The sequence below is a fragment of the Roseovarius amoyensis genome (assembly GCF_003260265.1).
Classification (GTDB): Bacteria; Pseudomonadota; Alphaproteobacteria; order Rhodobacterales; family Rhodobacteraceae; genus Roseovarius; species Roseovarius amoyensis.
Genome location: NZ_QITQ01000003.1, coordinates 226,031 through 281,904, shown reverse-complemented (window position 1 = coordinate 281,904; position 55,874 = coordinate 226,031). Strand labels below are relative to the sequence as shown.

At 63.4% G+C, this 55,874-nt stretch carries 57 protein-coding genes, 1 tRNA gene and 1 pseudogene (2 of these 59 running past the window's edge); 33 read left to right on the top strand and 26 right to left on the bottom strand.

Features of this window, described 5'->3' with window-relative positions; translation table 11 throughout:
* A protein-coding gene (locus DL899_RS05190; protein WP_111732906.1) for a protein NO VEIN domain-containing protein crosses the window boundary here: on the top strand, window positions 1–712 show its 3' portion. Its footprint begins 119 nt before the window's first position; the window shows 712 of its 831 coding nt (coding positions 120–831); its start codon lies beyond the left edge, outside the window; the stop codon is at window positions 710–712.
* Window positions 713–946: 234 nt separating this feature from the next.
* Here DL899_RS05190 and DL899_RS19580 read toward each other — a convergent pair whose 3' ends face one another.
* The 3 genes from DL899_RS19580 to DL899_RS05175 all read right to left on the bottom strand — a co-directional run bounded on the left by DL899_RS19580 (window position 947) and on the right by DL899_RS05175 (window position 3,534).
* Window positions 947–1,126: a hypothetical protein gene (locus tag DL899_RS19580; protein ID WP_204355251.1), complete on the bottom strand. Its 180-nt coding sequence runs from the start codon at window positions 1,124–1,126 to the stop codon at window positions 947–949.
* A 416-nt stretch (window positions 1,127–1,542) separates the two neighbouring features.
* Window positions 1,543–2,481, bottom strand: coding sequence for an AEC family transporter (locus DL899_RS05180; RefSeq protein ID WP_111732905.1), 939 nt, complete (start codon window positions 2,479–2,481; stop codon window positions 1,543–1,545).
* Between the two features lie 18 nt (window positions 2,482–2,499).
* Complete coding sequence (locus DL899_RS05175; protein WP_162685509.1) at window positions 2,500–3,534, bottom strand: hypothetical protein; 1,035 nt, start codon at window positions 3,532–3,534, stop codon at window positions 2,500–2,502.
* 274 nt (window positions 3,535–3,808) lie between these two features.
* On the opposite strand from DL899_RS05175, the gene nrdR reads away from it, so the two are divergent.
* Together nrdR and ribD are read left to right on the top strand one after the other, a co-directional pair.
* Window positions 3,809–4,312: a transcriptional regulator NrdR gene (gene nrdR / locus DL899_RS05170; RefSeq protein WP_111732903.1), complete on the top strand. Its 504-nt coding sequence runs from the start codon at window positions 3,809–3,811 to the stop codon at window positions 4,310–4,312.
* The gene (gene ribD / locus DL899_RS05165) at window positions 4,309–5,403 is read left to right on the top strand and encodes a bifunctional diaminohydroxyphosphoribosylaminopyrimidine deaminase/5-amino-6-(5-phosphoribosylamino)uracil reductase RibD (protein WP_239494609.1); all 1,095 of its coding nucleotides are present in this window, start codon (window positions 4,309–4,311) and stop codon (window positions 5,401–5,403) included. Before nrdR ends, ribD begins: the two co-directional genes overlap by 4 nt.
* Window positions 5,404–5,492: 89 nt before the next feature.
* Here ribD and DL899_RS05160 read toward each other — a convergent pair whose 3' ends face one another.
* The 3 genes from DL899_RS05160 to DL899_RS05150 all read right to left on the bottom strand — a co-directional run bounded on the left by DL899_RS05160 (window position 5,493) and on the right by DL899_RS05150 (window position 7,132).
* Window positions 5,493–6,137 carry an SDR family NAD(P)-dependent oxidoreductase gene (locus DL899_RS05160; RefSeq protein WP_111732902.1) on the bottom strand — a complete coding sequence of 215 codons (645 nt, stop codon included), beginning with the start codon at window positions 6,135–6,137 and terminating at the stop codon, window positions 5,493–5,495.
* Window positions 6,138–6,147: 10 nt separating this feature from the next.
* Window positions 6,148–6,585 (bottom strand): DUF1178 family protein, encoded by a 438-nt coding sequence (locus tag DL899_RS05155; RefSeq protein WP_111732901.1) that lies wholly within the window; start codon window positions 6,583–6,585, stop codon window positions 6,148–6,150.
* A 70-nt stretch (window positions 6,586–6,655) separates the two neighbouring features.
* The gene (locus DL899_RS05150) at window positions 6,656–7,132 is read right to left on the bottom strand and encodes an NUDIX hydrolase (RefSeq protein WP_111732933.1); all 477 of its coding nucleotides are present in this window, start codon (window positions 7,130–7,132) and stop codon (window positions 6,656–6,658) included.
* A gap of 298 nt (window positions 7,133–7,430) precedes the next feature.
* Here DL899_RS05150 and hemP point away from each other — a divergent pair, with 298 nt between their 5' ends.
* Window positions 7,431–7,595, top strand: a complete 165-nt coding sequence (gene hemP / locus DL899_RS05145; protein WP_111732900.1) for a hemin uptake protein HemP — start codon at window positions 7,431–7,433, stop codon at window positions 7,593–7,595.
* Window positions 7,592–8,065 (top strand): hypothetical protein, encoded by a 474-nt coding sequence (locus DL899_RS05140; RefSeq protein ID WP_111732899.1) that lies wholly within the window; start codon window positions 7,592–7,594, stop codon window positions 8,063–8,065. The genes hemP and DL899_RS05140 overlap by 4 nt, the downstream gene beginning before the upstream one ends.
* 266 nt (window positions 8,066–8,331) lie before the next feature.
* Here the strand turns inward: DL899_RS05140 and DL899_RS05135 are convergent, their stop codons facing one another.
* The 5 genes from DL899_RS05135 to DL899_RS05115 form a co-directional block, all read right to left on the bottom strand.
* Complete coding sequence (locus tag DL899_RS05135) at window positions 8,332–9,303, bottom strand: ABC transporter ATP-binding protein (RefSeq protein ID WP_111732898.1); 972 nt, start codon at window positions 9,301–9,303, stop codon at window positions 8,332–8,334.
* Complete coding sequence (locus DL899_RS05130; RefSeq protein WP_111732897.1) at window positions 9,300–10,268, bottom strand: ABC transporter ATP-binding protein; 969 nt, start codon at window positions 10,266–10,268, stop codon at window positions 9,300–9,302. Before DL899_RS05130 ends, DL899_RS05135 begins: the two co-directional genes overlap by 4 nt.
* Window positions 10,268–11,176 (bottom strand): ABC transporter permease, encoded by a 909-nt coding sequence (locus tag DL899_RS05125; protein WP_111732896.1) that lies wholly within the window; start codon window positions 11,174–11,176, stop codon window positions 10,268–10,270. The genes DL899_RS05130 and DL899_RS05125 overlap by 1 nt, the downstream gene beginning before the upstream one ends.
* The gene (locus DL899_RS05120; RefSeq protein ID WP_239494608.1) at window positions 11,173–12,159 is read right to left on the bottom strand and encodes an ABC transporter permease; all 987 of its coding nucleotides are present in this window, start codon (window positions 12,157–12,159) and stop codon (window positions 11,173–11,175) included. Before DL899_RS05120 ends, DL899_RS05125 begins: the two co-directional genes overlap by 4 nt.
* A 148-nt stretch (window positions 12,160–12,307) precedes the next feature.
* A complete protein-coding gene (locus DL899_RS05115; protein ID WP_111732895.1) occupies window positions 12,308–13,846 on the bottom strand; it encodes an ABC transporter substrate-binding protein in 1,539 nt (512 codons plus the stop codon).
* A gap of 321 nt (window positions 13,847–14,167) precedes the next feature.
* On the opposite strand from DL899_RS05115, the gene DL899_RS05110 reads away from it, so the two are divergent.
* The 5 genes from DL899_RS05110 (at window position 14,168) to DL899_RS05090 (ending at window position 18,418) form a co-directional block, all read left to right on the top strand.
* Window positions 14,168–15,001, top strand: a complete 834-nt coding sequence (locus tag DL899_RS05110) for a hypothetical protein (RefSeq protein ID WP_111732894.1) — start codon at window positions 14,168–14,170, stop codon at window positions 14,999–15,001.
* A 12-nt stretch (window positions 15,002–15,013) separates the two neighbouring features.
* Window positions 15,014–15,673 (top strand): Fe2+-dependent dioxygenase, encoded by a 660-nt coding sequence (locus DL899_RS05105; protein ID WP_111732893.1) that lies wholly within the window; start codon window positions 15,014–15,016, stop codon window positions 15,671–15,673.
* Between the two features lie 48 nt (window positions 15,674–15,721).
* Window positions 15,722–16,102: a DUF6746 family protein gene (locus tag DL899_RS05100; protein ID WP_111732892.1), complete on the top strand. Its 381-nt coding sequence runs from the start codon at window positions 15,722–15,724 to the stop codon at window positions 16,100–16,102.
* Window positions 16,103–16,190: 88 nt separating this feature from the next.
* Window positions 16,191–17,858: an ABC transporter permease gene (locus tag DL899_RS05095; RefSeq protein ID WP_111732891.1), complete on the top strand. Its 1,668-nt coding sequence runs from the start codon at window positions 16,191–16,193 to the stop codon at window positions 17,856–17,858.
* A 77-nt stretch (window positions 17,859–17,935) separates the two neighbouring features.
* Window positions 17,936–18,418, top strand: a complete 483-nt coding sequence (locus DL899_RS05090; protein WP_111732890.1) for a thioesterase family protein — start codon at window positions 17,936–17,938, stop codon at window positions 18,416–18,418.
* A 216-nt stretch (window positions 18,419–18,634) separates the two neighbouring features.
* Here the strand turns inward: DL899_RS05090 and gatB are convergent, their stop codons facing one another.
* From gatB to DL899_RS05065, 5 genes are all read right to left on the bottom strand, one after another.
* Window positions 18,635–20,146, bottom strand: a complete 1,512-nt coding sequence (gene gatB, locus DL899_RS05085) for an Asp-tRNA(Asn)/Glu-tRNA(Gln) amidotransferase subunit GatB (RefSeq protein WP_111732889.1) — start codon at window positions 20,144–20,146, stop codon at window positions 18,635–18,637.
* A 175-nt stretch (window positions 20,147–20,321) separates the two neighbouring features.
* The gene (locus tag DL899_RS05080) at window positions 20,322–23,363 is read right to left on the bottom strand and encodes an efflux RND transporter permease subunit (protein WP_111732888.1); all 3,042 of its coding nucleotides are present in this window, start codon (window positions 23,361–23,363) and stop codon (window positions 20,322–20,324) included.
* A gap of 31 nt (window positions 23,364–23,394) precedes the next feature.
* Window positions 23,395–24,543: an efflux RND transporter periplasmic adaptor subunit gene (locus DL899_RS05075; RefSeq protein WP_204355250.1), complete on the bottom strand. Its 1,149-nt coding sequence runs from the start codon at window positions 24,541–24,543 to the stop codon at window positions 23,395–23,397.
* Window positions 24,524–24,775, bottom strand: a complete 252-nt coding sequence (locus tag DL899_RS05070) for a hypothetical protein (RefSeq protein ID WP_239494607.1) — start codon at window positions 24,773–24,775, stop codon at window positions 24,524–24,526. Before DL899_RS05070 ends, DL899_RS05075 begins: the two co-directional genes overlap by 20 nt.
* A gap of 348 nt (window positions 24,776–25,123) precedes the next feature.
* Window positions 25,124–25,474, bottom strand: coding sequence for a winged helix-turn-helix transcriptional regulator (locus DL899_RS05065; RefSeq protein ID WP_239494606.1), 351 nt, complete (start codon window positions 25,472–25,474; stop codon window positions 25,124–25,126).
* Window positions 25,475–25,602: 128 nt separating this feature from the next.
* On the opposite strand from DL899_RS05065, the gene DL899_RS05060 reads away from it, so the two are divergent.
* The 6 genes from DL899_RS05060 (at window position 25,603) to DL899_RS05035 (ending at window position 33,225) form a co-directional block, all read left to right on the top strand.
* Window positions 25,603–26,415, top strand: coding sequence for a DODA-type extradiol aromatic ring-opening family dioxygenase (locus DL899_RS05060; protein WP_111732885.1), 813 nt, complete (start codon window positions 25,603–25,605; stop codon window positions 26,413–26,415).
* Window positions 26,416–26,444: 29 nt separating this feature from the next.
* Window positions 26,445–27,338, top strand: a complete 894-nt coding sequence (locus DL899_RS05055; protein WP_111732930.1) for an SDR family oxidoreductase — start codon at window positions 26,445–26,447, stop codon at window positions 27,336–27,338.
* 22 nt (window positions 27,339–27,360) lie between these two features.
* Entirely contained in the window at window positions 27,361–27,849 is a 489-nt protein-coding gene (locus DL899_RS05050) for a luciferase domain-containing protein (RefSeq protein WP_111732884.1), read from the top strand.
* Between the two features lie 463 nt (window positions 27,850–28,312).
* Window positions 28,313–29,380, top strand: a complete 1,068-nt coding sequence (locus tag DL899_RS05045) for an HlyD family secretion protein (protein ID WP_111732883.1) — start codon at window positions 28,313–28,315, stop codon at window positions 29,378–29,380.
* On the top strand, window positions 29,377–32,118 hold the full coding sequence (rbbA, locus tag DL899_RS05040; RefSeq protein ID WP_111732882.1) for a ribosome-associated ATPase/putative transporter RbbA: 2,742 nt from the start codon (window positions 29,377–29,379) through the stop codon (window positions 32,116–32,118). Before DL899_RS05045 ends, rbbA begins: the two co-directional genes overlap by 4 nt.
* A 3-nt stretch (window positions 32,119–32,121) precedes the next feature.
* Entirely contained in the window at window positions 32,122–33,225 is a 1,104-nt protein-coding gene (locus DL899_RS05035; RefSeq protein WP_111732881.1) for an ABC transporter permease, read from the top strand.
* Between the two features lie 31 nt (window positions 33,226–33,256).
* On the opposite strand, the gene DL899_RS05030 is transcribed toward DL899_RS05035, so the two are convergent.
* On the bottom strand, window positions 33,257–33,715 hold the full coding sequence (locus DL899_RS05030; protein WP_111732880.1) for a universal stress protein: 459 nt from the start codon (window positions 33,713–33,715) through the stop codon (window positions 33,257–33,259).
* 94 nt (window positions 33,716–33,809) lie between these two features.
* Here DL899_RS05030 and DL899_RS05025 point away from each other — a divergent pair, with 94 nt between their 5' ends.
* Genes DL899_RS05025 through DL899_RS05015 form a run of 3 tightly spaced genes read left to right on the top strand, consistent with a single transcriptional unit; the run spans window position 33,810 to window position 36,964 of the window.
* Window positions 33,810–34,274, top strand: a complete 465-nt coding sequence (locus DL899_RS05025) for a MarR family transcriptional regulator (RefSeq protein ID WP_111732879.1) — start codon at window positions 33,810–33,812, stop codon at window positions 34,272–34,274.
* Window positions 34,267–35,427 (top strand): HlyD family secretion protein, encoded by a 1,161-nt coding sequence (locus DL899_RS05020; protein WP_111732878.1) that lies wholly within the window; start codon window positions 34,267–34,269, stop codon window positions 35,425–35,427. The genes DL899_RS05025 and DL899_RS05020 overlap by 8 nt, the downstream gene beginning before the upstream one ends.
* A complete protein-coding gene (locus DL899_RS05015) occupies window positions 35,414–36,964 on the top strand; it encodes a DHA2 family efflux MFS transporter permease subunit (protein ID WP_239494605.1) in 1,551 nt (516 codons plus the stop codon). The genes DL899_RS05020 and DL899_RS05015 overlap by 14 nt, the downstream gene beginning before the upstream one ends.
* A gap of 244 nt (window positions 36,965–37,208) precedes the next feature.
* On the opposite strand, the gene DL899_RS05010 is transcribed toward DL899_RS05015, so the two are convergent.
* Together DL899_RS05010 and DL899_RS05005 are read right to left on the bottom strand one after the other, a co-directional pair.
* Window positions 37,209–38,375 (bottom strand): CaiB/BaiF CoA transferase family protein, encoded by a 1,167-nt coding sequence (locus DL899_RS05010; protein ID WP_111732876.1) that lies wholly within the window; start codon window positions 38,373–38,375, stop codon window positions 37,209–37,211.
* Between the two features lie 18 nt (window positions 38,376–38,393).
* A complete protein-coding gene (locus DL899_RS05005) occupies window positions 38,394–39,539 on the bottom strand; it encodes a CaiB/BaiF CoA transferase family protein (protein WP_111732875.1) in 1,146 nt (381 codons plus the stop codon).
* 103 nt (window positions 39,540–39,642) lie between these two features.
* Between DL899_RS05005 and DL899_RS05000 the strand changes: the two genes are divergently transcribed.
* From DL899_RS05000 to DL899_RS04955, 10 genes are read left to right on the top strand one after another with little or no spacing between them, the layout of a single operon-like run.
* Window positions 39,643–40,020 (top strand): Zn-ribbon domain-containing OB-fold protein, encoded by a 378-nt coding sequence (locus DL899_RS05000; protein WP_239494604.1) that lies wholly within the window; start codon window positions 39,643–39,645, stop codon window positions 40,018–40,020.
* A gap of 3 nt (window positions 40,021–40,023) precedes the next feature.
* Entirely contained in the window at window positions 40,024–41,175 is a 1,152-nt protein-coding gene (locus DL899_RS04995) for a thiolase (RefSeq protein ID WP_111732873.1), read from the top strand.
* Window positions 41,176–41,198: 23 nt separating this feature from the next.
* Complete coding sequence (locus DL899_RS04990; protein WP_239494603.1) at window positions 41,199–42,056, top strand: MaoC/PaaZ C-terminal domain-containing protein; 858 nt, start codon at window positions 41,199–41,201, stop codon at window positions 42,054–42,056.
* A 10-nt stretch (window positions 42,057–42,066) separates the two neighbouring features.
* Window positions 42,067–43,203: a CaiB/BaiF CoA transferase family protein gene (locus DL899_RS04985; protein ID WP_111732871.1), complete on the top strand. Its 1,137-nt coding sequence runs from the start codon at window positions 42,067–42,069 to the stop codon at window positions 43,201–43,203.
* Between the two features lie 6 nt (window positions 43,204–43,209).
* Window positions 43,210–43,986 (top strand): transglutaminase-like domain-containing protein, encoded by a 777-nt coding sequence (locus DL899_RS04980; protein ID WP_239494602.1) that lies wholly within the window; start codon window positions 43,210–43,212, stop codon window positions 43,984–43,986.
* A complete protein-coding gene (locus DL899_RS04975; protein ID WP_111732869.1) occupies window positions 43,983–44,432 on the top strand; it encodes a MaoC family dehydratase in 450 nt (149 codons plus the stop codon). The genes DL899_RS04980 and DL899_RS04975 overlap by 4 nt, the downstream gene beginning before the upstream one ends.
* Entirely contained in the window at window positions 44,419–45,543 is a 1,125-nt protein-coding gene (locus tag DL899_RS04970; protein ID WP_111732868.1) for an acyl-CoA dehydrogenase family protein, read from the top strand. Before DL899_RS04975 ends, DL899_RS04970 begins: the two co-directional genes overlap by 14 nt.
* Window positions 45,540–46,691 carry an acyl-CoA dehydrogenase family protein gene (locus DL899_RS04965; protein ID WP_111732867.1) on the top strand — a complete coding sequence of 384 codons (1,152 nt, stop codon included), beginning with the start codon at window positions 45,540–45,542 and terminating at the stop codon, window positions 46,689–46,691. Before DL899_RS04970 ends, DL899_RS04965 begins: the two co-directional genes overlap by 4 nt.
* Before the next feature lie 33 nt (window positions 46,692–46,724).
* Entirely contained in the window at window positions 46,725–47,534 is an 810-nt protein-coding gene (locus DL899_RS04960) for an enoyl-CoA hydratase/isomerase family protein (protein ID WP_111732866.1), read from the top strand.
* Between the two features lie 27 nt (window positions 47,535–47,561).
* Window positions 47,562–48,758, top strand: coding sequence for a phenylacetate--CoA ligase family protein (locus DL899_RS04955; protein ID WP_239494601.1), 1,197 nt, complete (start codon window positions 47,562–47,564; stop codon window positions 48,756–48,758).
* Window positions 48,759–48,856: 98 nt separating this feature from the next.
* Here the strand turns inward: DL899_RS04955 and DL899_RS20205 are convergent.
* The 3 genes and pseudogenes from DL899_RS20205 to DL899_RS04945 form a co-directional block, all read right to left on the bottom strand.
* A pseudogene (locus DL899_RS20205) lies at window positions 48,857–49,020 on the bottom strand (transposase); the annotation flags it as partial.
* Between the two features lie 39 nt (window positions 49,021–49,059).
* Window positions 49,060–49,167, bottom strand: coding sequence for a DUF6538 domain-containing protein (locus tag DL899_RS20200; protein ID WP_420820951.1), 108 nt, complete (start codon window positions 49,165–49,167; stop codon window positions 49,060–49,062).
* A 114-nt stretch (window positions 49,168–49,281) separates the two neighbouring features.
* Window positions 49,282–49,358: transfer RNA gene (locus DL899_RS04945), tRNA-Ile, on the bottom strand.
* 116 nt (window positions 49,359–49,474) lie between these two features.
* On the opposite strand from DL899_RS04945, the gene purM reads away from it, so the two are divergent.
* The 3 genes from purM to rnd all read left to right on the top strand — a co-directional run bounded on the left by purM (window position 49,475) and on the right by rnd (window position 52,368).
* A complete protein-coding gene (gene purM, locus DL899_RS04940; RefSeq protein WP_111732864.1) occupies window positions 49,475–50,524 on the top strand; it encodes a phosphoribosylformylglycinamidine cyclo-ligase in 1,050 nt (349 codons plus the stop codon).
* Complete coding sequence (gene purN / locus DL899_RS04935) at window positions 50,521–51,114, top strand: phosphoribosylglycinamide formyltransferase (RefSeq protein ID WP_111732863.1); 594 nt, start codon at window positions 50,521–50,523, stop codon at window positions 51,112–51,114. The genes purM and purN overlap by 4 nt, the downstream gene beginning before the upstream one ends.
* Before the next feature lie 93 nt (window positions 51,115–51,207).
* Window positions 51,208–52,368 carry a ribonuclease D gene (gene rnd / locus DL899_RS04930; RefSeq protein WP_111732929.1) on the top strand — a complete coding sequence of 387 codons (1,161 nt, stop codon included), beginning with the start codon at window positions 51,208–51,210 and terminating at the stop codon, window positions 52,366–52,368.
* Between the two features lie 28 nt (window positions 52,369–52,396).
* Here the strand turns inward: rnd and DL899_RS04925 are convergent, their stop codons facing one another.
* A complete protein-coding gene (locus tag DL899_RS04925) occupies window positions 52,397–52,984 on the bottom strand; it encodes a hypothetical protein (RefSeq protein WP_111732928.1) in 588 nt (195 codons plus the stop codon).
* 162 nt (window positions 52,985–53,146) lie between these two features.
* On the opposite strand from DL899_RS04925, the gene DL899_RS04920 reads away from it, so the two are divergent.
* Window positions 53,147–53,560 carry a SufE family protein gene (locus tag DL899_RS04920; protein WP_111732862.1) on the top strand — a complete coding sequence of 138 codons (414 nt, stop codon included), beginning with the start codon at window positions 53,147–53,149 and terminating at the stop codon, window positions 53,558–53,560.
* Between the two features lie 7 nt (window positions 53,561–53,567).
* Here DL899_RS04920 and DL899_RS04915 read toward each other — a convergent pair whose 3' ends face one another.
* From DL899_RS04915 to bmt, 3 genes are all read right to left on the bottom strand, one after another.
* Entirely contained in the window at window positions 53,568–54,203 is a 636-nt protein-coding gene (locus tag DL899_RS04915) for a DUF1638 domain-containing protein (protein WP_111732861.1), read from the bottom strand.
* A gap of 71 nt (window positions 54,204–54,274) precedes the next feature.
* Window positions 54,275–54,979: a corrinoid protein gene (locus DL899_RS04910; protein WP_111732860.1), complete on the bottom strand. Its 705-nt coding sequence runs from the start codon at window positions 54,977–54,979 to the stop codon at window positions 54,275–54,277.
* 204 nt (window positions 54,980–55,183) lie between these two features.
* Window positions 55,184–55,874: the 3' portion of a betaine--homocysteine S-methyltransferase gene (gene bmt, locus DL899_RS04905; RefSeq protein WP_111732859.1), read on the bottom strand. 335 nt of this gene lie beyond the right edge of the window; only the last 691 of its 1,026 coding nucleotides appear in the window; its start codon lies beyond the right edge, outside the window; the stop codon is at window positions 55,184–55,186.

Below are 55,874 nucleotides of genomic sequence, written 5' to 3'. Positions count from 1 at the left end.
TCAGGCACAGATCGACCGCAACCGCAGTTCGATTGAGTTCAAGCACCAGAACATTAGCGCGGTTCTCCGGGCACTCGGAGAGGACTGGATCCCCGGCTACAAGCCCGCGCAAAACTACCAGGGCACACTAGAAGAGGCGGTGGCGCGTTGGCTGGAACTCAACCCCGGCTGGCTGTCCCGCATTCCGGACCGGCCCGCGATGGGCCTCCGCGAGGCGGCTCAACTTTGGATTGGACCGCCCCCGACGCTCAGCAACCAACCGCCTCCGGCTGAACTTGAGCAAACCATCGCCACCGCCCGCAAATTCGATGTGGCGGAGCGTGACGAGCGCAACCGCGCGCTTGGCCGGGCGGGAGAGGAACGCGCGCTGGCGCATGAGAAAGCGGTGCTGGCTGGCTCCGGGCGCTCTGATCTTGCGTCAAAGGTGCGATGGGTCTCAGAGGAGGATGGCGATGGCGCGGGGTATGATATCGCCAGTTATGCGCCGGATGGTCGGCTCCGTCTGATCGAAGTGAAGACGACCAACGGCTGGGAACGCACACCATTCCATATTTCGCGGAACGAGCTGTCTGTTGCCGACGAACGGCGGGCGGACTGGTGCCTCATGCGGCTCTATCACTTTTCACGGGAGCCGAAGGCGTTCGAACTGCGCCCGCCGCTCGATGCCCACGTGTCGCTGACCGCCACGAGTTTTCAGGCCAGTTTTCACTGACCCTCAATCAAACACCCGCTCCGGCTGCTCGACCCACGGCAGCTCCGCCAAGCCGCAAAGGTCGAAAATCGACAGCACCGTGGGCTCTCTCCGCAGGACCAGCCGCTCCAGTACCAATGGCGCAACCCATGCCAGCCGGATCACGCGGCTGACATAGCGGTCGGAGATGCCTTCTTCTCTGGCAAGATCGGCGATGGTGGTGACGTCGCCGCGCTCCAGCCTGCGTCGCCAGTCTCATGCGCGGCCAATGGCGCGCAGCAGGCGGCGGATTTCGCCGACCACGGCATCCTCGATCACGCCGCCGGGCAGCCGCTGTGGCCCGGGCAACTCTGCCTTGGGACGTTTCTCGACCACGTCCATCGAGACATAGTAACGATAGTGACGCGTGCCCTTTTTCGTGTGGTGCGGGGTCATCGCGACGCCGGTCTCGGTGAAGATCAGCCCGCGCAGCAGCGGCGGTGAAGGTTCCTTGGCAGTGCCCCCCCCCGGACCGGTTGTTCACGATCGCCTCATGCACCTCGTCCCATAGTTGCTCGTCGATGATCGCCTCGTGCTCGCCAATGCCCGCCAGAACAAGCGGATTTCCGGCGTTGGTTCGTGATCGGTTTCCTTGGCAAGGGAGCAAGTGTTGAACCGAAGCCAGAGTTCGGTCTGCAGGACGAAGTTGCTCTATGGCGGGGCGGAACTGTTCAAGGCTAGCTAGGTAGATAGCCCCCTTACCAAATCGACCTGAACTGGCCCATTGGCGCTGACGTCAGACGGCCGGCTGGTGTGTTTCCCTGCCGCGCGAAACCGACGCAGGGGCGGGCGTAGCGGGCGTAGGGCGGGCTTCAGCCCGCCAAACTTGCCACACTTTCCACACCCGCCATCCACTCGGCCACCGTCATCCAGACCGGCAGCGTTAGTGCGCTCAGGGTCGTCGATTGCGCGATCAGCCCTGCCGCCAGCCTCCGGTCGGCGCCGAACCCCGCCGCCAGCACATGCGCGGCCGAGGCCGTGGGCAGCGCCGCGAACACGATCAAAACCGGCACGATGGGCGCGTGGCTGCCCAGCGCCAGCGCCGCCAGCGTGACGGCAAGCGGCAGCGCCACCAGCTTGGTCGATACCAGCATCAGCGAAAACCGGTCGAGCCGCGCCAGCGCCCCCCAGCGCAGCGTCGCCCCGATCGAGATCAGCGCGATGGGAATGGCCGCGCCGGCCAGCATCTCTATCGGCGTCAGTACCGGGCGTGGCAGCGTCACCCCCGACAGCCCCACCGCGACGCCGGCAAGGCTGGCCAGCAGAAAGGGGTTGAGCGCCACCCGCCTGAGCGCGCCCATCGCACCCAGCCCTTCGCCCCGCGACAGGGCGGTGACGGCAAAGATGTTGGCCAGCGGGATCGCCATGCCGATGGCCACCGCGTAAAGTCCCAGATCGGCCGAGGGCAGGGCGCCCACGATCACGAAGCCCAGCGCTGTGTTGAACCGCCACGCCGTCTGCCAGCCGCCGGCGAAATCGAGAAACCGCTCGGGCCCGAACGGGCGCGCCAGCCAGCCCAGCGCCAGCCCCAGCGCCAGCACCGCCCAGACCAGCGGCCCGACCACCAGCAGGCTGGCGGGCGCGATCGGCCGGCTGGCGGCGGCGGCAAAGATCAGCGCCGGGAACAGGATCTCGAAATTCAGCCGGTCCAGCCCCGCCCAGGCGTTTTCGCTCAGCCGCGCGCGCACCGCACCGCCCAGCGCCACCAGCAGCACCACGGGCAAGAGACCGGTTAGCAGGATCTGGGCCATATGCGGTGCCTTTCCCGTTCAGTCCTGCCCGGCCAGGGTGCGCGCGCCGGCCTCGATTGCCAGGACACTGTCCTTCCATGGCCGCCAGCAGGCACGGATCTGGTGCCAGAACGTGGCTTCGGCCTCGGTTGCGCAGGCCATCAGCTCTGCCTGGTCATGGAACAGCCGCGCGTCGGGTTTCTGCCGGTGCTCGGGAAAGGTGCATCCAAGCTGGTCTTCGATCCAGCGGATATCGTCGGCCTGGCTGGCGGCGATCCGCGACAGCAGATCGGGATCTATGCCGAACGGGGTCTGGCCGAACTCGGTCACCCGCCGCTTGCCATAGGAAATCGCCGCCCGGGCGCGAAAGGACAGCTGTGCATCGCCCAGCCGGCGCAGCCAGAGTTGGTGCAGGGCGGTCGCCTCGGCGCTGTAGCTGATGTTGACGTTGCGCTGGTCGCCATTGCCCAGCAGCGCGCCCACGCGCCCGGCCAGGTCACGGATCGCGTCGCCCCCTTCCAGCGCCGAGCGATGATAAAGCACCAGTTCGACATTTTCCGCGCCCAGCCGGTCGATCCAGGGCTGAAATCTGGCGCGATAGCCGGGATACCACTGTGCGGGGTCAAAATCGGTGATCCGTTCGCGCAGCTTCTGGTTTTGCATGCTGATGACAAAACTTTTGGGTTCGCGCACATAGGCGATCAGCCGGATGCGGTCGAAATGCGGGCGCAGCGCCGCCAGCAGGATGTCGATGCCATCGCCCTGCAGCATCTGGCCGGTCAGTTCCTCGGCCGAGATCAGCAGATCACGTCGGTCGGTTTCCAGCAGGGTCTGAAAATCACCGCGCAGTGTGGTGCGCCGTTGTAGGTAATCCTGCGATGCCCTGCTGGCAAAAAACTCGTTCAAAGCTGCTTCGGAGCGACCAGAGAACAGATCCATCACTGCAAAGGAATGGTTGCTGGAAGCGAGCGGCGCATAGATCAACCGGTCGTTGGCATAGCCGTCAAGCGCGACCTGGATCGAGGTTGAGCCGGTCTTGTGCATGCCGGCGTGAAGAATACAGGTTCGGCTCATTGGTGGGTGATCTCCGATATGCGCGATCCCGATCCGTTGGCGACCGGACGCACGGGCAAGAATTACAGGTGCGGATTATGAATGAAAACCCGGTCAGGCGTATCGCCCGCTTCATGCAGCCGTGCCGAACCCTGTCAATCCCGCCGCGCACTGCTACATGCAGAGGTCGAAATTCCCCCCTACCCAAAACCTTGAGGCTGGCCTATAGTCGCTGTGGGCGACTGGGCGTAAGACCCACGACCAAGCGAGGCAGAGAAGAAAAGGGGCTGGGGCTATGCGGTGCCCGTTTTGCGGAAATATTGATACTCAGGTAAAGGACTCGCGTCCTGCCGAAGATCACGTTTCGATCCGGCGGCGGCGGTTTTGTCCGGCCTGCGGTGGGCGTTTCACCACCTATGAGCGGGTGCAACTGCGTGATCTGGTCGTCGTCAAATCGAACGGTCGGAGAGAGGATTTCGACCGCGACAAGCTGGAACGTTCTGTGCGCATTGCGCTGCAGAAACGCCCGATCGAGCCAGAGCGGATCGAACAGATGATCTCGGGCATCGTGCGGCGGTTGGAGTCGATGGGCGACACCGACATTCAGTCAAAGGCGATCGGTGAGATCGTGATGGAAACGCTGGCGCGGATCGACACCGTCGCCTATGTGCGTTTTGCCAGCGTTTACAAGAACTTTCAGGCGGCAGACGATTTCGACAAGTTTGTCAGCGAGCTGCGGCCGAACATCGCCGAGAGCGTCGCCGAAGAGGCGGCCGACAAAAAACCCGCCGGCAAGTGAACGACGCCGACATCCGCTTCATGCGGCTGGCGCTGACACTGGGCCGGCGTGGGCAGGGGCGGTGCTGGCCCAACCCCGCGGTGGGCTGCGTGATCGTGCGTGCGGGTCGCATCATCGGGCGTGGATCGACCGCGCCGGGCGGGCGCCCGCATGCCGAAGTCGTGGCGCTGGCGCAGGCCGGCGAGGGCGCGCGCGGCGCAGCAGCCTATGTCAGCCTGGAACCCTGTGCCCATCACGGTAAGACCCCGCCCTGCGCCGAGGCACTGATTGCGGCCGGTGTGGCGCGAGTCGTCGTGGCGGTCGAGGACACCGACCCCCGCGTCGCCGGGCAGGGGCTGGCGATGCTGCGTGCCGCCGGGGTAGAGGTGACGACCGGGGTTCTGGCAGACGAGGCCGGCGCCGATCTGCGGGGATTTCTGCGCCGCGCTGCCGGCGGCGCGCCCTGGATCACGCTCAAGCTTGCCACCTCGTTCGATGGCCGCATCGCCACTGCGAGCGGGGCCAGCCAGTGGATAACGGGGCCCGAGGCGCGCCGCCATGTGCACGCGATGCGGGCGCGCCACGATGCGGTGATGGTGGGGGCCGGCACCGCGCGCGCCGATGACCCGATGCTGACGGTACGCGGGATGGGCATGGCGCATCAGCCGGTTCGGGTGGTCGTGTCACGCCGGCTGGAGCTGCCCGAGGGCGGAAAACTGGCGCGCAGCGCGGGTGATGTGCCGCTGTGGCTGTGCCACGGCCCGGATGTGGACGAGGATCGCCGCGCCGCATGGGCGGCGCGCGGTGCGCGGCTGGTGCCCTGCGCGGTGGCCGGGCGGCAACTGGACCCCGAAAGCCTGTGCGCGGCGCTGGGGCAGGCCGGGCTGACGCGCATCTTTTGCGAGGGCGGCGCGGCGCTGGCCGCGTCGCTGTTGTCGGCAGGGATGGCGGACGAGCTGGCGGGCTTTACTGCCGGTATGGCGCTGGGGGCCGAGGGCCTGCCGGCGGTAGGCGCGATGGGGATTTCCGAGCTGGCCGAGGCGCACAGATTCAGACTGGCCGAGGTCCGGCAGGTCGGCGGCGACGTGTTGCACCGCTGGCTGCGGGACTAGAGCGTATCACGCCAATTCTGACCGTTACAGGCACCGGATCAGGCCCGGTGCGGGTGCTTTCGATTGAACATGACAGAGTTGGTGTCGCCTCAGAAGGGCAGATCGCGCCCGTCGTAGCTGCGAAAACATCCGCTGGTTGCCAGGTTCAGCCGCCCGAATTCCAGCACCAGGCCATCGGCGCTTTCATCGATGCTGACATCGCCCCCCTTGCCGCCCATGTCGGTGCGCACCCAGCCGGGATGATAGATGCCAACGGCAATGCTGCGCGGGGCCAGATCGACCGCCAGGTTGCGCCCCAGGTTCAGCGCCGCCGCCTTGGAGGCGCGATAGGCATAACTACCCCCGCCGGCCAGTTCCTGGCTGCCCATGCGGCTTGAGATGATGGCGATGCGCGCGCCCTCGGCCCGCATCAGCGCCGGCAGGCAGGTCTGCACGGTCAGGAACACGCCGGTGACATTGATGGTCAGCGCCTCGGCCCAGGTGGCGGGGGAAAAACCGCTCTCGATGGTCTGGCCCTTGTCCGGATAGACACCGGCGTTGCAGATCAGCAGATCGACCGCATCGTCCGACAGGGCCTTGTCGAGCGCGCCGAAATCCTCTGACCTGCCGACGTCCAGCTTTACGGCCTCGCCGCCCGAGCGGGCGGTGCCGGTCACCCTGTGTCCGCCGGCGCTGTAGCGGTTGCGCAGCGCCTTTCCGATACCCCGGCCAGCGCCGGTGATGACAACATGCATGGCGATTGCCTCAGTTTGTTTTGCGGCCGGGACGGAAGGGCAGCGGCGTGACCGGTATTCCGTCCTCGATCAGCTTGCGGGCCTCTTCGAGGGGGGCCTCGCCGTGAATGGGGCGCTCGGGCGCGGTTCCTTCGTGGATATCGCGGGCCTCGCGGGTGAAGTTCATGCCGACATATTCGGAATTCGTCTCGATCCGCTGCCTGAGCTCGGCCAGCACCTGTTCGGCGGCGCTTGCCGGGGTGGAAAGCGGCCCTGCGGGCGGTGTTGTGTCGGCGCTGTCGCGGCCGGCCTGAACCCTGGGCGCCATCAGCGCCTTTTCCACCGCGGTCGAGCCGCAGACGGAACAGGACACCATGCCCGCCCTGGCCAGCTTGTCATAGGCGTCGGCGGACTGGAACCAGCTGTCGAACTGGTGGCCCTGATCGCATTTTAGACTGAACTGAATCACGTTCTGGGGCTCCGGTATAGTCACCGGACTACATATACGCCCGGCGGCGCAAATCAAGCCATCCGGGTGTTCAGCCGCTCGGCCCGGCGGGATCGAATGCCCTTATGATACGTGCCAGTTCGGGGTCGGTGACGCAGCCTGCGGCCTTTCTGCGGCGCATCCATTTGCGCCGGCGCATTCCCTTTTCGGGGTAGTCGCGGGCGAGCTTTGCGACCTCGACCGGATAGACCATCGCCACGCAGGGCGCCTCTTCGCCGGTCGGCAGAACCTTGCGAAAGGAAAACAGCCCCAGGCCCGGCCCGGTGACGCGACCGGTGACGCCGGCCTCTTCCCACGCTTCGCGCAGGGCGGCCTCGGCCGGGGTGCAGCCATCGACGGGCCAGCCCTTGGGAATGATCCAGCGGCCGGTTCCGCGGGTGGTGATCATCAGGATTTCGGGCTTTTTCCCCCGGATGCGATAGCACAGAGCGGCGAATTGCGCGCGCAGGTCGGATTTGCGCCCGGACTCGAGCGAAATGGGCCCTTCGCTAAGCTCGTGACGCGTCATGCGGGCGTGCCTTTCGTGGCGGGCCATGTGGCGATTCGCAGTCTTTTTTGGCAGAGCACGGCGTATCTGGCCAGTCCGGATTTGCACCCGTCTTTGAGTGCCTGAGTCGTAATCCAAGTAAAATAATCAGAATTGACATGTCAGATTAAAATTGTCAGATTAATCCCAGCGACCGAAACCCGGCAGCCATCACGCCATAATTCTTCAGACAAGGGGACAAGTCGATGACAGAGCAACGGTTCGGACACGCACGGCGGCCAGGCAAGACGGCAAAGCCCGTTGCCGAAGGGGGCGCGCCATGATCCCGTTGCGCAAGTCCGCCACCGAATTCGACACTACGGTGCAGCCGCAATACGACGCCCGCAAGCTGATTGGCGAGGGGCCAACCGCCTCGATCACGCTGGACGGGCAGATTTACACCCTTCGGATCACCCGGTCCGGCAAGCTGATCCTGACAAAATGAAACATCACCGCGACATGCGCGGCGCCTTTCCGGTGGCCGCCATCGACACTCTGACGGGGCCGGAGCAATTGCTGGTCAAGGCGTTGCGCTATTGGTCGGGCGATGCGCAGGGGATGGCGCGTATCGCCCACATGCTTGATGCAAGGATGGGGGCGCAGGCGGCGCAGACCATACTGGACGGGCTGGAAGAGATATTCGCCACCCTTGCGCGTCACGGCCGCCGGCGGCTGATGCGGCACAAACTGGCCTGCTCCTGCGTCAGCTCGGACGAGGCGGTGTTCGCCCATTTCGTCATGCTGGCCGCAACGGGAGAGCGCGAGGATGCGATGCTGGTCGGCGCGCTGATGATCGAAGGGCCGCTCTTGCTGCCCTTTACCGAGGCCGCCCGGTGTACGGGGCTGGAACTGATGCGCGCCGACCTGGCGCGGCCACGGGCGCTGTTTGAACAGGCCAGCAGCCTTGTCCATTAGACACGGGCAAGGGGGTACGGCACATGGTTTTGGCTGCATCTGAAAAGCGTGTCGTGCGCCGTGCATTCGTCACATGACAGCAGGGCCGTCACGACGGCCCGGAAGAAAGCGCCATGATCATCTGCACGCCATGATGCCCGGCCCGTGATCGGGGCGGGCGTTTTCGTGCCCGTCGCGCGCCACGGGCTTACCCGCAGCGGGGGCGGGGGCGGTGCGACATGGGTATTTGAAACCAGAAAGAAGCAGGGCAGGGGCGGCGCTGCCGCCTATTCGGCCAGGTGGCAGGCGGCCTCGGCCCCGTTCTTGAGCTTGCGCAGTTCCGGCCGCTCGGACCGGCAGCGCGCCACCGCGATTGGGCAGCGCGGGGCAAAAGGGCAGCCGGGCGGCGGGTTGACCGGGTCAGGCAACTCGCCCGGCGGGTGCGGCCGGTCGAAAGAGCCGCCTTCGAGCTTGGGTATCGCCTCGAGCAGCAGCTGCGTATAGGGGTGGCTGGGCCGCGAAAACAGCGTCGCCGTTTCGGCCAGCTCCATGATCCGGCCCAGGTACATGACCGCGACGCGGGTACCGAAATGTTCGACCACGGACAGGTCATGGGTGATAAAAAGGTATGTGAGCCCGCGTTCGGCCTGCAGGTCGCTGAGCAGGTTGAGGATCTGCGCCTGGATCGAGACGTCAAGCGCCGAAATCGGTTCGTCCGCGACGATGAAGGCGGGGTTTGTGACCAGCGCGCGGGCGATGGCGATGCGCTGGCGCTGGCCGCCGGAAAATTCATGCGGCAGGCGGCGCTGCCAGCTGGGGTCGCAACCGGTGGCGTCAAGCACCTCTTCGACGCGGGTGCGGGCCTCGCTCGCGCTCATCTCGGGCATCAGGTGGCGGACGGGTTCGACCAGCGTGTCGAACACGTTGCGGCGCGGGTTGAGCGAGGCATATGGATTCTGGAACACCATCTGCATGTCGCGGCGTATTGGCTTGCGTTCGGTCTCGTCCATGGTGTCGATGCGTTTGCCGCGGAAATACACTTCGCCCGCTGTGGGCCGTTGCAGCCCGATGATGGTGCGCCCCAGCGTGGTCTTGCCACAACCGGATTCGCCCACCACGCAAAAGCTTTCGCCGGGGCGAATGGCCACGTCGACGGTGTTGAGCGCGTGCAGCACCGGCTTTTCGCGCGACAGGAAATGCGTCGGCAGCGGAAAGCGGACCTCCAGCCCGCGGGTTTCGACGATGGGCGTGTCGGTCATGATGCAGCCTCGACCGGGGTGAGCGGGCTGAAACAGGCGGTGCCGTCGCCAAGTTCGGGGATTTCACGGCGGCAGCGGTCGGTGACACGCTCGCAGCGCGGGTGATAGGCGCAGCCAGAGGGCAGGGCGGTGATGGGTGGCATCGAGCCCGGTATCTGGTAAAGCCGCTGACCGCGCCCGACCTTTTGCGGCAGCGCCCGCAACAGGCCATAGGTATAGGGGTGGCGTGGCGCGTCGATGATCTGCCGGGTTGGCCCCTCTTCGACGCATTTGCCGGCATACATGATCATGATCCGCTCGGTCACCTCGGCCACGACGCCCAGGTCGTGGGTGATCAGGATCAGCGCCACGTCCTTTTCGCGGCAGAGCTTGAGGATCAGGGCCATGATCTCGGCCTGGATGGTGACGTCGAGCGCGGTCGTCGGTTCGTCGGCGATGATCAGTTCGGGGTCAGTCAGCAGCGCGATGGCGATGACGACCCGCTGGCGCAGCCCGCCCGAGAGTTCATGCGGATAGGCCTCCATCCGCGAGTCTGCCGAGGGGATCGAGACCTCTTTCAGTTTCTCGATGCACAGCCGGCGCGCCTCGGCATCGGAAATTCGGCGATGGGCGCGCAGGGTTTCCATCATCTGGGTGCCAATGGTCAGCACCGGGTTCAGCGTCACCATCGGGTCCTGAAATATCATCGAGATGCGGTTGCCACGGATGCGGCGAATTTCGCGTTCGCTCAGATCCAGCAGGTTCTGGCCGTGAAAGATGATCTCGCCATCGCTGACGCGCCCCGGTTCGGCGATCAGGTTGAGGATGGCAAAGGCCAGCATCGACTTGCCGGCGCCGGATTCGCCGACAACGCCCAGCCGCTCGCCCTTGGACAGGTGCAGATCGACGCCGCGCAGGGCCTCGACCTCGTCGGTTTTTCCCTGCGGAAAGGCGACATGCAGATCGCGCACTTCGAGCATCGGCATCAGTCCTCTCCCCGCCGCAGTTTCGGGTTCAGCACGTCGCGCATCCAGTCGCCCAGCAGGTTCAGCGCCAGCACCAGCGCGATCAGCACCATTGCCGGGTAGAAGGTGATCCACCATGACCCCGAAAAGATGAACTCGAACCCCGAGCGGATGAGAGAGCCCAGCGAGGGCCTGTCAACCGGCATCCCCAGCCCGAGAAATGACAGCGCCGCCTCGGTCATGATTGCCTCGGCCACCTGGATGGTCGAGATCACCAGCACCGGCGTCAGCGTGTTGGGCAGGATATGCCCCCACATGATGCGCCGCGGCGGCAGGCCGATGACGCGGGCGGCATCGACATATTCCTTGTTCTTTTCGCCCAGAACGGATGACCGCACGGTGCGCGCGAATTTCGGCCATTCGGCCACGCCGATGATCAGGATCAGCATGAAGATGGCGTAATCTGCATAGGTGTTGGCGTCGAAGCCGGCCGAAAAGATCGCCAGCACGATGATCGCGATCATCAGGGTGGAGAGCGACATCTGGATATCGGCCAGCCGCATCAGGAAGGCATCGACCCAGCCGCCGCGATAGCCCGCGATCAGCCCCAGGGTGATGCCCAGCACCGCCTGCACCACCACCGCGCCTGCGCCGATCAGCAGCGAGATACCCGTGCCGTACATGATGGTGCTCAGCACCCCGCGGCCCTGCGTGTCGGTTCCCAGAAGGAAACGTTCATCCCCGCCTGCGCGCCACGCGGGGGGCATTTCGCTGTCCATGATGTCGATCTGCATCAGGTCATAGGGGTTTTGCGGCGCAAGAAGCGGCGCAAAGACCGCCATCAGAACCAGCACCAGCAGCACCACACCGGCACCGATTGCCACCGGATCGCCCAGGAAACGTGAAAGGACACCGCGCCAGGTAATCATGCCTTGGCCCCCGGCAGTTTCACCATCGGATTGATCAGCGTGTAGACGAAATCGACGATGGTGTTGACGACGACAAAGATCAGCCCGACGACGATGATGTAGGCGATGATCAGCGGGGTATCGACCCGGTTCACCGCCTCGAGAAAGAGAAAACCCATCCCCGGCCACTGGAACACGGTCTCGGTCAGGATGGTATAGGCGATCAGTGTGCCGATCATCAGCCCGCCCACCGTGACCACCGGCAGCAGCGTGTTGCGGAACGCATGCACATAGCGCACCCGTGCGGTCGACAATCCCTTGGCGCGGGCGAAACGGACATAGTCGGTGCCCATGGTTTCCATCATCTCGGCCCGGATCAGGCGGATGAAAAGCGGCAGCATGATCGACGAAAGTGCGATCGAGGGCAGGACCAGGTGTGCCCATCCGTCAAGTGTCAGGAGACCGGTGTCCCACCCCCAGGGTAGCTCGACCGTGTCGCCGCGGCCAAAGGCGGGCAACCAGCCCAGTTCGACCCCGAAGAGCCACACCAGCATGATCGCGGTCAGAAAGACCGGTACCGATATGCCGATGATCGAGCCGGTCATGATGATCCGCGTCAACCAGCTGTCGCGGTGGATGGCACAATAGATGCCGCCCGGGATCGACAGCCCGACAAAGATGAATGTGGCGCCGAGGACCAGCTCGAACGTGGCCGGGAACTTGTCCAGGATCACGTCCAGTGCCGGGCGCTTGAAAAAGTACGAAGTGCCAAGATCGCCCTGAACTGCATTGCCGAGAAAGCGGGCGTATTGCACCAGGAAGGGGTCGTTCAGGCCCAGCTCGTCACGCAGCGCCTCGCGGTCGGCCTCCGAGACCGACTGGCCGACAAGTTCGCGCAGCGGGTCGCCGAGGTTGTCCTGGATCGAAAATCCGATGAGCGAGATGACGAACATCACGATCACGGCCTGGACCGCGCGGCGGATGAGAAAGGCGATAATGTGCATCGGCGCGGGTTTCTCTGGCAGCGGCTGAAGGGGGGCGTCGAGCCCCGGATTTGATCGGGGTCTCGTAAGTCCGAAAGCGGTCTCGGGTCAACCCCGGGACGGTCAGGAAACCGGTGGGCCGGGTTTGGCCCGGCCCACCGTCATTCGATCATTCGTCGATGACCAGATCGCCCAGGTAGGGGAAGTTCATCACGTTGAGCACCGGCTCGATGTCGACGCCCTTGCGCGCGGCCCAGGCCAGGTCCTGCCAGTGCAGCGGAACGAAGGCGGCCTCGTCATAGAGGATTTTTTCCACCTGCTGCAGTATCTCGGCCCGTTTTTCCGGGTCGGTCTCGGTCAGCGAGTCCAGGGTCAGCTGGTCCACCTGTTCATTCGAGTAGTTGCCCGAGTTGTACTGCCCGCGACCGGTGTCGGCGTTGGGGGTCATGGTCAGGAACTCGTTGAAGTTGGCGCTGTCCTCGGTGTCCGAATGCCAGCCGATCATCATGATGTCGGCGGCGCGTTCGTCATACTTGGGCCAGTACTGCGCCTTGGGCATGGTGGTCAGGTCGATCTCGATGCCTATCTTGGCCAGCATCGCCGCCGCCGCTTCGCAGATCTTGTAGTCGTTGACGTAGCGGTTGTTGGGGCACATCATCGTCGCCTTGAACCCGTCGGCATAGCCCGCTTCGGCCATCAGCGCCTTGGCCTTGTCCAGGTCAAAGCGCGGCGTCAGGTTGGGGTTGTGGCCGACATAGCCCTTGGGCGATTGCTGCGCCGCGACGGTGCCGAAGCCCTTCATGATCTTCTCGACGATGCCTTCGTTGTTGATGGCATGAACGATCGCCTGGCGCACCTTGACGTTGGCCAGCGCCTCGTTGCGGTTCTGGTTCATCTGCAGCGTGATGATGCGGGTGCCGGTCATCGTCACCAGGTCGACATTGGCGTCGCCCTCGATGCGTTCCAGGTCGGTGGGCGGCACCGGCGCGATAAAGTCGACATCGCCCGACAGGATCGCGGCGACGCGGGTGGGCGCCTCCTTGATCGGGGTCAGGATTGCGGTCTGCACGTTGCCGGGGCTGTCGGTGTCCCAATAGTCGGGGTTGCGTTCGAACACGACGCGCACGCCCTGTTCGCGCTCGGCCACGATGAAGGGGCCGGTGCCCGAAACGTTGCGGCTGGCAAAGCTGTCGCCATGCTTGGCGATTTCTGCGCCGCCTTCCTCGTAAAAGGCCTTGTCCATCGGAAAGACATAGGTGGCGGTGTGCAGCACCAGCGGGCTGGGTCCGTCGGTCTTGATCTCGACGGTGTGGTCGTCAAGCGCGGTGGCCGACGTCCAGCCGGCAAAAAGCCCCTTGAAGTCGGGCGAGGCTTTCAGCCGCTCGATTGTCCAGACCACGTCTTCGGCGGTCATGTCGTTGCCGGAGTGGAATTTCACCCCCTGGCGCAGCTTGAACACCACTGTGGTGTCGTCAACCCGTTCCCAGCTTTCGGCCAGGCGCGGGTCAAAGCCAAGGTCCTTGTTCCAGCGCAGCAGCGGGTCGAACACCATGTGGCTGAGTTGCAGCGTGCCGCCCGAAAGCTGCTCGTGCGGGTCGAGCGAGACGGGGTCGGCGTCATAGGCGAAATTCAGCGTCTGCGCCGAACCGATGCCGGCCGCCGCCAGCACGATCGCGGATGCAGCCGCCAGGTTTCTGAGAATGTTCATATCGTTCTCCCTGAACTGAACGGGGCACGTCCCGGCCGCATGGCAACCGGCCCCCGACACATTGTCGCAAGGTAGTCCTGATTCCGGACTTGTGTAAAGCCTAGCTTCCGTCACGTCAGGTGCTGGCATGTGGCGAGAAACGGTTTCATTCCAAGGCCTAATCGCAAATTTTACCATCTGGTAAAGGGGTTGCTCTGTAATAGGTGCGGGTGGGCGTTGCCCCTCCGTCAATTCCCGATAAAAGTACTAGGAAACAGTTGACCTGCTTTTTTGCTCGGCTTACCAAACAAAAGACTCGGAAAATGCAGGGAGACGGAAGTCATGACCGACGAAACCGACAAGCCGCGCCGCGAGATCGTCGCGCGCCGCACCCTGATGCTGGGCACGCTCGCGGCCGCCGTCACCGGGGCCGCCGCTGCGGCCGCGCCGATTTTGCCGCAGGACGGGCACGCACCCGGGCACATGCTGCTGGCCGCCGGCGAGGGTGAGGGCGAAGGCGAGGGCGAGGGTGAAGGCGGAGAGGGCGCCGTGCCGGACCCGACCGCCGCGCTGATGCGCGACCTCGGTTTCATGCAGGGCCACCTGCGCGCCGGTCTGGCGCTCTACGAGGCGGGCGACCTGGACGCCGCCCGCACCCATATGGGCCACCCGATCAAGGAAAAATACGACGCCGTCGCCGCGCCGCTGGCCGAACGCGGTCTTGATCGGCTGAAGGCCGAGATCACCGCGCTGGCCGACGCGGCAGAGGCCGGGGCACCCATGGCCGAGATCAGCCAGCTATATGACCGCGTCGCCGCCACCATCGACGAGGCCCGCGCCGACGCCCCCGTTGCGCACCGCATCGCCGGGCTGATCGCGCTGACCCGCGTGGCGGGCGACGAATACACCGTCGCCACCGAGGGCGGAAAACTGGCCAACCTGCACGAATACCAGGACAGCTGGGGCTTTCTGCAGGTGGTGCGCGACCGGCTGACGGTAATGACCGATGGCGCTGATGCCGATGTCGCCAAGGCCGCGCAAAAGATGCTCGATGCGGTCATGGCCACCGACACTGTATTTGGGGATCTTCAGGGGCAGGGCGATTTCAACATGGACCCGGGCGCGATCTTCGGCGCCGCCGCGCGGATGGAATTCGCCGCGGTCCGGCTGAAATAGGAACGCTGCCCCATGTTCATTGTCATCGGTGACGTGCTCGACAAGCACATGCTGGCCACGCTGCACGAGGCGGCGGAGGGGCTGGACTTTACCGACGGCAAGTCCACCGCCGGCCGTTATGCCCGCGACGTCAAGGCCAACCTGCAGGCCAGCCCGGGCGAGGCGCTGGAGGCCGTGCTGGAACAGGTGCGCAAGCGGCTGATGGCGAACGAGGTCTTTCGCTCGGTCGCGCGCCCGCGCGGGTTCGCCCGGATGCTGGTGTCGCGCTACGGGCCGGGGATGGAATACGGAACCCATGTCGATGACCCGATCATGCAGGGCGCGCGCACCGACCTGTCCTTTACCCTGCCGCTCAGCAGTACCGAGGAATACGAGGGCGGCGGCCTGGTGATCGAGGACGCGATGGAGGATCGCGTGATCCGGGTGGAGGCCGGCGACATGGTGCTTTACCCCACCTCGGCGCTGCACCGGGTCGAGCCGGTCACGCGCGGCGAACGCATGGCCGTGGTCGGCTGGGTTACCAGCTGGGTGCGCGACCCCGCCCGCCGCGAGGTGCTGCACGATCTCGACGTCGCTGCGCGTGCGCTGTTCGACCAACAAGGCAAGACGCCGGCATTCGACCGGCTTTTCAAGGCAAAAAGCAACCTAATGCGGATGTGGGCCGATGACTGACCTCGACGCACCAGGCAGCCAGACATTCCAACCCCGAGGAAAACAGACATGAAGACCACACTGAAAATCCTGGCCGCTTCCGCCGCTATCGCGTTTGCCGGCATGACGCCGGGCATGGCCGAGGAAGGCGTATCGCATTACGAACCCGAACCGTCCGAAACCCTGGCGCAGGCGATGGACAACTTCGTCACCTACAACCGCCGTATGGAAGAGGTGCTGGCGCGTGATCCGCTGACAGGGCAGGACATGGAAGAAGTGCACCAGCTGACCTATACGATCGAGGTGGCGCTGGCCAGGATCAACGAAGAACTGGGCGCGCTGCCCGCCGTTCTGGAAGAGGTCCACCTGTCGTCCGAGGGCGACAACCCGGCCCGGCTGAAAGGTGTGGGCGAGGTTTACCTCGAAACGGCGAAACTGCTCGACCGCTAGGCCGGGGACGGTCCGGCTTGACGCTGGTATCCGGCGGCGGTCTGTGGCAAATCCCGTATCCTGACCGCTGCCGCCGACCGGAGCCCCGATGACGACCGAAAACCTTCTGCACCGCCTTGCCTGGGTCGTCGTCGCCGTCTGCGTGGCGCCGATCCTGGCCGCTGTGCTGGCGGCGTTCACCGGCGATATGCAAACCTGGTCCGAGGTCCTGTCGACGGTGATGCCGCGCTATGCGCGCACCACGCTGATCCTTGTCGTGATCGTCGGCGGTTCGACCGCCGTGATCGGGTCGGTCACGGCATGGCTGGTCACGGTCTATCGCTTTCCCGGTGTGCGCTGGCTGGAGGTTGCGCTGGCGCTGCCGCTGGCGTTTCCGGCCTATGTGATGGCCTATGCCTATACCTATCTGCTGGATCACCCCGGCCCGGTGCAGACGCTCTTGCGCGATGTCACCGGCTGGGGGCCGCGCGATTACTGGTTCCCCGAGGTGCGCAGCCTGGGCGGCGCGGCGCTGATGCTGACGGTGGTGCTGTACCCCTATGTCTATCTGCTGGCGCGGGCATCGTTCCGGCAGCAATCGGCCAACGCCTTTCTGGTTGCGCGCACGCTGGGGCGGTCCCCGGCGCAGGCATTCCTGCGGGTGGCGCTGCCGATGGCGCGGCCGGCCATTGCCGGGGGCGCGCTGCTGGCGGTGATGGAAACCATCGCCGACTATGGCACCGTCGCGTTCTTCAACGTCCAGACCTTTGCCACCGGCATCTACCAGGCGTGGTTCAGCCTGGGCGACCGCCCGGCGGCGGCGCAGCTGTCGTTGTGCCTGCTGGCGTTCGCGCTGCTGGTCGCGGGGTTGGAACGCGCGCAGCGGGGCCGGGCGCGCACCGCCGGGCGCGGCGTGCGGTTCGAGGCAATGGAACGCCCCCGCCTGACCGGCGCCGCCGGATGGCTGGCCTTTGGCCTGTGCCTGCTGCCGGTTCTGCTGGGCTTTGTCATTCCTGTGGTGATGCTGGGGACGATGGCGTTTGGGTCGGGGCAGGACCTGCTGTCGCCGCGCTATGTGGGGCTGATGCGCAACTCGGTCACCGTGGCCGGGGTCGCGGCGGTGCTGACGGTGATCGGCGCGGTGCTGATCGGGTTTCGCGCCCGCACCCGGCCCACCCGTACCTCAAAGCTGATCGTGCTCGGCGCGGGTATGGGCTATGCCGTGCCGGGGGGCGTGATCGCGGTCGGGCTGATGGTGCCGATGGCCGCGCTCGACAACCTTATCGACGCGGCGATGGAGGCGCGTTTCGGCATCGACACCGGGCTGCTGATTACTGGGTCGATCTGGCTGATGGTGGTGGCCTATTCCGCCCGCTTCATGGCCGCTGCGCTGAATGCCTATGACAGCGGCATGGCGACCATTCCGCACCATTACGACGCCATCGGCCGGTCGCTGGGGCAAAGCGGACCGCGCCTGCTGTGGCGGGTGCACCTGCCGGTGGCGCGGGCCTCGGTTCTGACGGCGCTGCTGATCGTCTTTGTCGACGCGATGAAGGAACTTCCCGCGACGCTGATCCTGCATCCGTTCAATTTCCAGACGCTGGCGGTGCAGGCCCACCGCCTGGCCGCCGACGAACGCCTGGCCGAGGCGGCGGTGCCGTCGCTGGTGCTGGTGGCGTTCGGGCTGGTGCCGGTGGCGATTCTGTGCCGGTCTCTGGGCAGCGAGGGGCAGGGCGGGCGCGCCGCCCGGCTGGGCACGGCGATGACGGCGGGCTGAGCGCGCGGTTTCGCGTTGCACCCCGCCACGCCCTGACACTATCTTGCGCGTGACCCGAGGCAGGAGCGACAAGACACATGACAGACCCCACCCCGTTCCGATCGTCCCTGCTGGAGATAGAGCCAGGCTGGATCGACTATAACGGCCATCTCAACATGGCCTATTACTCGGTGTTGTTCGACCGCGGCGGGGACGATCTGTGGGAGCAGCTGGGATTCGGGCCGCAGTACCGGGCCAACACCAACCACACCACCTTTTCGGGGGAATTCCACATCCGCTATCTGAAAGAGGTAAAGCTGGGTGACAAGCTGTACTCGACGATCCGGATCATCGACCATGACGAGAAACGCTTTCACACGTTCCAGGAACTCTATCATCAGGATGGCTGGCTGTCGGCCACCGGCGAGGGGCTGACGCTGCATGTCAACCTGGACGGGCCAAAGGTGGCGCCGATGCCCGAGGCCATCCAAGCGCGGCTGCGGGCCCTGGCCGAGGCGCATGCCGGGCTGCCCCTGCCCGAGGGGGTGGGCCGACAGATAGGCATTCCCCGCAAGGGATGAGGCGGGGTGTCGCCGGGCCGCGTGAATTGGGTGCCGGCAATGCAGCGCAGCAGATCAGACACCCGCACCGGCCCCAGAGCCTGTAATGCCGGCACTTCGGGGCCCCGGATCAGGCCCGGGGCGGGTGTTTTCAACGTGTTCTGATCGCGCCCAATCAGCGTTGCGGCATCGGTCTGAGGTTTGCCGACATGCGGCGGCCCCGGAGAATGGCCTTTCTCAGAGCCCCAGCTTTGCCGTGACGATCTGGTTGACGGCCTTGGGGTTGGCCTTGCCGCCGGTGGCCTTCATCACCTGGCCCACGAACCAGCCCGCCAGCTTGGGGTTGGCCTTCGCCTTTTCCACCTGCGCGGGATTGTCGGCGATGATCTGGTCGACCGCGGCCTCGATGGCGCCGGTGTCGGTGACCTGTTTCATGCCGCGTTCCTCGACGATCTGCGCCGGATCGCCCCCTTCGGTATAGACGATCTCAAAGAGGTCCTTGGCGATCTTGCCGGAAATGGCATCCGATGCGATCAGGTCAACGATCCCGCCCAGTTGATCGGGGGAAACCGGGCTGTCGGTGATGTCGTGGCCTTCCTTCTTCAGGCGGCCGAACAGTTCGTTGATGACCCAGTTGGCGACCATCTTGCCGTCGCGGCCTTGTGCTGCGGCCTCGAAATAGGCGGCGCTTTCGGCCTCGGCCGTCAGCACACCGGCGTCGTATTCCGACAGGCCGAATTCGATCACGAAGCGAGCCTTCTTTTCATCCGGCAGTTCGGGCAGCGACGCCTTGATCGCGTCGACCCATCCCTGCTCGATCTCCAGCGGCAGCAGGTCGGGGTCGGGGAAATAGCGATAATCATGCGCCTCTTCCTTGGACCGCATCGAGCGGGTTTCGCCCTTGTCGGGGTCGAAAAGGCGGGTTTCCTGCACCAGCTCGCCGCCGGCCTCGACGATGGCGATCTGGCGGCGCGCCTCGTACTCGATTGCCATCTGGATGAAGCGCATCGAGTTCATGTTCTTGATCTCGCAGCGGGTGCCGAGATGGCTGAAATCCTGCGTTTCCATGTACTTTTCATAATCGCCGGGGCGGCAGATCGAGACGTTGACATCGGCGCGCAGGTTGCCGTTTTGCATGTTGCCGTCGCAGGTGCCCAGGTAACGCAGGATCTGGCGCATCTTGCCCACATAGGCGGCGGCCTCTTCGGGGCCGCGAATGTCGGGGCGGCTGACGATTTCCATCAGGCAGACGCCGGTACGGTTGAGATCGACAAAGGACATGTTCGGGTCCATGTCGTGGATCGACTTGCCGGCGTCCTGTTCCATGTGGATGCGCTCGATCCGCACGCGCCGCGCGATGCCCGGCTCCATGTCGACCAGCACCTCGCCTTCGCCGACGATGGGGTGGTAGAGCTGGCTGATCTGATAGCCCTGCGGCAGGTCGGGGTAGAAATAATTCTTGCGGTCAAAGGCCGAGCGCAGATTGATTTCGGCCTTCAGCCCCAGCCCGGTGCGCACCGCCTGTTCGACGCAGAATTCGTTGATCACCGGCAGCATGCCGGGCATGGCCGCGTCGACGAAAGAGACGTTCGAGTTGGGTTCGGCCCCGAACCGGGTCGAGGCGCCGGAAAACAGCTTGGCGTTGGAGGCCACCTGCGCGTGCACCTCCATCCCGATCACCAGTTCCCAGTCGTGTTTGGCCCCGGCGATCACCTTGGGTTTGGGGGCCTCGTAGGTCAGGTCAAGCATGCGCGCCGCTCCGTTTGCGTGTCGATCCGGGTTCTAGACCGGCCCGGGTGGACGGGCAAGGGGCAGGGCGGTGCCCGTCGGGTGGGGGGCAATTCTGCATGCCGGTTCACAGCGCCGCAGAAAGGCGCGTTCGGCGCGGCGGGGGCACACAGGTGACGGATTTGACGCGGTTCGGCTATTGCGGATGGATACGGAAGAAGAGTGCATAAAGAACCGGTACGGCGACAAGCGTCAGCACCGAGGCGAATGCGAGGCCGCCCATGATCGTCACAGCCATCGACGCAAAGAAGGCATCCGGCAGGAGGGGGATCATTCCAAAGATCGTCGTGCCGGCCGCAAGCACCACTGGGCGCAGACGGCTGACCGACCCGTCAATAACCGCCTTGTAATCCGCAACACCCTCGGCCCGTTGCAGGTCGATCTCTTCAACCAGAACAATAGCGTTCTTCATCAGCATGCCCGAGAGCGACAGGAAACCAAGCAGGGCCGTGAACGTAAAGGGCAGCCCTGTGAACAGCAGCCCCACGACCATGCCCGTCACCGACATCGGTACGACAAGCCACAGGATAAGCGGCTGGCGGACCTTGTTGAACATCAGGATCGAAATCGTCAGCATCACGAGGAAACCCAGGGGAAGCTGTTTGCCAAGGCTCTCCTGTGCCATCTGGGCACTTTCGAATTCGCCGCCCCATTCCATTGCGTACCCGTCGGGAAGCGGGATCGCCTCGATATCGGCCCGGACACTTCGAAAGGCTTCATCCGCGGTCAGGTCGCTGCGTGAACCGCCGAGGGCGGCGATGGTCCGCTCCCGGTCGCGTCTGTGTATCAGCGCCTCGACAAGGCGTGTTTCGAAACGCTCCACAAGGTTTGTTATCGGAACGTAGGACCCGGCCCCATCGGACCAAACAGACAGGTCGCGAAGACGGTCAACCCCGTCACGTTCGCTTTTGGGAAGGCGAAGTAGGATCGGGATTACCTCGTCGTCCTCGCGCAGTTCACCGACACGCAGACCGGACGTTCCATATTGGATGGTGTCCGCAATCGCGCCGCGCGTTGCACCGGCCAGACGCATACGTGATTCATCCACGATGGGTTCGACAAGGATCTCTCGCTGACGCCAATTGGTACGCGAATTGGTGATTGTACCAGCATCCTCGTAAATCCGCATGGCATCATCCGCGAGCTGGCGCAGAATGACCGGATCGGGCCCCGAAAACCGAACCGCCACGTCGGCACCGGCCGGCGGGCCGAACACGATCTCTTCGACGCGGATCAGGGCGTGGGGGAATTCGGCGGGCAGATCTTGGTTCAGCCGGCTCGCGATGGCCGGGATCGCCTCGGCGTCGGCCACCCGGACGATAAGCTGACCATAGCTTGGGTCCGCCTGCTCGGGACTATAGGTCAGCATGAAACGGCTCGCGCCGCGCCCGACAAGGGTTGTCACATCCGTTACGCTGTCCTCGGCCAGAAGCATTTGCTCCAGCCGCCTCATCTCATCGTCGGTGACGTTGATGTCGGTCCCCTGCGGCATCTGGACCTCGACGTAAAAGATCGGGGTGTTCGAAGCGGGGAAAAAGGCCTGCTTGACCTGTCCGAAGGCCATGACAGACCAGACGGTAATTCCCACGATTATCAGGACGACCAGTACCCGGCTACGCAGAGCCAGCCAGAGAAACCCCCGGTACATCCCATAGAACGCGCCCTTGTACGGATCGTCCGAGGCCTCTTTGGGCGCCCGAAGCAGCAGCTTGCCAAGATAGGGCGTGACGGTGACGGCGAGTGCCCAGCTCATCAGCAGCGAGATTGCGATGACCGCAAAAAGCGAGAACAGGAACTCGCCGGTCGCGTCAGGCGACAACCCGATGCCGGAAAAGGCCATGATCCCTATAACTGTCGCGCCGAGCAGCGGGATCGACGTGGCGCTTTCGGTCTCGGCGGCGGCGTCTTCCGCAGACTTGCCGCGCGACACACCGATCACCATGCCCTCGGTAATGACGATGGCATTATCGACCAGCATCCCCATGGCGATGATCAAGGCACCAAGGCTGATCCGTTCCATCGCGATGCCGAAGACCGACATGAAGAACAACGTCGAAAAGACGGTCAGCCCGAGAGTCGCGCCTACCACCAGGCCCGCGCGCCAGCCCATGGTCAGCATCAGCGCGGCAACGACAATGCTGACCGACTGCCCGAGACTGATGAGAAAGCTCGAAACGGCCTCGTCGACGACGACGTGCTGTTCGTAAACCGGAATGATCTCGACACCTTCCGGCAACGCGGCCTTGAGCCGTTCCAGACGAGCGGAGACTGCCTTGCCGACCTCGACCACGTTTCGGTCTGTCAGCGCCGAAACACCAAGGGTGAAAGCCGGGGCTCCGTTCTGGCGAATGACCTGGCTGGGCTGTTCGGCCTCTTCGCGGGTCACGCGGGCGATGTCATAGACCGCCACCTGACCGACTTCTCCCGCCACGCCGAGCCGAAGTTCCTCGATACCCTCCGGACTGACATAGCCCGGCGGAACCGACAGGCTGATCCTCGCGGGGCCCTCAGTAATCTCACCGTTTGAGAATACCTGGTTTTCCTCGGCGAGAATGCCAAGGATCTGCTTTGGCGGAAGGCCCAGTTCGGTAAGGCGCGACGACGGGACCGAGATGTTGATCACCTCTTCGGTGAGGCCCTGAACCTCGACCTTGGCGACCCCATCGACCGTGACCAGCCCAAGCCGAAGCGTCGTGGCCAGATCCCGCTGCTCCGATGGGCTCAGATCTTCGGCCGTCACCGCATAATACATGCCGTAGACGTCGCCGAAATCGTCGTTGATGATGGGCGGACGTGCCCCGGCGGGGAGGTTTCCCTCCAGATCACGGATGCGGCGGCGCATCTCGTCCCACACCTGAGGGATCTCGTCCGGACCATAGGTCATCTCGATCTCGACGGTGATCTGAGCCATGCCCGGCATGGACTTTGATTCCACGCGGTCAAGCTGCTTCATCTGTTGCAGCGCATTCTCGACGACGTCGGCGACCTCTTCTTCAACCTCCACGGCCGTGGCGCCGGGATAGGGTACGAAGACAAGCGCCGTCTTGAGGGTGAAGCTGGGGTCTTCAAGGCGGCCCACGGTATTCAGCCCCCAATAGCCGCCAACGACGCAGAAGAGGATGACCAGCCAAACCGCCACAGGGCGCTTGATGCTTGCACGTGAGATACTAAGTGCCATGGGTCTGTTCGCGTCCTGCCAAGATATGGGTTCAGAGCCCCGAAACCGATACGGTCTGATTATCCCTTAGCCGCCACCAACCGCCGGAAACGACCAGCTCATTGCCCTCCAGGCCATCCAGAACGACGATCTCGTTATCGAACGGAAGGCCCAACCGGACCGTCCTGCGCGCGACCTGGCCAGACGATTCCTGATAGACCCAGATGGACGGCTCGGTTCGGCTTGTCGTATCCACCGCCGAAACCGGAACGACAACGGATTGCGGGCGGTTTTCCTCGGACGCGGTCAAGATCCGCACATCCGCCGTCATCCCGGGCAGGAGGCGCGGATCGATATCACCTGTGATTGCAAATTCCACGTCGTAGGTCTGCGCGGTCGGATCGGCATCGGTCGCAAACGAACGAAGGACGAGCGGCGCGGTGTAACCCGGCACTGCAGGAAAGCGCGCGGCGATGTCGAAAGCGTCGGGCGCCGAACGTGCAATAGCCGCGAGTTCTTCGGGCAGCGAAATAATGATCCGCATCTCGCTGACATCCTGCAGGCGCGTAACTGGCGCGGCCGAGGTAACGTTGACGTACTCCTCGACGAAGTTACGCGCCACCATCGCGTCGAAAGGCGCAACGATTTGGGTCTGGGACAGGCGCCGTTTGGCCTCGCGAAGGGCTACGTCTGCCTGTGCGAACTGGGCGCGCGCGGTATCGAGGCGCGCATCGGCTGCGACCCCCCGCTTGGCGAGACTTGACGCGCGCTCGAGCTCGGAATTCGCAAGGTCAAAAGAGGCCTGAGCCCGATCAACGGCAAGATCAAAATCGGCTTGATCGAGTTCCGCGATCACGTCGCCCTCGTGAATTCTGTCGCCGGGCTCAACGTTGAGCGAATTGATCTGCCCCGGCACCTGGAATGCAATGTCCACCGTGCGGGCAGGTTCGACGCGGCCGGCGACGGCGCGGGATTGACTGACGACGCGGCTAAGCGCGCGGGTCACTTCGACCGTGACCGGCCGATCATATGCGGGTGCACCCCGCGTGTCGGCCTCGGCGTCTCCGGCATCTGTTTCCGGCTGGGCCAACACATCAGTCAGCGACCCCGGAAGGAATGGCACAGCAACGGCCGCCGCAGTCGCTATCGCAATCACCAAAGCGATCCGCTTCCAACTCCGGTTATTCTTGTTCGAGTTCATCGATCGTTGTCCTTAATCGTTCGATGACGCGTTCTTTGATCTTCGCGCCGCCACCCGGAAGTCTCAGAAGTCTTTGGAACCGCGCCCCCTGGGTCGCCAGGGCGGCAACCACGGCGGCCGGAGCGTCTTGCGTGTCGGTCGGGATACGCTCAAGGTCGCCGGACAGATCAGGCCAGAGCAGATCAGACAGCCCGGAAAGCAAGGCCTTCTTAGTCGGGTAATTGTAAGCCACTCCACCCTTGCCGAGGCCTGTCTCCTTCGCGACTGCGTTTATCGATATGTTGCCTGCTCCCTCACGCGCGGCGATCGTGCGCCGCCCCGAGAAACCTCTGCGATGCGCTTTCGGATCCCGCTGGGTGTTTCCGCTTTGTCATCACTGTACCGTCTGGTCGGTTGAGTTCCGGCGACAAATAGATTGCGCAACCACTTGCGTCAAGCGTTCGGTCAGATCCGTTCTGAACAGGGGGCCGTGGCGCCCCTGGACGCACGCGGGCGCGGGCGGTTGGCCCCTTCAACCCAAGCTATTCCCCGCGTCCTTGTCCCAACCTGGCACACGCGCATGTCTGCCAGGTTGGAGCATTCAAACAACGCTCAATTCATCGTCTGCAAAGGCACCCTCATCCTTCCATCGTTCCGCGATTTGTCCCAGTGCGTCCAGAACACCACGAAGGTCGTTGCCACGGGGCGTCAAGCCATAGGTGACTGCGGGGGGGATCGTCTCGGCCTGTTCGCGCCAGATGACCCCTGCGCCCTGAAGCATCCGCAGGCGTTCGGTCAGCATGCGGGTCGATATTCCCGGCACGGCGCGTTTCAGCGCACCGAACCTTTGCGGCCCCTGATCGCTGAGGACCCAGATGATATAGGTCGTCCACGGACCCATGAGCAGACGAAGAATGGAATCCATCGGGCACTGTGGCGGGGTCTTGGGCATCGGAGTTTCACTTGATTGAATGGTAGTTACTTTTCCGTACCTACTTTATTTTACGCCGTAAATCAACTATTCCGCATCGGGCGAACGGCGCCCGAAGGTTTGCTGCCAGCCAACAAGGACCATCTGACATGACCCGCATGCCAACAGTATTTATTCCGCATGGGGGCGGCCCGTGCTTTTTCATGGACTGGAATCCGCCTGACGAATGGGACCGGCACCGCCAGCACCTGCAGAGCCTGCCCGCGATGTTGCCTGAGCGCCCGAAAGCGCTCGTGGTGATTTCCGGCCACTGGGAGGAACCCGCATTCACAGTTCAGAGCAACGCCGCCCCGCCGCTGCTGTTCGACTATGGCGGATTTCCGCCGCACACTTATGAATTGACCTGGCCCGCCCCCGGCGATCCGGTGCTGGCGGACCGCGTTCACGATCTGATCCGTGCCGCCGGGCTTTCGGCCGCGAAGGATACTGCGCGCGGTTTTGACCACGGCGTCTTTGTCCCGCTCAAGGTTGCCTTTCCCGATGCCGACATTCCCTGCGTTCAGCTGTCGCTTGCCAGTGATCTGGACCCCGCACGCCACATCGCGCTGGGTCAGGCCCTTGCGCCCCTGCGCGACGAGGGCGTGCTGATCATCGGCAGCGGCAACACCTATCACAACATGGGCGTGATGATGCAAAGCATGCGGGGCGGGCCACGGGGCGACACGGCTGGTACCGAATTCGACGCTTGGCTGACCGACGCGGTGACCTGTCCCGATCCTGACGAACGCAATCGCAGGCTTGCGCGCTGGTCAGAGGCGCCAGGCGGACGCGATGCGCATCCGCGCGAAGAGCACCTGATCCCGCTGCATGTCGTGGCGGGCGCAGCGGGCACCGACATTGGTCGCAAGACCCTGGAAGATCGGGTTCTTGGCGCAGTCGAAAGCGCCTTTTGCTTCGATTGAAGAAAACTCTGAAAAAGGAACGCGGCGACATGTCCAACGCATTCAAGGGCCCCTTCATTGTAACCGGCGCATCCGGTCAACTCGGCAGTCAGGTCATCGAGAACCTTCTGGCGCAGGGGGCTGAACGCCTTGTCGCGATCACCCGCACACCGGAAAAGCTCGCCGCGCTGCGGGAACGCGGGGTCGAAGTCAGGGCGGGTGATTTCAATGACCCGGCCACGCTCGGCGCGGCCTTCGCCGGCGGCGGGCGGCTGCTGATCATCTCGACGGATGACCTCGCGCCGGGCAAACGGCTCGCCGCGCATGGCAACGCCGTCTCTGCCGCCAAAGAGGCCGGTGTGTCACACATCGTCTACACCTCTCTTACCAGTCCGGACGGGAATAGCCCGATCGGATTTGCGGCGGATCACCGCGAGACCGAGACCGCGATCAAACAGACCGGAATCCCTCACACGATTTTGCGGAACTGCCTCTATGCCGATCTCTTGCTGATGAATGGGCAACAGGCTGTCGGCGCGGGCGCGCTATATGCTGCGGCGGGTGACGGCAAGGCGGGTTATGTTACCCGCGCCGATTGCGCGCGCGCCGCCGCCGGCGCCCTGTTGGCCGAGGCCGGTTCGTCGGTCCGCGATATCACCGGGCCCCAAGCCGTCACGCAGACCGAGATCGCCCAGGTCCTGTCCGAGATTGCCGGGAAAGAAATCCCGTATGTCCCGATCACCCGTGGCGCCCTGGTGGCGGCAATGGTCGAGAATGGCCTGCCGGAATTCATGGCGGATGTGTTTTCGTCCTTCGACGTGGCCATCGCCGAGGGGTATCTGGACGTCACCACCAGCGATGTGGAGGCGCTGACCGGGCGAAAACCGCAATCGGTCCGCGATTTTCTGCTGGCGAACAAAGCCGCTCTGACCGGCCTGGAATAACCAGATTTACGGAGACCCTGTCATGCTGAAGATACCGCCACGCAATGGACCAAGGCCCGTCACCACGCCGTGCGCCCCGCATACGCAGATCAGTCAAAACCCGGACACCATGTCCTATCGGGCGTTCAGGGACAGGGCTTTCGATTTCCCCTTTGTCACCCGCCAGCCTTCGCGGATATCGGTTCCGGGCGCCGAGGCACTCTGCCTCGAACATGGGCATGGATGCGGCTGCCGCGAGGCGTTCATGATCGGCAATGAATTTGCCCACGTCCACCCGCCGCAGGATGGCAGCCTGCACATGATGCTGCCGGAGGACGCCGTGCCGCAGATCGTCGAACTGGGCTGGGCAGAGCCGCATCCGATGGCCACGGCGGGCATGATCCCCTCAACCGCGGTCATGGTCTACGCGCCAAGGGACAATGCGGAAATCGACACCGTTCTTGATCTTTTGCAGCTGTCGTATGATTTTGCATGTGGCAGGCTCGGTCGGGTCGGCAGCGTCGTTCTGTAGCGGGATCGACCGAACGGTAAATTCTGAATCCTCTTAACTTGGTCTCACCCCGAGATTGTGCCCGATCCGCTGGTTCGTCGCGTCACACCCCACATCGCCCGCAAGGCGCGTCATGCACGCATATCTTACGCCCGGACGCGAAACCCTGAAGAAAGCGGTGATGGGCAACCGCCCCGCATTGCCGACGTCTTCAGAAGTCTGTTAGAGCGCATGGCACCGTCAATCCATGAAATAGAGCTTCTGACTTGCTCGGGTGACACCCGGTCGGTCGAAAATGCGCCAGGTGGCACCCGCCGATGCAGTCAGGAAGAGCTCAAATGACGACGCCGAGGGGCAAGGCGTATCCGACCGCTCAAGCAGGGCTGATCGGCGGGTTTACATGACCGCGAGCAGAGAGTTAATTGGTGAAGTCATCGGTCGAAGACTTCACGAAATCCGTCCCATAACAGCAATCGAGCACAACATGACAAATACCAGATATCTTTTCGTCGCAGCGATTGTATTGGCCGGGGCGGTGTTGGGTTTCCTGTTCTGGCAGGGCAACGGCAACGGCGTGGTTCCCGAGGGTTTCGCGCGCGGCAACGGGCGCGTTGAAGCGGTCGAGATCGATGTGGCCTCAAAGCTTCCCGGACGGATTGAAGAGATCCTGGTCCGCGAGGGCGATCTCGTCGAGGCCGGGCAACCGCTGGCCTCGATTGATATTCGTCAGCTGAAAGCCAACCGCAACCAGGCAGAGGCGGAATTGCGCCGTGCCGAGATCGCGGTCAAGAACGCCCGGCTGATGATCCAGCAGCGTCAGGCCGAAGTGCGCGCGGCCGAGGCGGTTCTGGCGCAGCAGCAATCGGCCCTTGATGCCGCGCAGCGCCAGTTCGCCCGCTCGGAGGCGCTGGCGGGAAACAGTGTCTCGTCCGAGCGGCAACTCGATATCGACCGCTCGAACGCGCTTGGTGCCGAGGCCGCGGTCGCCTCGGCCGAGGCGATGCTTGCGGCGTCACGGATCGGGGTGTCCGCGGCCGAAGCGGCAGTGGTCGGGGCCGAGGCCGCGGTGGCGGCGGCAAAGGCGACGATCGAGGCGATCGACGTACAGATCGAGGACAGCACGCTGAAGGCGCCCAGGCCAGGACGGGTGCAGTACATCGTTGCACAGCCGGGCGAAGTGATAGGTGCCGGCGGGCGCGTGATCAACATGATCGATCTCAACGACGTGTATATGACGTTCTTTCTGCGGACCGCCGCGGCGGGGCGTGCCGGACTGGGGACCGAGGTCCGCCTGATCCTGGATGCCGCGCCGGACATCGTCATTCCCGCCGAGGTCTCTTTCGTGTCGGACGTGGCACAGTTCACTCCGAAAACGGTCGAGACCGAGATCGAGCGCGAGAAGCTGATGTTCCGGGTCCGCGCACGGATCGCGCCGGAACTGCTGGAGAAATACCTCGATTACATCAAGACCGGTCTGCCCGGCGTTGCCTGGGTTCGGCTGGATCCCGCGCTGCCCTGGCCGGAGGCCGCTGACGGCACGGTGCTGGAATGACGGCTTCCGGACCTGTGGTACGGGCAGAGGGGCTTTCGCTTCTCTACGGCAAGGTCCGGGCACTTGACGCGATTTCGATCGACCTGCCGGCGGGGTGCATCGTTGGCCTGCTCGGCCCCGATGGCGTGGGCAAATCGAGTTTTCTGGCGCTTGTCGCCGGGGCGAGGCGGATGCAGGCGGGGCAGCTTGAGGTGCTGGGCGGTGACATGCGCCGCGCGGGCCACCGTGCCCGGATCTGCCCGCGGATCGCCTATATGCCGCAGGGGCTGGGGCGCAATCTCTATCCCACGCTCTCGGTGCGGGAAAATGTGGACTTCTTCGGCCGGCTTTTCGGCGAGAGCCGGGAAGAGCGCGACAAGCGGATCGCCGAACTGCTGGAGGCGACCGACCTGGCGCCCTTTTCCGACCGCCCGGCGGCCAAGCTATCGGGCGGGATGAAACAAAAGCTGGGCCTGTGCTGCGCGCTGATCCACGACCCCGATCTGCTGATCCTGGACGAGCCGACAACGGGCGTCGATCCACTGTCGCGGCGCGAATTCTGGGCCCTGATCGCGCGTATCCGCACCGCACGTCCGGGCATGAGCCTGATCGTCGCCAGTGCCTATGTCGAGGAAGCAGCGGATTTCGATCACTTGGTTGCGATGGACGACGGCAAGGTGCTTGCCGTCGGCAGCCCCGCCGAGATCATGAAACGCACCGGCGCCGCCAACCTTGACGAGGCCTTCATAGCGCTTCTCCCCGAGGAAAGGCGTGCCCGGCACCACGATCTGACCGTCCCGCCGCGTGACCCCGCAGGTAGCAATGGCTACGTCGTCGAGGCCGAAAACCTGACGGTCCGGTTCGGAGACTTCGCAGCGGTCAAGAACGTAAGTTTTCAGATCGAGAAAGGGGAGATATTCGGCTTTCTCGGATCAAACGGTTGCGGCAAGACGACGACGATGAAGGCGTTGACCGGGCTGGTGGAACCTGCCGAAGGCACCACGCGGATCGACGGCCGGACGGTCGATGCACGCGACATGGCCACGCGCAAGCGCATCGGCTACATGACGCAATCCTTCTCGCTGTATTCCGAGCTGACGGTTCGTCAGAACCTCGATCTTCACGCGCGGCTTTTCGATATGGCCCCCGCCGAGATCGGGCCCCGTATCGCCGAGCTTGCGCAACGGTTCGATCTTGAGGAGGTTCTCGACAGCTTGCCGCTGCGACTGCCGCTTGGAATCCGTCAGAGGCTGTCGCTGGCCGTGGCGCTGATCCACCGCCCCGAGGTTCTGATCCTGGACGAGCCGACCTCAGGCGTTGATCCGGTGGCGCGCGACATCTTCTGGCAGGCGCTCGTGGATCTGTCCCGAAATGACGGTGTGACGATCTTCATCTCGACCCATTACATGTCCGAGGCCACGCGCTGTGACAGGATTTCACTGATGCACGAAGGCCGCGTGCTTATCAGTGACACGCCCGAAGCCATCCGCGAAGGCGTCGGTGCGGCGACGCTGGACGATGCTTTTATCCATCATCTGGAACGTGCGCAAAGCAAGAGCGACAAGCCTGCGGACACGCATCAGGTGGATCTTGGCGCCGAGGTTTCGTCCGCGCCGCGGCGGCGCCGCGGACGGTTCAGCCTTGCCCGGCTGCTGAGTTTTTCCTGGCGCGAGTCGTTGGAACTGCGCCGCGATCCGATCCGCCTGACGCTTGCAAGCGTCGGCAGCGTGATCCTCATGATCGTGCTGGGATACGGCATTTCGATGGATGTCGAGGATCTCAAGTTCGCGGTGCTCGACTTCGACCAGACCATCGCCAGCCAGTCCTATGTCAACGACTTGGCCGGGTCGCTCTATTTCGACGAACAGGCGCCGCTTGTCGACCATGCCGACATCGACCAGCGGATGCGCGCGGGTGAGATCAGCCTCGCGTTGGAAATCCCGCCTGGTTTTGCGGCAGATGTCGAACGCGGCCGCCCTGTGGAGATCGGTGCCTGGTTCGATGGTGCCATGCCGATGCGAGCGAATACGGTTCGCGGCTATATCCAGGGGGTGCATTTTCACTGGCTGACCGACCAGCTGCGCTTGGTCTATGGCGAGGACGCCGTCGCCGGCAGCTACAGCCTGGAAATGCGCTATCGCTATAACCCCGATGTCGAAAGTCTGGCAGCCATGGTGCCTGCGGTGATCCCGCTTTTGCTGATGCTGATCCCTGCGATGCTTGCCGTCCTGTCCGTCGCGCGCGAGAAAGAGACCGGATCCATCGTGAACCTCTATGTCACGCCGGCCCTGCGGCTGGAATTCCTGTTGGGCAAGCAGGTGCCCTACGTCGTGCTGGGCTTTCTCAACTTCCTGCTGCTGCTGGCGCTGGCGGTGTTCGTCTTCGGGGTGCCGGTCAAGGGCAGCCTTCTGGCGCTTTCGGCGGGCGCGCTGATCTATGTCATCCTGGCCACGGGGCTGGGCCTGCTGATCTCGGCCTTCACCCGCAGCCAGGTCACGGCGCTGTTCTTTACCGCGCTGGCCACCCTGATCCCGGCCGCGCAGTATGGCGGCATCATCGACCCGGTCTCGTCGCTGGAAGGCATGGGGCGCGTGATCGGCGAGGTTTTCCCGACCAGCCATTTTGTCACCATCTCGCGCGGGGTCTTTGCCAAGGCGCTGGACTTTGGCGATCTGGCCGGATCCTTCCTGCCGATGCTTCTGCTGGTGCCGGTGCTTGTGGTGCTCGGAGCGTTCTTCGTGCGCAAGCAGGAGGCCTGAGCGATGCGTACCAAGCATGTGCTGTACCTTGCGATCAAAGAGCTTCGCGGGCTGTTGCGCGATCCGCTGCTCCTGGCGCTGGTGTTCTATGCCTTCACGCTGGACATCTATACCCACGCCACCGCCATGCCCGAGACGCTGAACCGCGCCACGATCGGCATCGTGGATGAGGATGCCTCGCCCTTGTCCCGGCGCGTTGCGGATGCGTTCCTGCCGCCTTATTTCGTAAGCCCCGACCAGATCGACATGGCCGAGATGGATGCGCGCATGGATGCTGGCATCGATACATTCTCGCTGGTCATCCCGCCGGATTTCCAGAGCGACCTGGTCGCGGGCGCACGGCCCGAGTTGCAGCTCAACGTCGATGCGACACGGGTCAGCCAGGCCTTTACCGGCGCGGGCTATGTCCAGGCGATTGTCGATCAGGAAATCACCGGCTGGACCGGGCAGGAGGCCGTGGCGCCGGTTGATCTTGCGCTACGCGCCCGTTTCAATCCGTCACTGGACCCGGGCTGGTTCGGCGCGCTGACGGCGGTGATCAGCGCCGTGACCATGCTGTCGATTATCCTGTCGGGGGCCGCGCTGATCCGGGAGCGTGAGCATGGCACGGTCGAGCACCTGCTGGTCATGCCGGTCAGCGCGGCCGAGATCATGACCAGCAAGGTGCTCAGCATGGGCGGCGTGGTGCTGGTGGCGGCAGGGCTGTCGCTGACCTTCATGGTGCAGGGGATTCTGGGGGTGCCGGTGGCGGGCTCGGTGACGCTGTTCCTGGTGGGCGCGGCGCTGCACCTGTTCGCCACCACTTCGCTGGGCATCCTATTGGCAACGATCTCGGGCTCGATGCCGCAATTCGCCATGCTGCTGCTTCTGGTTCTGCTGCCGCTGGAAATCCTGTCGGGTGGGATGACCCCGCGGGAATCAATGCCAGAGGTGGTGCAATACGTCATGCTGGCGGCGCCCAACACCCATTTCATCGCGCTTGCGCAGGCGGTGTTGTTTCGTGGCGCGGGGCTGGCGGTGGTCTGGCCGCAATTGCTGGCACTGGTGGTGATCGGATCGGCGATGTTCGCCTTTGCCTTGCGACAGTTCCGCGGCTTCCTGCGGTAACGCGGCGTATTTGCCTTCTGGCTACGCCACTTCAACCGTTGCGGATAATCTCTGAATCCTCGACGACCTTTTGCGCCAGCAGAAGGCTGCATCCCAGTGCGTCGCCCAACCCGGCAGCGACTGATCGGCTCATCCAGCGCGTCCACCGGCCTTGCTGGTGATGCCCGACGACGACCAGATCGGCGCCGGTTTCGGTTGCGACCCGGGTGATTTCCGCGACGGGGTCGCCGAACTCCATGCGGACCTCGGGCGCCAGGCCCATGGCGGAAAGTCTTTGATGGCCTTCGTCGAGGATTCCCTTGAAATCGGCTTGCTGGTGGGCAAGTGCGCCAGCATCCGCGCCCTGCGCCAGCGCGTTGCCCGCGACCGTCTCGACCACCGCCAGCAGGGTCACCCCGGCACCTGTGATCTGCGCAAGCCGCGCCCCTTCGCGCAGCGCCAGCCGCCCTTCGCGCGATCCGTCGAAACACAGCAGAATCTTGGCGTACATCGACAATGTCTCCGGGCGTAATGGCTCTTGCAAGATACTTGTGACCATACTAATTAGCCCTGCAACTATTGGCAAGCTAACGAAAGAAGAATTGATGCAGGTCGACGCCGACAAGATCGCACTCATGGAGTCTTTCGTACGTTCGCTGGCGTCGTCGTCGCGCATGTGGAGGCGGTATCTTGACCTCCGGTTTCGGGACCTCGACCAGTCCCAGGCAAGGTGGAGCGTGCTGTTCGAACTATCGCGGAATGAAGTGGTGACGCAGGTCGAACTGGCGCGCACCCTGGGGATCGAGGCGGCGACGCTGGTCCGCCTGCTGGACGGGCTTGAAGGCGCGGGTCTGATCGAACGCCGCCCCTCGGCCGCGGACAGGCGGGCCAAGACACTGCACCTGACCGAGGCTGCGTGCCCTCTGATCGTCAGGATGGAAGAGATTTCGGCGGCCAGCCGGGCAGAAATTCTTGAGGGCATTTCCCAGCAGGATCTGCGTATTGCAACAAAAGTCCTGAGCCGCATCGCGGCCAGGTTGGAGATTTTGAGCAGTGGTCAAAATGGATGACATGAAGGCCGTTGTCGCCAGTGCGGACGAGGTTGCCGAGGACAAGCTGATACCGTCCCCCCCGCCCAGGCGCAGCCGCACTAGATGGACCAGACTGATCGTGATCGGCGGCGTAGTTGCCGTTGCCGTCTGGCTGACCGCCCCGTGGCTGGTCGCGCGGTTCACGCAGGTACACATCAACGATGCCCGGATCGCCGCCAAGGTTGTCACCGTATCAAGCGAAGTCGCAGGAAGGATCACGGCGATTCCGGTGCTCGTGGGGGACGCCGTCGAAAAAGGCGATCTCCTCGCCGCAATCGACAGCGAATCTTCGCAGCCGCAGCTTGATTCAGTCCTGTCGAGGCTTGCCGCAACCGATGCGCAACTGGCAGAGCTTCGGGCACGCAAGGTGTTGCTCGAACGGCAACTCTCTGCGCGGCGGGACGCGGCACATGCCGGCATAGCCGCCGCAATTGCAAACCATGAGGCGTCACTCGCCGTACTGACGAACGCCCGGACCCGTCACGAGAGGGCGATCAAGCTGGCCGAGCAGAATATCACGTCGCAGCAAACCCTCGACGAATCCCAGGCGGCGCTGGACACCGCCGCCCAACAGGAACGTGCTGCTTTCGCGGCGATCGAAAGCGCGCGGGCCAGTCTGGCCATCGTAGAGGCCGACGGAGAGCAGATGAATGTGCTGGAGTCCCAGATCGCGTCCGTTATTGCCGGACGTGCGGGCACCGAGGCCGACCGCAGCCTCAAGGAAATCGACCTTGCGAACCGCACGATCACGGCCCAGTTCGACGGCATCGTTGATGGGACCTTTGTCGATGTCGGCGAATATGTGACGCCCGGGACGCGCCTTGTGATGTATCACGCTCCGGAAGACGTCTGGATCGACGCAAATGTCAAAGAGACCGACTTTGACAAAATCCACGTCGGGTCGCGGGCAAGCATCACCGTCGACGCCTTTTCGGGCCGGACCTTCGAGGGCGAGGTGATCGGGATGGGCGGTGCGGCGACCAGCCAGCTTGCGCTTTTGCCCAGTCCCAACCCCTCGGGCAATTTCACGAAAGTGACCCAGCGCCTGCCGATCCGCGTGTCGATCGACGCCGCCGATACGGAACTCAGACCCGGCATGATGGTCGAGGTTTATGTCGATGTCACAGATTGACCGATACTTCGAGCGTTACGGTCCCGCCTACAAGTGGATGGCGACAGGCTCGATCATGATCGCGACTATCTCGGTCGTGTTGTCCACGACGATCGTGAATGTCGCCATCCCGGCGGTCATGGGGGCTTTCGGCATCAGCGCGGTGCAGGCACAATGGCTCTCGACCGGCTTTCTGGCAGCCATGACCGCCACGATGCTTCTGGCCGACTGGGCCAACCGCGCTTTCGGAATGCGGCTGACGATGAACACCGCGATGGGCGTGTTCCTTGCGGGTTCGGTCCTTGGGGGGCTTGCGCCGAACGAGACCGTGCTGACGCTGGCCCGCGTGGTGCAGGGGGCGGCGGCGGGGGTTGTCCAGCCACTGGCCATGATCATGCTGTTCAAGGTCTTTCCACCTGACAAACGCGGCGCGGCCATGGGGATCTATGGCGTCGGCGTCGTGCTGGCTCCGGCTTTGGGTCCCTGGATTGGCGGCGTGCTTATGGACGCCTTCGATTGGCGCTTTGTCTTCTACCTGGGCCTTCCCTTCGCCGGCCTGGCCATCCTGCTGTCGAACCTGTTCCTGCCCACCCGCGAAGAAAGCGGGCCGATTCCGGGCTTCGACTTTGTCGGGGTGGCGATCCTGTCGGTCTTTCTCGCCGTGCTACTCGGCACGTTGTCGAACGCACAGCGGCTTGGATGGGATTCCAACATTATCCTGTCGGGTTTCACGGTTTCTGTTGCTTCGGCCATCGCCTTTGTCGCCTGGGAGTTGCATACTGCCAGGCCCATGCTCGACATGCGGCTATTCGCGAATGTCGCCTTCTCTTCGGCCTCGGTCGTTGCCTTCATCATGGGGGCGGGGCTGTTCGGCTCTACCTATCTGCTTCCTGTCTTCGTGCAGCAGATTCAGGGTATGACGCCCACGCAGGCGGGCCTTCTGCTGATGCCCTCGGGCTTTGCCATGCTGCTGGTCTTTCCCATAGCGGGGCGATTGTCCGACAAGGTGCCTACGCCGATCTTGATCGGCATCGGCATGCTGGTCTTTGCCTGGTCCTCGTGGCTGATGACAGGTGCAAATGTCCATACGACGTTCTGGGTGCTCGCCTGGTGGACGATCGTCTCACGCGTGGGGCTGGGCCTTGTATTTCCCGCCATTTCGGCGGGGGCGCTCAAGGTTCTGCCGCCGCACCTTCTTGGCCAGGGGTCGGGCGCTTCGAACTTCATCCGGCAACTTGGCGGCGCCTTCGGGGTGAACCTTCTGGCCGTGTTCATCGAGCGGCGCACAATCATGCACGCGGATGCCTTTGCCGCGACCCAGACCAGTGACAACGCCACGACGATGGAACTCTTGCGCCAGGTTGCGGGCCTCATGCACGCCTCGGGACTGCCAGACTCTCAGCTCATGCCGGCCGCTGCAAACTTTCTGGGTCAGACCGTGATGATCCAGTCCTCGAACGCGGCCTTTCAGGACGGTTTTCTTGTCGTATGCGGGATATTCCTGCTCGCGCTGATCCCGACCTGGTTCATGTGGCGTGCCCCTGCCTCTGGTGTCTAGCTTGCCGGTGGCAATCCCGCGGGGGTCGCGACAGCCGTTTTTCCCTGAACTGGTGAAGAAGGGTCAGCCCGGATCGGCAGGGGGGCTGGGGGTGCGGGACATCCGGGCGCATCTGCCCGTCTCTGTGACCTGAAGGGCCCGCCCGACCTGAACAGCCGCATCATCGATGCGGTGCTGAACCAGGTTCGAGAATGGCACAGCCGTGCTGGATCGCGTGTTCGGCAAATATCTGAACGGACTTGTCCTAGTCGCCGTCCGGGCCGAGGATTTCCTCGGTGTGTTCGCCCAGACCTGGGGGCGGGCGGTAATCGTGCCGGGCCGGGGTTTCGGAAAACCGGACCGGCGGTTTGGTGGTCCAGATCGGCCCCTCTGTAGGATGTTCGGTCTGCTGGAAAAAGCCGGTCGCGGCAAGATGGGGGTCGCCGGGCAGATCCGACAGGTTGCGCACCGGCATGGCGGGAATGTCGGTCTGCTCCATCAGGGCAAGCCATTCTTCTGTTGTTCGTGTCAGCGCAATTTGCGCCACCATATCGTATACGGCGCCAATGTTGCGGCTGCGGGCGTCCATGTCAGTGACCCAGGCGTGGTCGACCATGTCATCGCGCCCGACCGCCTTGAAGAAGCGCGCCCATTGCATGTTGGTATAGGGTAGAATTGTAATATAGCCATCTGCGGTCTGAACTGGGCGGCGGTGGGGGACCAGCATACGGGCATAGCCGAAATCCTGCGGGGTATCCTCGAACATTGCGCCGTCCATGTGCTCGGCCAGCAGAAACGCCGTCAGCGTTTCAAACATCGGCACCTCGACGTGCTGGGCCTGGCCGGTGCGTTCGCGGTGAAACAGGGCCGCCATGACGGCATAGGCCGCCGTCACGCCGCCAAGCTTGTCGGCGAGTATGGTCGGGGCATAGGCGGGCGCGGCTTGGGGGTCGCGCAATGTTGTCAAGCTGGCCAACCCCGAGATCGACTGGATGATGTCGTCAAAGGCGGGTTTGGCTGCATAGGGTCCGTCCTGCCCGAACCCCGTCGCGGAAACCGTGATGAGCTTTGGATTTTCGCGGCGCAGGATTTCGGGGTCGAGCGACAGGCGGGCAAGCGCTGCCGGCCGGATACTCGAGATCATCACGTCCGCATCGGCCAGCAATCGGCGCAGTTGATCACGATCGGTTTCGGTCTTGAGATCCAGTACGACGCTGCGCTTGTTGCGGTTGGTCCCCAGAAAGGCCGCGCCCATCAGGCTGTGGCGTGATGGCTGAACCTGCCGTAAAAGGTCGCCTTCGGGGCTTTCCACCTTGATCACATCGGCCCCCAGATCGCCCAGCATCTGCGTGGCCAAGGGGCCGAAAACCACCGACGTCAGATCGATCACCTTAACACCGTCAAGGATCGCGGGTTTTTTCTCAGCGGTCATTTATGTGCGTAACCTCCTTTATGTACTAAGACCGAACTCGGCGCGAATGGCTTTGCCATCTGCATCGAGCGCCGGCGAGGGGGCAAGTGTTATTTCACCGCCGCTGCGCCGGATCGGGGGCGTCGGGACATTGATTTCACCGGAGGGTGTGCCAATCGTCGACCTGTCGAGCTGCGGATGCACGGACAGGGACGCCACGTCGTTCACCGCCCCCGATGCAATGCCTGCGGCGTCGAGAAGCTTGAGCATCTCGGCGCGGTCATGAGAGGCGAACACCGCCTTGATGAGCGTTTCAAGTTCGGCTTTGTTTTCGAGGCGTTTCGAGTTGCTGTGGAACCGCTGATCGGCCGCAAGGGCGGGGTCCTTCATGATCGTTTCACAAAAGCGCTTCCACTCACCTTCGTGCTGCACGGCTATAACGACAAGCTGACCGTCCCCGCATTCAAAGGCCCCGTAAGGGCAGATCACTGTATGATTCAATCCGACACGCGGTGTCGTTCTGCCAAGGTAGTCGTGATAAAGCAGGGGAACCGCCATCCAGTCGGCCATCACATCGAACATGGCCACCGAAATGCCGCTTCCTTCGCCGGTGCAGTCACGCCCGACCAGCGCTTCGCATATCCCGGCATGGGCGGTCATGCCAGTGGCGATATCGCAGACCGAAACGCCAACCCGGCCCGGCCCGTCCGGGGTGCCCGTCACCGAGGCAAGTCCGCTTTCGCATTGCACCAGAAGGTCATAGGCCTTGGCGTTTCGCATCGGGCCGTCTTCGCCGTATCCAGTGATGTCGCAGGTCACGAGGCGCGGAAATTTCTGCCGCAGGGTGGCTGAATCCAGCCCCAGCTTCTTTAGCGCGCCGGGCAACAAGTTCTGGATGAACACATCCGCGCTTTCCAGCATCTTCAACAGGATCGCACGATCGTCTTCGTCCTTGATATCCAGCGCGATCGATTCCTTGCCCCGGTTGAGCCATGTAAAATAGGCGCTTTCACCGTTAACGGCGGAATCGTAGGCGCGTGCGAAATCGCCGACGCCCTTGCGCTCGACCTTGATCACGCGCGCACCGGCGTCAGCCAGCCGTGACGAGCAAAAAGGCGCTGCTACCGCCTGTTCGAGCGAGATAACGAGCTTGCCGGAGAGAGGGGACGTATTTGAACCTGACATGACTTTCTCGTAAGTGATCCTAAGAGGTTGACTAAATCTAACGAATGTTAGAAATAATATCAACACGCTTAACCAGAGACCGGATCATTGTAGGAGAGTGCAGGTGCCGAAGGCCACAGGATCAGACCAGATTTTTCAGCGCGCGCTAGCAACAGGGGAAATTCTGCTGCCCAAGTGCGATGACTGCGGGTCATATCACTTCTTTCCCAGGGTCCTGTGCCCGCATTGCCATAGCGTCGCGATCTCTTGGAAACCTGCCAGCGGCAAGGGGCGTGTCCACACCACCACCGTCGTGCGCCAGCGGCCCGAACGCGGCGGCGACTACAACGTGTGCATGGTCGAACTGGAGGAGGGCGTTCGGATGATGAGTCGGGTCGAGGGTATCGCCCCCGGTGACGTTGTCATCGACATGGCCGTGACCGCCTTCGTGGGCGAGGCTGAGGGTGCTCCGATCGTTCTTTTCAAGCCGGCAGAGGAATAACGCATGACCAACGATCTTCGGGGAAAATCCGCCATTGTGGGAACCGGACACGCCGGTTTTGGCGAGGCTCATGGACTGACGGCCTATGATGTCATGGCGCAATCCGCGCAATCCGCGCTTGGCGATGCCGGGCTGAAGCTGTCCGACGTGGACGGGCTGTTCTGCACCATGATGGAAGACAGCATGCCGGCGCTTATGGCGGCGGAATATCTGGGCATTGAGCCTCGTTTCATCGACGGCACCATGACGGGTGGGTCGTCCTTCGTGAATTACCTGACATCCGCGACCATGGCGCTTGACGCCGGGCTGTGTGATGTCGCGCTGATCGTTTATGGCTCCAACCAGCGCACCGCATCGGGCAAACTGGTGACGGCCTCGCGCCCGCCGGCCTATGAGGCACCGTATAACCCGCGCTATCCGATTTCCGCCTATGCGATGGCGGCGTCACGGCACATGCATGAATACGGCACCACCCGCGAACAATTGGCGGATGTGGCGGTTTCTGCTCGGGCCTGGGCGCAGCACAATCCCGAAGCATTCGAGCGCGGTCCGCTGACCCGCGAGGACGTGCTGGGCGCGCGCATGGTGGGCGACCCGCTGACCGTGCGCGACTGTTGCCTGGTCACGGATGGCGGCGGCGCAATCGTGATGGTGCGCGCGGATCGCGCGCGGGATTTCCCCAAGGCGCCGGTCTATGTGCTGGGCAGTGCGGCGGAAAGCTCGCACAGGCAGATTTCGCAGATGAAGGACTTTACCGTGACAGCGGCCCGCAAGTCGGGCAAACGCGCCTTTGCTGCGGCGGGGGTGTCGCCAGACGATATCCAGGCGGTCGAACTCTATGACGCGTTCACCATCAACACGATCCTCTTTCTCGAAGATCTCGGTTTCTGCGCCAAGGGCGAGGGCGGTGCCTTTGTGGAAGGCGGGCGTATCGCGCCGGACGGGGTCTTGCCGGTGAATACTAATGGCGGGGGATTGTCCTGTGTGCATCCCGGCATGTATGGCATTTTCACGGTGATCGAGGCGGCCCGCCAGATCCGTGGTGATGCGCCCGGCATTCAGCTGAGCAATATCGACCTGGCACTGGCGCATGGCAATGGCGGTGTGCTGTCCAGCCAGGTCACGGCGATTCTGGGGTCACAAGCCACGCTCTGACAACGCTTGAGGGAGGAAAGACCATGCCATTGGATTTCGAAGCACTTTCGAACTGGGAATTTGAACAGATCGGGCAGACGCTGACCGAGCGGGATACCATCCTATACGCGCTCGGCCTGGGGTTCGGCGAGGATCCGACGAACAAGAAAGAACTGGCTTTTGTCTATGAGGACGGGCTGAAAGCGGTTCCCTCGATGGCGGTCACGATGGGCTATCCCGGCTTCTGGCTGCGCGATCCAAAGACTGGCGTGAACTGGCAGAAAGTGCTGCACGGCGAACAATGGCTGGATATCTACAAGCCGCTGCCTGTGAACGCCAATATCATCGGTCGCGCCAAGATCGACTTTATCTCGGACAAGGGCGACGGCAAAGGCGCGGTCATCTATCAAAGCCGTGATATCATCGATGCGGACAGCGGCGACAAGCTGGCGCGCGTCGCGATGTCGACCTTTTGCCGCGGCGATGGCGGTTTCGGCGGCGAGAACAGGCCCGGCCCCAAGCCGGCGGCGCTGCCGGACCGGGCGCCCGATCACATATGTGACATCGAAACGCTTCCGCGGCAGGCGCTGATCTACCGGCTCAGCGGTGACATGAATCCGCTTCATGCCGACCCCGATGTTGCGCGTTCGGTCGGGTTCGACCGGCCGATCCTGCACGGCCTGGCGACCTATGGTCTGGCCGCCCGGGCGATCCTCAAGTCGTTGCTGGATTATGATTCCGCTCGGCTTGTCGGTCTGGATGTCCGGTTCTCCGCGCCGGTCTATCCCGGCGAAACCGTGCGGTTCGAAATATGGGAAGTGGGCGGCGAGGCGCGCTTCCGCGCTTCGATCCCGGCGCGCGACGTGGTGGTTCTGAACAACGGGGCTGCGCGGTTCGCGTGAGGAAGTAGCAATGACTCAACCTCTTAAGGGTATCCTGGTGCTGGATTTCAGCACCCTTCTTCCCGGTCCGATGGCGACGCTCATGCTTGCCGAGGCCGGAGCCGAAGTTATCAAGTTCGAGCGGCCTGGGGTGGGCGAGGACGCGCGACACACAGACCCAAAGATCGATGGTGAGAGCATCGGCTTTGCCGTGTTGAACCACGGCAAACAATCGGTGGCCATTGATCTGAAGTCGAAGGACGCGCTCGATGTTCTGCGTCCCTTGCTTGAAAAGGCCGATGTTCTGGTAGAACAGTTCCGTCCCGGCGTGATGGACCGGCTCGGGCTGGGATATGAGGCCGTGCGCGCGATCAATCCGGGTATCATCTACTGTTCGATCACCGGCTATGGCCAGACTGGCCCAAAGTCCACCACTGCCGGTCATGACCTCAATTACGTGGGCGATGCGGGGGTTCTGTCGCTGAGCCGCGGACCGGACGAGCAACCGACCATGCCGTTCGGTCTGCTGGCCGATATCGGCGGCGGCACCTATCCAGCGGTCGTCAACATCCTGCTTGCCCTGATGGCGCGACAAAAGAGCGGAAAGGGCGTTCACCTCGACATTGCGATGTCCGAGGGAGCATTCGCATTCGCCTATTGGGCGCATGCAGAAGGCGTGATTGCCGGGCGGGAGATTGGGAACGCCGCCAGCCGTCTGACCGGTGGCCTAGCGCGCTACCGGCTTTATTCGGCGGCGGATGGCCGGCAGATTGCGGTGGGAGCACTGGAAGAGAAGTTCTGGCAAGCCTTCTGTGATGTCATCGGCCAGCCGCAGGATCTTCGCGACGACTGGAATGATCCCGTTGCCTGTTCCGCAGAAGTAGCGCGGCGACTGGCAAGCCAACCCTCGACGCAGTGGGAGCCATTGCTGATGGCGGCGGATTGTTGTTGTTCGGTCGTGAAAACACCTGCCGAAGCCGCGACCGATCCGCATTTTGCTGCGCGTGGCGTGTTCGAGCGTAAACTGAACATATCCGGTCAAGACGTGCCTGCACTGCCGCTGCCGATTGCACCGGAGTTTCGGTCGCCAGCAGATTCTGCCGGACGCGCGGCCGCCCTGGGAGAAGACAATGCCCGCTTCGGCGTGGATTTGCGGAAGACAGAATGAATCTCGTTGACTAGCAAGTTTTCAGCCTTTAATCTAACGCTTGTTAGAAATTTGGGAGGAGTAATGGCACAATCGAGTGATGACCTGCCGGCAGAAGCAGAGCGCTATGTCATGCCAACGCACTATATCGAAAGCGACAGCCTCGAAGTGCAGGGCTTCGTGTCCAAGGCTTTGCGTGATCTTCCCGCGGATGCAGCCAACCGTGACAAGGCGATCCGCCTGTTCGAGGCGGTTCGCGATAATATCCGTTACGATCCCTATTGCTTTGCGCTGGATAAAGAATCGTATCGCGCCAGCCGAATTGCCGGGGCAGAAGCGGCGTTTTGCGTGCCCAAGGCAATCCTTCTTACTGCCTGTCTGCGGGCCGTCGGCATTCCCGCCGCTCTGGGGTTTGCGGATGTGCGCAACCACCTGAATACGCCCAAGTTGCAGGAGTTGATGGATAGCGACCTGTTCATCTATCACGGATACGTTCAGTTGTGGCTGGACGGTGAGACCTACAAGGTCACACCCGCTTTCAACATGGAACTCTGTGAACGATTCGGCGTCAAACCGCTGGTCTTTGACGGATATCACGATGCTCTCTTTCACGAGTTCGACGAACAGAACCACCGGCACATGGAATATGTGAATGACCGGGGGCTCTATGCCGACGCGCCGATCGCAGAGTTCCTGGCGGACTTCAAGAAAGCCTACCCAAAACTGGAAGAGTTCAATCGCGTGCGAATTGCCAAGGATTCGAGCGGGTACGATTCCGGTTTCTCCAAGGAAGAGGGCTCTTGAAGTATCTGGATGACTTCGCGCCGGGCCAGGTTTTTCGCTTCCGCAGCGACCCGATGAGCAAGGAGGCTATCATAGCATTCGCCGAGGAGTGGGACCCGCAACAGCTGCACACCGACGAAGCCTATGCGACCACCGTACACGGCAGCCTGATCGCCTCGGGCTTTCAGACGATGCTTGAGGTGTTCAAGCCGATCACGACCGAGTTCATGGTTGGTATCGCCAATATCGGTGGCATCGGGTTCGACAATCTGCGCTGGCAGCGGCCCGTGCGCCCGGATGAACCGCTCGATATCGAATTGACGATCAACTCGGTCACGCCGTCAAAAAGCAAGCCCGACCGAGGTATTCTGCACTATACCCTTTGCGCCAAAAACCCCAAGGGCGAGGTGGTTTTTTCAACCGACACCCCCGTTATGATCCGGCGAAAACAAAATGACACAGACTGACATGCTTTCCAGCGACCAAGAAGATCTTCGCTTGCTGCGTGAAAGCGCGCGCACCCTGTTTGAGCGCGCGGGCGGCAGCGCAAGGGCCAGAAAACTGCGCGATGCCGGTGGCGGCTGGGACGCGGACATGGTCCGCGAACTGGCCGAGGCCGGCGTCTTTGGGGTGACAGTTCCCGAAGATAACGGTGGGCTTGGCATGGGCCTGGCCGCAGGCGGCGTCATCGCCGAAGAAGTCGGCCGTGTGATCGCCCCGGAACCGGTAGTGGTGACAGTCGCGCTGAGCCTTGGCCTTCTGCGGCGGCTTTGCCCGGAACACGCCAGAATGGAACAGCTTGTCAGCGGCGAAACCGTTCTGCCCGTCGCCTGGCAGGAGCGCGGACCAAACGGCGGCCCCGCCGAGGCGAGCTGCCGCTACGCCGACGGAAAACTGAATGGCAGCAAGGCCTGGGTTGTCGGCGCGTCCGGCGCACAGGGCTTTTTGGTCGTGGCCGAAGGCGACGCCGGTCCGGTTCTCGTCCTGACAGAGGTCGGCGCGGACGGCCTTTCCGTCGAAGGGCGCAGGCAGGCCGATGGCAGCGCTATGGACGAGCTTTCGTTCTCGGGCACCCCGGCCGAGGAATTGGCCAGTGGTGATGCGGTTCGGAACGCGCTCGCCGAGGCAATCAACGATGCAACGGCGCTTACCGCAGCCGAGCTTGTCGGCCTGAGCGCACGCGTCTTTGAGATATCTCTGGAGTATATCAAGGCCCGGGAGCAGTTCGACAAGCCCATCGGGTCGTTCCAGGTCATCCAGCATCGCGCAGTCGACCTGAACGTGATGCTGGAGATCGCACAGTCCGGGGTGCGCGAAGTCCTTGGGCTGATGGATGATGAAACCGATCCGAAAGCCCGGGCGCGGCTTGCCAGCCGGGCCAAGGCCCGCGCGGTCACAACGGCTAAGAAGATCACGCGTGACGCGATCCAGATGCACGGCGCGGTCGGTTATACCGACGAGTTCGATATCGGGCTTTACCTGAACCGGTCGCTGGTTCTGTCGGCCTGGCTGGGCGACGACGCCTACCACAGGCGGATTTGGTTCGAGACGCGGGAAGAGGAAGGGGCAGCGCAATGACCGACTGGAACGCAATGACCGATGCAGAGTTCCGCAAGGAAGTGCGTCAATTCTTCGAGGCGGATTATCCCGAAGAGCTGCGCCATCTGCCGCACCGTCCGAAATTCGCCGAGGTTGAACATTGGCACCGCAAGCTTCACGCCAAGGGTTGGGTCGCTCCGGCCTGGCCCGCCGAATATGGCGGCATGGGGCTGAGCGCGTCCAAGCTGATGATCTTCTACGAGGAACAGCAGCGCTGGGGTGTGAACCGCGGGCGTGACATGGGCATTCAGATGGTGGGTCCTCTGATCATCAAGTTCGGCACGCAGAAGCAAAAGGACTATTGGCTTCCACGTATCCTGAGCTGCGAAGACATCTGGTGCCAAGGTTACTCCGAGCCCGGTGCCGGCTCTGATCTGGCCAACCTTCGCACACGGGCAGAGATTGATGGCGACGACTTTGTCATCAATGGTCAGAAAATCTGGACGACGATGGCGCATGACGCCACCCACATCTTCATGCTGGTGCGCACGGACCCGGATACGCCGAAGAAACAGCAGGGCATCAGTTTCTTGTTGGCGCCAATGGATCAGCCCGGCGTTGACGTGCGCACAATCACGACCCTTTCGGGAGAAACCGAGTTCTGCGAGGTCTTCTTCGATAATGCCCGCACGCCGCGCGAAAACCTAGTGGGCGAGTTGAACAAGGGCTGGACGATGGCCAAGGCGCTGCTGAGCTTCGAGCGCATCTTTATGGGGTCGCCAAGCCTGGCCCAGAACGCTCTGGGACAGCTTGAAAACTTTGCTCGTGGCCGTGGCGCCTTTGACGATCCGGTGTTTCGCGACCGTTTCGCCCAGGCCGCGCTCGACGTTGAGGATCACGCCGCGCTCTACTCGCGTTTTGCCGACCAGCTCAAGCGGGGCGAAACGCTGGGCGCCGATGTCTCGATGCTCAAGATCTGGGTAACCGAGTGCTTCCAGCGCATCACCGAACTGATGATCGAGGCGGCAGGACCAGATGGCGGCACCATTGGCCCCCTACAGGTCGGCAATGTCGGCGTCGATGTTCTGGCGAGCTTCTACAAGGCCCGGCCGGCAACGATCTACGGCGGATCAAATGAAATCCAGCGCAACATTCTGTCCAAGGCTGTCCTTGGATTGCCTAGCTGAACCCACACCAACATCCAAGGAAGGAACAGAAACATGTCGGATCGTTATGCAAAATACCACAAGATGAAGTTTGATTACCCGGCGGATCGCGTCCTGCGCATCACGTTCGATCGGCCCGAGTCTTTCAATTCCGTCGACGCGGAAACTCACACCCAGATGACGGATATGTGGATCGACATCAACCGCGACCCCGATATCAACGCGGTGATCGTGACCGGCGCGGGCAAGGCGTTCTCGGCGGGGGGCGACTTCAGCCTGATCGAAAACATGATCGGCAACTCGCATGAGATCATGAAGACGTGGAAAGAAGCCAAAGACCTCGTCTACAACATCATCAATTGCAACAAACCGATCATTTCCGCGATCAACGGCCCTGCGGCTGGCGCTGGTCTTGTCGTGGCCATCCTCGCCGACATCTCGATCGCCGGCAAGCGCGCCAAGATCGTCGATGGTCACCCGCGTCTGGGTGTTGCCGCCGGGGATGTTGCGGCGATCATCTGGCCGCTGCTGACCTCGATGGCCAAGGCGAAATATTACCTGATGACCTGCAAGCCGGTATCTGGCGAAGAAGCCGAGCGCATCGGTCTTGTGTCGATGTGCGTCGAGGATGACGAGTTGCAGCAGATCGCTTTGGACACGGCTGTCGAACTCGCCAACGGCTCGCAAAGCGCGATCCGGTGGACCAAGTATTCGCTGAACAACTGGCTGCGCCAGGCCGGCCCGATCTTTGATGCTTCGACGGCTCTGGAAATGCTTGGCTTCATGGGCGAAGATGTCAAGGAAGGTGTGCTGTCACACCGCGAGAAGCGCGCGCCGAACTTCCGCAAGGACTGCCCGCTTTAACCAACGAATGGCCAGGGAGGCATGGACATGTCTGACGACTTTTTCGTAGACATAGCTCAAGCCTATACCGTCGCGGCCGAAAAGGCCCCGGGTCTGAAATCACGATTTGCGGCTGCTGGATTCGATCCGGCAGCCGTAAGGTCGTTGGCGGACTTGTCACGTCTGCCGGTGATGAAGAAAGAAGAACTTTTGAACATCCAGCGTGAGAATCCGCCCTTCGGCGGGTTCCTCGCCGCTGATCTGAAGGATGTCGGGCGGATCTACACCTCACCCGGCCCGATCTTTGAACCGGCGCTTCCGGGCGGCGGCGGGCACGGGCTTGACCTGCTTTTCAAGACGGCCGGAGTGGGCGCAGGGGATATCATCCTGAATACCTGGATGTATCACCTCGTGCCGGCGGGGCTGTTGTTCGACGAAGCGGCGCAGGTGGCGGGCGCCACGGTCATTCCCGGTGGCGTGGGCAACACCGAGCTTCAGGCACAGATCATCGTGGAAACTGGCGTGACCGCGATCTGCGCCTCGACCGCGTTCTTCCTGACGCTCGCGGACAAGGTGGTCGAAACCTATGGGCGCGATGCCTGGAAGGTGAAAACCGCGTTCCTGGGCGGCGAGATGGGCGACTGGATGGCCAAGCGCCGTATGATCGAAGACACCTATGGTGTCTCCACCTGGTCCGCCTATGCAACTGCCGATCTGGGTCTTGTTGCCTGCGAGGATGGCGGCGAAGGCTATGTGGTTCACCCCGACCGCGTGGTGCAAATCTGCGATCCGGTCAGCGGAGAGCAGATGCCGCAGGGCGAGCCGGGCGAGGTTGTGGTGACCGCGCGTGATGCCACTTGGCCGATGATCCGGTTTGGCACCGGTGACAGTGCTTTTGCGCTTGAAAGCAACGAGGATGGCAGCGTCAAGCGCCTGTCGGCGTTGCAGGGCCGGGTCGGCGCGGCGGTCAAGGTGCGCGAGATATTCGTCTATCCTCGCGTGATCGAAGAGGTCGTCATCGCGACGCCGGGGGCAAAGGCCGCGCAGGCCGTGGTGACGCGGGAAAAAGATCGCGACATGATCCGCATCTCGCTTGTGCTTGAAGATGGCGCTGACGCGGCCGCGGCCGAAGCCGCCTGCGCCGAGGCTTTCAAACTGCATTCGAGAATTCGTGCCGACGCGGTGAGCGTCGTCGCCGAGTTGCCAGAGAATGCGGACCTGATCGTCAACCATAAAGACAGCTGAGGTCAGCCTATTTCCCCAAGACATGCGCGAAAAATCTTGTGCAGGGAAAGGGGCGGCAGGGATTTTCCAGCCGGCTCTTTTCAGATCGTTTCGGGTGTTCAGAACGGGTTCAAGCCAGTCAATTTGCGTTCGATGACCAGCGTCAGGTATCGCCAGCGCTGACCCTCCATTCCTTGGTCTGCACCGTGAAAATGGCGCCAACGAGCCGGCGTATGGCGGCTTCGTTCGGAAAGATGCCGACGACATCGGTCTTGCGCTCAATGGGGGTGTCGGCTGACCGCTGAAATCGCCCTCGTCGCGCTCAGCGGCAGTTGCCTCCCAAGGGGGTGCGTAGCTTGGTCTTGCCGACGATGGGCCGCAGGTCTTTCGGAACAACAAGCCGGGCGTGGTAGCGCCCTGAGCGATTCACCAGGTGACTGATCTTGCCTGCCAAAACGATCTGCGTTTGCAACCAAAACTGTAACCATAGAACGGGCACAAGGCCCTGGAATCAATAGTTTTCTTTAGTTTCAACGGGATGGTCTGGTAGGCCCGGAGGGACTCGAACCCCCAACCAAAGCGTTATGAGCGCTCTGCTCTAACCAATTGAGCTACAGGCCCGACCTGAGGCCACTGGTTAGGTGCGCTGCGCGGGGGCGTCAAGCCTTTCGCGATTGCGCGGCCGCCTGCGATGGTCTAACCGAGGCGCCAAACCCAAACGGTCGGAGTGGACGGGCATGGCCAAAGGCGCGAACAAGGGCATCACCTATGCTGAGGCGGGCGTCGATATCGACGCGGGGAACGCGCTGGTCGAGCGGATCAAGCCGGCGGCAAAGGCCACCGCGCGGCCCGGCGTGATGTCGGGGCTGGGCGGCTTTGGCGCGCTCTTTGATCTGCGCGCGGCGGGGTATGACGACCCGGTGCTGGTGGCCGCGACCGATGGCGTCGGCACCAAGCTGCGGCTGGCCATCGACACCGGCGAGATGGACACCATCGGCATAGACCTGGTGGCGATGTGCGTCAACGACCTGGTCTGCCAGGGGGCCGAGCCGCTGTTCTTTCTGGACTATTTCGCCACCGGCAAGCTGGACATCGACAGCGCCGCGCGCGTGATCGAGGGCATCGCAAAGGGCTGCACCGGGTCGGGCTGCGCGTTGATCGGCGGCGAGACCGCCGAGATGCCGGGCATGTACGGCGCGGGCGATTTCGACCTTGCCGGGTTTGCCGTGGGCGCGATGGAACGGGGCGCGGCACTGCCGGCCGGGGTGGCGGCGGGCGACGTTCTGTTGGGGCTGGCCTCGGACGGGGTGCATTCCAACGGTTACAGCTTGGTGCGCCGCCTGGTCGAGGTGTCGGGGCTGGGCTGGGCTGATCCGTGCCCCTGGGCCGATGGCACCCTTGGCGCGGCGCTGTTGGCGCCGACGCGGCTTTATGTGCGGTCCGCCCTGGCGGCGATCAGGGCGGGCGGGGTGCATGCGCTGGCCCATATCACCGGCGGCGGGCTGACCGAAAACCTGCCGCGCGTCCTGCCCGAGGGCGTGGGGGCAGAGGTCGATCTTTCCTCATGGCAACTGCCGGGGGTGTTCGAGTGGCTGGCGCGCACCGGCGATCTGGCCGAGGCCGAGATGCTCAAGACCTTCAACAGCGGTATCGGCATGGTGCTGGCTGTCGATGCCGCGCGTGCCGATGATCTGGCCGCGGGGCTGGCGCAAGCTGGTGAAACCGTCATCCGCCTTGGCCACCTGGTCGAGGGGCAGGGGGTTGCCTATCGCGGGTCGCTTGCGTGACGCAGCGGGTCGCGATCCTGATTTCCGGCGGCGGTTCGAACATGGTCGCGCTGGTTGACAGCATGACTGGCGATCATCCGGCGCGGCCCTGTCTGGTGCTGTCGAACGACCCGAATGCCGGCGGGCTGGAAAAGGCCGCGGCGCGGGGCGTGCCGGTGGCGGTGGTCGATCATCGCCCATTCGCGGGCGACCGGGCCGGGTTTGAGGCCACACTTCAGCGTGAATTGGAAAAGGTAGGGGCCGAGATCGTCTGCCTGGCCGGGTTCATGCGCATCCTGACGCCCGCCTTCGTGGCGAACTGGCAGGGCAGGATGCTGAACATCCACCCCTCGCTCTTGCCGAAATATCCCGGGCTCGACACCCATGCCCGCGCGCTGACGGCGGGCGACCCCGAGGCCGGATGCACCGTGCACGAAGTCACAGCCGAGCTGGACGCCGGCCCGATCCTGGGCCAGGCGCGGGTGCCGGTTCTGCCCGGCGACACGCCGGACATGCTGGCGGCGCGGGTGCTGACGCAAGAGCACATCCTTTATCCGGCGGTTCTGCGCCGGTTTGCCGCCGGCGACCGGCGCCCCGTGTTCCTGCCCTGAGGCACGCGGTTTTCATTTCCGCCCCATCCGTCTATATCGACAGGCAAGGGGATTATACGAGGCACCATGACCAAGCAGGACAACCGACCCCGCGTGACGACCATCACCACCACTGACGAGCTTGCCGCTTTTTGCGCCCGCGGCCGCGAAGCGCCCTATGTGACTGTCGACACCGAATTCCTGCGCGAGCGCAGCTATTATGCCCAGCTTTGCCTCGTGCAACTGGCGCTGCCGGGCGACGACGACGACAATGCGGTGCTGGTCGATCCGATCGCCGGTGACGGGATGTCGCTGGACCCGCTTTACGATCTGTTTCTCGACACCTCGGTGGTCAAGGTCTTTCACGCGGCGCGGCAGGATCTGGAAATCTTCCACGTCGATGCCGGGCTTATCCCGACGCCGCTGTTTGACACCCAGGTCGCGGCGATGGTCTGCGGCTTCGGCGACCAGGTGGGATACGAGACACTGGTGCGCAAGGTTGCGCGCCAGAGCCTCGACAAGACCTCGCGCTTTACCGACTGGTCGCGCCGGCCGTTGTCGGTGGCGCAGCAGACCTATGCGTTGGCCGATGTCACCCATCTGCGCAACATCTACGAACACCTCTCGGCCCGGTTGGCCGAGACCGGCCGCGAAAAATGGGTGGCCGAGGAAATGGAAGTTCTCAACAACCCCGAGACCTATATCGTGCGCCCCGAAGAAGCCTGGCAGCGCATCCGCACCCGCAACGGATCGGGCCGGTTTCTGGCCATCGTGCGAGAACTGGCACGGTTCCGCGAGGCGCACGCGCAGGCGCGCAACATCCCCCGCAATCGCGTGCTCAAGGACGATGCCCTGGTCGAGCTGGCCTCGACCAAGCCCAGGTCGCCCGAGGATCTGTCGCGCGGGCGCCTGCTGCTGCGCGAGGCGCGGCGCGGTGACATCGCCGAGGGTATCCTGAAAGCGGTCAAGGCGGGGCTGGAATGCCCGGACGATGCGCTGCCCAGGCTGGATGCCGGGCGCGATATCCCGCAGGCAAACCCCGCGCTGGCGGACCTTTTGCGCGTGCTGCTGAAGGCCAAGGCGACAGAGGCCGGCGTCGCCTCGCGGCTGATCGCCAGCGCCGCCGACCTGGATGCGCTGGCGGGCGGCGCGCGCGACGTGCCGGCGCTGCATGGCTGGCGCCACGAGGTATTCGGCAGCGATGCGCTGGAGCTGTGCGAGGGTCGCGTCGGGCTGGCGGTCAAGGGCCGCAACGTGACGACCGTTCCACTCTGACCCCGCCATCGGGGCCGGGCAGGGGCCCTCAGCGGGTGGTCTGGGTGGTGTTGTGCCGGGCGATGATACGGATGGTGCGGATCTCTTCCAGATCGTTGACACTGAGCGGCAGCGCCGCCTGGATCCGGCGGGTGTGTTCAGGGCCGATGGCCGTATTGATCGGCTGCAGGGCCAACAACTCATAGGTCATCACGCCGTCGACGGGTTTGCCGTCGCCCACCGGCAGCAGCCGCACGTCATAGGCGCCCTGACGAGAGCTGACACCGGTGACGCGCACGATGGCGCCGGTCGAGGTGCGTTCGACCGCCAGGTCGGTGACACGGTCGATGCGCGTGCCCTCGTAAATTTCTTCTTTCTTGCCGCGGTCGAAGATGCTGCCCGAATCATTTTGCACCTTGCGGTTGGTCGGGATCATCCTTGACTGCCGGCGTTCGCCGATCAGGGGGTTGACCTCTTCGACGCGCCCGTCGGCGGTGCGCACGGTGCCGGGCTCGGTCTCGACCGAGGTGCTGCGTCCGAACCAGTTGGCCGGGTTGATGCGCGAGTCGCGCAGGCTGCCGCCACAAGCCGGCAAGAGCATCGTCGCAACCAGAAGAACGACCAGAGAAAACCGCATGGTCAAACCGCCTTTGTTATCCTGCGTCAGGGTCGTAGCGCAAATGCCGCGGCTTGAAAAGCGCCGGTTGGACATGGCCCCGGGTCTGGACGCGGGGCCCTTGCCCGCCTAGGTGTCGGCAGGGGCGAACGCAACACGCCGCAATAAGAGGAGCACGGACCCGTGGCCAGCCAGGCATTCGAGGATATCGTCGAGGATTTCGAACTTCTGGAGGACTGGGAGGACCGCTATCGCTATGTCATCGAACGCGGCCGCGAGATGACGCCGCTGGATGACGCGTTGAAGGTTCCGGCGACCAAGGTCGACGGCTGTGCCAGCCAGGTGTGGCTGCATCCGCGAATCGATGGCGGCATCTTCACCTTCGAAGGTGACAGCGACGCGATGATCGTGCGCGGCCTGATCGCGGTGCTGCGGGCGCTGTACGACGGCACGCCGGTACAACAGGTGCCGGGCATCGACGCCGAGGGCGAACTGGGCCGGCTGTCGTTGCAGGATCACCTGTCGTCGCAGCGCTCCAACGGGCTGCGGGCGATGATCGAACGTATTCGCAAGGTGTCGGCCGAGGCGGCGGCCTGAGCGCCGCTCAGACGCGCGCCGCCAGCGCGGTTTCAAGCCCGCCATAGCCGGTAAAGCGGTATTCGTATTCCAGCCCCAGGCGCGCCGCGCATTCGCGCGCCTTGGCGTCCAGCGCGGGGTCATGGGTCTGGGCCTGATAGACCAGCTTGGTATAGTTGCCGAACATCATTTCTATCAGTTCGGGGTGGCGGTCGAACCCCATTGCGCGCCACACGAAGGCGTCGAACTGGCGCACCAGAAAATCGGTCAGGTAAAAGGCCGTGGCCTCGTTGTGTTCGGAAAACGTGTCGAGCCCTTCGAAAAAGGCATAGCAATGCGGGCCCTCGACCATTTCGACACCCATCTCGGCGCATTTCGCGGCCAGTTGCCCGCCGGTGCCGCAATCGGCGTAGACGACAAATATCTCGTCATAGCTGTCGCGGTTTTCCAGCACAGCCTGTTCAACCGCAGCGGTGATTCGATCGGGGTAGAGATGCAGGCTGGCGGGCAGGCACTGCAGGCTCATGTGATCCCAGCCATTGGCATTCTTCAGCGCCAGGATCTCGCGCGCCAGTGCGCCACAGGCGATCAGCAGGATGCGGCCCGGCCGGATATCGGCAAAGCCCGCTTCGGCCAATGTGATATCGCTGGGAAGGCCGGTCATATCGCGTCACTCCGTCTGGCGCCGGCCCGCGCAGAGGGCGGGCCAATACCGTAGCTGCGACGCTGCCTGGATCAGGCCACTGCGCCCTGGTTGTGCTTGCGGCCGACGAATTCCTTCGCCGTTTCCACAGCAACCGCAGCGTCGCGGCAATAGGCGTCGGCCCCAATGGCGCGGCCGAATTCCTCGTTCAGGGGCGCACCGCCGACCAGAACGATGTAATCCTCGCGGATGCCCATTTCCACCATCGTGTCGATCACGACCTTCATGTAGGGCATGGTCGTCGTCAGCAGCGCGGACATGCCCAGGATGTCGGGCTGTTCGGTCTCGATCGCCTCCAGATAGTTCTCGACCGGGTTGTTGATACCCAGATCGATCACTTCGAAACCTGCGCCTTCCATCATCATCGACACCAGGTTCTTGCCGATGTCGTGGATGTCGCCCTTGACGGTGCCGATCACCATCTTGCCCACGCGGGGGGCACCGGTTTCAGCCAGAAGCGGCTTGAGGATGAACATGCCGCCCTTCATCGCGTTGGCGGCCAGCAGCACCTCGGGAACGAACAGGATGCCATCGCGGAAATCCTTGCCGACGATGGTCATGCCGCCGACCAGGGCCTCGGTCAATACCTTGTACGGCTCCCAGCCGCGCTCGAGCAGAATGTTCACGCCCTCTTCGATCTCTTCCTTGAGACCGTCATAGAGGTCGTCCCACATCTGCTGGGCCAGTTCCTCGTCATCAAGCTCGGACAGGACGATGTCTTCTTCTTCATCGGACATGGGGATTTTCCTTGCCTAGAGTGTGCCGCGCACGGCCTGCTTCGCAGCTATCGCCAAATTGCCGGAGCCGACTTTGCGAATTACGACATGCTCCGTACTGCTACCGACCTATAGCGACAATTCCGGCAAACCGGGCATGAAAGATATCAAAGATAACCATGAATTTCCTGCACCTTTGGGGGCAGCGCGGATGCCTTATTTGCGTCAGCGGCGCCGGCGGCGGCCGCGACTGGCGCGATCGCGCGACGATACCTGCTCTTCCTCGCTGGTGCCGTCGGCGGCCGAAGAGAACGGGCCAAGCGCTGCCGCGATCTGTTCCAGCGTCGGGCGCGGACCCGCGGGGCGGGTTTCCAGCGCCTCGCGCATCTTGGACAGGTGTTCGGACATGGTGCCACAGCAGCCGCCGATGATACGCGCGCCGGCATCACGCGCCAGCACCGCGTATTCGGCCATCAGTTCGGGGGTGCCGTCATAGTGGATATGTCCGTCGACATATTTCGGGATGCCGGCATTGCCCTTGGCGATGATCGGCCGCTCGGTGCCGTGGGCGACAAAGCCCAGAACCGTGCGCATCAGGTCCGACGCGCCGACGCCGCAATTGGCGCCGTAGGCCAGCGGCGGGTGATCCAGTTTTTCGACCAGCGCGGCCAGGTCGGAAGAGGTGACCCCCATCATCGAGCGCCCGGCGGTGTCAAAGCTCATCGTGCCGCACCAGGGCATCCCGGCCAGGGCAAACGCCTCTGCCGCGGCCTTGTATTCACCGGGGGCTGAAATGGTTTCCAGCCACAGCACGTCTGCGCCGCCCTCTTTCAGCCCGTCGGCCTGTTCGTGGAATATCTCGACCGCCAGCTCGTGCGTGAGTTCGCCCATCGGCGCCATGATCTCGCCCGTCGGG

Bases quoted from the DNA above. Each gene is read 5' to 3' on its own strand.
- DL899_RS05080 (WP_111732888.1), bottom strand. From the start codon at position 23,363: ATGGCACTTAGTATCTCACGTGCAAGCATCAAGCGCCCTGTGGCGGTT.
- DL899_RS04925 (WP_111732928.1), bottom strand. From the start codon at position 52,984: ATGCGGTTTTCTCTGGTCGTTCTTCTGGTTGCGACGATGCTCTTGCCG.
- DL899_RS05010 (WP_111732876.1), bottom strand. From the start codon at position 38,375: ATGACCGCTGAGAAAAAACCCGCGATCCTTGACGGTGTTAAGGTGATC.
- DL899_RS04990 (WP_239494603.1), top strand. From the start codon at position 41,199: ATGCCATTGGATTTCGAAGCACTTTCGAACTGGGAATTTGAACAGATC.
- DL899_RS04965 (WP_111732867.1), top strand. From the start codon at position 45,540: ATGACCGACTGGAACGCAATGACCGATGCAGAGTTCCGCAAGGAAGTG.
- DL899_RS04910 (WP_111732860.1), bottom strand. From the start codon at position 54,979: ATGTCCGATGAAGAAGAAGACATCGTCCTGTCCGAGCTTGATGACGAG.
- DL899_RS05110 (WP_111732894.1), top strand. From the start codon at position 14,168: ATGACCGACGAAACCGACAAGCCGCGCCGCGAGATCGTCGCGCGCCGC.
- gatB (WP_111732889.1), bottom strand. From the start codon at position 20,146: ATGCTTGACCTGACCTACGAGGCCCCCAAACCCAAGGTGATCGCCGGG.
- DL899_RS05160 (WP_111732902.1), bottom strand. From the start codon at position 6,137: ATGCATGTTGTCATCACCGGCGCTGGCCGGGGTATCGGAAAGGCGCTG.
- DL899_RS04960 (WP_111732866.1), top strand. From the start codon at position 46,725: ATGTCGGATCGTTATGCAAAATACCACAAGATGAAGTTTGATTACCCG.
- DL899_RS04995 (WP_111732873.1), top strand. From the start codon at position 40,024: ATGACCAACGATCTTCGGGGAAAATCCGCCATTGTGGGAACCGGACAC.
- DL899_RS05050 (WP_111732884.1), top strand. From the start codon at position 27,361: ATGCTGAAGATACCGCCACGCAATGGACCAAGGCCCGTCACCACGCCG.
- DL899_RS04915 (WP_111732861.1), bottom strand. From the start codon at position 54,203: ATGACCGGCCTTCCCAGCGATATCACATTGGCCGAAGCGGGCTTTGCC.
- DL899_RS05125 (WP_111732896.1), bottom strand. From the start codon at position 11,176: ATGATTACCTGGCGCGGTGTCCTTTCACGTTTCCTGGGCGATCCGGTG.
- DL899_RS05025 (WP_111732879.1), top strand. From the start codon at position 33,810: ATGCAGGTCGACGCCGACAAGATCGCACTCATGGAGTCTTTCGTACGT.
- DL899_RS05130 (WP_111732897.1), bottom strand. From the start codon at position 10,268: ATGCCGATGCTCGAAGTGCGCGATCTGCATGTCGCCTTTCCGCAGGGA.
- DL899_RS05100 (WP_111732892.1), top strand. From the start codon at position 15,722: ATGAAGACCACACTGAAAATCCTGGCCGCTTCCGCCGCTATCGCGTTT.
- DL899_RS05020 (WP_111732878.1), top strand. From the start codon at position 34,267: ATGGATGACATGAAGGCCGTTGTCGCCAGTGCGGACGAGGTTGCCGAG.
- DL899_RS05090 (WP_111732890.1), top strand. From the start codon at position 17,936: ATGACAGACCCCACCCCGTTCCGATCGTCCCTGCTGGAGATAGAGCCA.
- DL899_RS05055 (WP_111732930.1), top strand. From the start codon at position 26,445: ATGTCCAACGCATTCAAGGGCCCCTTCATTGTAACCGGCGCATCCGGT.
- DL899_RS05075 (WP_204355250.1), bottom strand. From the start codon at position 24,543: ATGAACTCGAACAAGAATAACCGGAGTTGGAAGCGGATCGCTTTGGTG.
- DL899_RS04955 (WP_239494601.1), top strand. From the start codon at position 47,562: ATGTCTGACGACTTTTTCGTAGACATAGCTCAAGCCTATACCGTCGCG.
- DL899_RS05060 (WP_111732885.1), top strand. From the start codon at position 25,603: ATGACCCGCATGCCAACAGTATTTATTCCGCATGGGGGCGGCCCGTGC.
- DL899_RS05065 (WP_239494606.1), bottom strand. From the start codon at position 25,474: ATGCCCAAGACCCCGCCACAGTGCCCGATGGATTCCATTCTTCGTCTG.
- DL899_RS05105 (WP_111732893.1), top strand. From the start codon at position 15,014: ATGTTCATTGTCATCGGTGACGTGCTCGACAAGCACATGCTGGCCACG.
- DL899_RS05140 (WP_111732899.1), top strand. From the start codon at position 7,592: ATGAAACATCACCGCGACATGCGCGGCGCCTTTCCGGTGGCCGCCATC.
- DL899_RS05095 (WP_111732891.1), top strand. From the start codon at position 16,191: ATGACGACCGAAAACCTTCTGCACCGCCTTGCCTGGGTCGTCGTCGCC.
- DL899_RS05035 (WP_111732881.1), top strand. From the start codon at position 32,122: ATGCGTACCAAGCATGTGCTGTACCTTGCGATCAAAGAGCTTCGCGGG.
- rbbA (WP_111732882.1), top strand. From the start codon at position 29,377: ATGACGGCTTCCGGACCTGTGGTACGGGCAGAGGGGCTTTCGCTTCTC.
- DL899_RS05120 (WP_239494608.1), bottom strand. From the start codon at position 12,159: ATGCACATTATCGCCTTTCTCATCCGCCGCGCGGTCCAGGCCGTGATC.
- DL899_RS05135 (WP_111732898.1), bottom strand. From the start codon at position 9,303: ATGACCGACACGCCCATCGTCGAAACCCGCGGGCTGGAGGTCCGCTTT.
- DL899_RS05005 (WP_111732875.1), bottom strand. From the start codon at position 39,539: ATGTCAGGTTCAAATACGTCCCCTCTCTCCGGCAAGCTCGTTATCTCG.
- DL899_RS04985 (WP_111732871.1), top strand. From the start codon at position 42,067: ATGACTCAACCTCTTAAGGGTATCCTGGTGCTGGATTTCAGCACCCTT.
- DL899_RS05030 (WP_111732880.1), bottom strand. From the start codon at position 33,715: ATGTACGCCAAGATTCTGCTGTGTTTCGACGGATCGCGCGAAGGGCGG.
- DL899_RS05015 (WP_239494605.1), top strand. From the start codon at position 35,414: ATGTCACAGATTGACCGATACTTCGAGCGTTACGGTCCCGCCTACAAG.
- DL899_RS05180 (WP_111732905.1), bottom strand. From the start codon at position 2,481: ATGGCCCAGATCCTGCTAACCGGTCTCTTGCCCGTGGTGCTGCTGGTG.
- DL899_RS19580 (WP_204355251.1), bottom strand. From the start codon at position 1,126: ATGACCCCGCACCACACGAAAAAGGGCACGCGTCACTATCGTTACTAT.
- DL899_RS05045 (WP_111732883.1), top strand. From the start codon at position 28,313: ATGACAAATACCAGATATCTTTTCGTCGCAGCGATTGTATTGGCCGGG.
- DL899_RS04970 (WP_111732868.1), top strand. From the start codon at position 44,419: ATGACACAGACTGACATGCTTTCCAGCGACCAAGAAGATCTTCGCTTG.
- DL899_RS05175 (WP_162685509.1), bottom strand. From the start codon at position 3,534: ATGAGCCGAACCTGTATTCTTCACGCCGGCATGCACAAGACCGGCTCA.
- purM (WP_111732864.1), top strand. From the start codon at position 49,475: ATGGCCAAAGGCGCGAACAAGGGCATCACCTATGCTGAGGCGGGCGTC.
- DL899_RS05115 (WP_111732895.1), bottom strand. From the start codon at position 13,846: ATGAACATTCTCAGAAACCTGGCGGCTGCATCCGCGATCGTGCTGGCG.
- nrdR (WP_111732903.1), top strand. From the start codon at position 3,809: ATGCGGTGCCCGTTTTGCGGAAATATTGATACTCAGGTAAAGGACTCG.
- hemP (WP_111732900.1), top strand. From the start codon at position 7,431: ATGATCCCGTTGCGCAAGTCCGCCACCGAATTCGACACTACGGTGCAG.
- DL899_RS05150 (WP_111732933.1), bottom strand. From the start codon at position 7,132: ATGACGCGTCACGAGCTTAGCGAAGGGCCCATTTCGCTCGAGTCCGGG.